Origin of the sequence: Nocardia sp. NPDC023852, assembly GCF_040639505.1 — a bacterium.
Lineage (GTDB): Bacteria > Actinomycetota > Actinomycetes > Mycobacteriales > Mycobacteriaceae > Nocardia.
This window is the reverse complement of record NZ_JBFAAB010000021.1, coordinates 56,838-100,683: the sequence shown is the minus strand read 5'-3', so window position 1 is coordinate 100,683 and position 43,846 is coordinate 56,838. Positions and strand designations below refer to the sequence as shown.

The window sequence follows — 43,846 nt, the reverse complement described above, 5'->3', positions numbered from 1 at the left end:
CGGATCTCGACGCGCTGACCGCCGCGATCCACAACCGGCACGGACACCTCGACGTGCTCTTCGCCAACGCCGGCATCGCCGCATTCCAACCAACCCTCGACATCACCGAAGCCGAATTCGACCATGTCGTCGACACCAACTTCAAAGGCGTCTTCTTCACCATCCAAAAAACCCTCCCCCTACTGACCGACCACGCCGCGATCGTCATCAACGCATCGTGGGCGCTGCACCGCGGCGTGCCCGGCGCCTCCCTCTACTCGGCCACCAAAGCAGCCGTGCACAACCTCGCGCAGACTCTCGCGGCCGAACTGGCGCCCAAGGGAATTCGAGTCAACTCCGTAAGTCCCGGCTACATCGAGACTCCGTCGTACCGCGACAACGTCTCTGCCGAAGCACAAGCCGCGGCCGTCGCCGCGGTGGCTGCCGGTCGCCTCGGCACCTCCGAGAACGTCGCCGACGCGGTCGCTTTTCTGGCTTCCGACGAAGCGTCCTACATCAACGGACAGGATCTCCTGGTCGATGGCGGCCTGATCGCCGCCATCCCCGAGCGGATGGTGTAGCTACTGCACTGGGTGGATGTGCACATGATCAGGAGCGCAGCCGGCACGACGGACACGCGGATCTGTTACGCGCGCGGATCGACGGCCTCACCGGCGCCCGACGATGAGGCCGGGTGCCTGCTCACGCGGCGCACCACCCGGGCCTCCCAGTGAAGCCTGGCACAGCAGATCACACGGCCGACCACTCGACGCCTGCGATCCGCCGGCCGGACGGCAGCGCGGCGCCACACAGCCCGACCAAACCATCACGTGATCAACATCCCGTCGAGTTGCCCGCCGCGCGCACCACCGCCGCCAACGACGCCGCAAGCACAGAATCGCTGCGCCCGCAGGCCCATCCGGTCCCATTGTCGCTGCGATACTCCACATACGTGAGGGCGACGCCGTCGTTGCCCGACCCGATCGACTGCTGGGTCAGGCCGAGCACTTCGATCGCATAGCCGGCTTCGGCCAGCGCCTCGGTGAGCGCTGCGACCGGGCCGACGCCGCGATGCTCGGTGCGGCGGGTGATTCCGTCGACGGTCAAAGTGATCTCGGTGGCCGCCGCGGGGCCGTCGCCGCTGGCGCGCCAGTCCTTCAGATCGATCCGGGGCGTGTCGTCGAAGTAGGTCGCCTCGAACAGATCATAAAGTTCGGCGGCGGTGATCTCCACACCTGTGTCGTCGGCGCGGGCCTGCACATGCTTGGCGAAATCGATCTGCAGGCGGCGCGGCAGGTCGATCCCGTACTCGGCCTGCAGCAGGTAGGCGATGCCGCCCTTACCGGACTGTGAATTGACCCGGATCACCGCGTCATAAGTGCGGCCGATGTCCGCCGGATCGATCGGCAGATACGGCACCCGCCACTCGAGCTCGCGCTCCGCGACGCCGTTCGCCGCGGCGCGGGCGCGATGCTCTGCCATGCCTTTCTTGATCGCGTCCTGATGCGTGCCGGAGAACGCGGTGTGCACCAGATCGCCTACATAGGGATGACGTTCGTGGATCGGCAGCCGCGTGCAGTACTCCACGGTGCGCCGGATCTCGTCGATATCGGAGAAGTCGATCATCGGATCCACGCCCTGCGCATGCAGATTCAGCGCCAGGGTGGCGATGTCGACGTTGCCGGTGCGTTCGCCGTTGCCGAAAACACAGCCCTCGACTCGCTGCGCGCCCGCGAGCACCGCCAACTCGGCACAGGCGATACCGGTGCCGCGGTCGTTGTGCGGGTGCACCGACAGAATGACGCTGTCGCGGCGGGCCAGATTGCGGTGCATGTACTCGATCTGGTCGGCGTACACGTTCGGGGTGGCGACCTCGACCGTTGCGGGCAGGTTGAGGATCACCGGCCGCTGCGCGGTGGCGTCCCACAGCGTGGTCATGCGGTCACACAGATCGAGAACGAAGTCGGGTTCGGTCAGGTTGAACACCTCGGGCGAGAACTCGAAGCGCACGTTCGGCAGGTCGTCCGTGCACGCCAGCACGTCGCGGCCGCCGGCGAGAATCAGCTCGCGCAGTGCGTCGCGTTCCTTGCCGAGCACAGTGTCGCGCCAGGTAGGGGCGGTGGCGGTGTACATATGGATCACCACGTCGTTGCGGATGCCGCGGACCGATTCGACGGTGCGCTCGATGAGGTCGCGCCGCGCAGGGGTGAAGACGACGATCGCGATGTCCTCGGGTGCGAGATCGGTGTCGGCGATGAGGCGCACGAAGTCGAAGTCGGTGTGCGACGCGGACGGGTATCCGACCTCGATCTCCTTGTAGCCCATAGCGATCATCAGTTCGAAGAAGCGCCGCTTGCGCGCCGGGTCCATCGGCTCGGCCAGCGCCTGGTTGCCGTCGCGCAGGTCGACCGGAACCCACAGTGGCGCTCGGGCGAGCCTAGCGTCCGGCCAATGCCGTTGGGTCAGTGGCAGTTCCACGCGGTCGTAGACGTCGCGGTAACGGCGCGACGGCATCTGCGAATGCCGCTGTCGGTTCCATGCCGGAGCCACGTCGGGAACGGCACCCGCGGGCGTATCGATGGTGGGGAAAACGGTGTAGGTCATGGGTCTGCTTTCTGGCCGTGCGACGAGATGTGACCGGCCAGGGCAGAGCCCCACGGCAAGGCGGCAGGTCGGTCAGGCCTCGCCGTGGCGGCTGAGCAGAAGTATGGCGCGCATGATGGTTAGACTATACCTAACTCCTCAGACAAGTAGAGAGGTCGTGATGATTTCGCAGGTACGGCGCCATCCACTGGCGACGCAGACGGCCGAGCTACTGCTGGCGCGCATACGGGCGGGCGAATGGCCGCTCGGTCACCGCCTGCCCGGCGAAACGACACTCGCCGCGCAGCTCGGCGTCGGGCGCTCCACGCTGCGCGAGGCGATCCGCGAACTCGCGGGTAAGGGTGTGCTCGACAGCCGTCAAGGCGCGGGCGTATTCGTCATGGCGCTCGATGCCACCGAGGATTGGGACGTGGTGCTGCGCCGCGCCACCATCGCCTCGGTGATCGAGGCGCGCATCGCCATCGAAGCCGAGGCCGCCGCTCTCGCCGCCCACCGTCGCACCCCGGCCGACCTGCGGGCGATCCGCCGTGCACTGGCCGCCCGCGAGGCGCACGGCGAGCCGGTTGCCGCGCACGTCGACGCGGACATGGCGTTCCACCGGGCGGTCATCATCGCCGCACACAACGACGTGCTGACCCAGTTGTTCGACAGCTTCCTGCCCCGGCTGCGCCTGGCGATGATCGACATGCTGAAGATCCGCCCAGCGCCGTCCGAACTTGCGGACCACGCCGCGCACGAACGACTCGCCGACGCGATCGCCGCCCGAAACCCCATCGCCGCAGCGGAATACAGCCGCTCGCACCTTACCTTCCTGAAGGAGGCATTCACGTGACCGATGTCCCGGTGCTCGAACTGATGGACGTGACGTTCCGCCGCGAAGGCAAGAAGATCATCAACGGCATCTCGCTCACCGTGCGCGCGGGCGAACACTGGGCGCTGCTCGGCCCCAACGGTGCGGGCAAGAGCACCCTGCTCGGCTTCTGCGGCGCGGTCACGTTCCCGAGTTCAGGCACCGTGCGCGTGCTCGGCGGACAGCTCGGCCACGTCGAACTGCAGCGCCTTCGCCGCAGCATCGGACATGTGAACCCGCGCCACCCGCTGCGTTCTCCGCTCACAATCCGGGAGGTCGTGCTGACCGGCATCACCGCGACAATCGACACCCCGATGCGCTGGACACCGACACTGGAAGAGTTCGCCCGCGCCGACGCCATCATCGATACCGTCGGCCTGACGGGCAAGGCGCACGAAATCTGGCCCACGCTGTCCCAGGGGGAGCGCGGGCGCACGCTGATCGCCCGTGCGCTGATCGCCGATCCCGAGCTGCTGCTGCTCGACGAGCCCTCCACCGGTCTGGATGTCGCCGCCCGGGAACAACTGCTGGAGACCATCGATTCGCTCGATCGGACCCACCCCGATGTCGCGTCCGTTCTGGTCACCCACCATCTGGAGGAACTGCCGAGCACAACCACCCACGCGCTGTTGATTGCCGATGGCAACACTGTCGCGACAGGTCCGGCACTGGAGACGGTCACCACCCAGAACGTCACCACCGCCTTCACACATCCGGTCGAGGTCCGCTACGACGACGGGCGCTGGACCGCTCGCGCCGCGCGCAAGCAGACCGCGTGGACATTCCGCAACAGGGACTGAGCCGAACTGGTGACCTGGCGTTTTCGGGAACTCGGCTGCGGCGGCACGAAATCTTCGGAAAACTTTCGTGCAGCATGTCGCTTCGGGCGGTGGTCGTTAGATGCAGTGGTGTGAGGGTCGGACGATCCTGACGACAACCAACCAAGGATGCCGAGATGCGATACATGATGCTCATTCACGTGGACCCGACCACCGCGCCGGAGCCGGACGACACACTGTTCGAACAGGTGGGCAAGGTGATCGAGGAGATGACCAAGGCGGGGGTGCCGCTGGACACCAACGGCCTACGCCCGATCACCGAAGCCACCAAGATCATCCAGTCCGGCGGCGCGCAGACCGTGCTGGACGGGCCGTTCACCGAGTCCAAAGAGGTTGTGGGCGGGTACTGCATCCTGCAGGCCAAGTCGAAGGAGGAAGCGGTGGAGTGGACCTCGATCGTGTCCCCGGCTATCAGCTCGCAGGACATCGGGCCTCAGGCAACCGGCGTGTGACGTGGCATTCAGTCCCTCGGCGGGCCGCTGCGATGCTCGGCCTCGGCGAGGTCCTTCAGCGTCCGCAGTTGCTTGCGCATCATGAGCACGTCGCCGAGGGCCAGCGCCACGGCGATCGGTTTCGGTGCGCCACAGCGCATGCGTACCACCAGCCTGGTCCCCTTCGCTTCGGGCCGCACCGCATAGGTGACGCAGATCTTGCCCGCGACCAGCGTGATGTGGCGGCCGAGGAGGAAGGAGACCAGCTGGAATTGGGACATGAACCGTTGTCCCGCTTCGAGTTCGGTGAGCATCGGGTCGCGCCGATGTGGGCTGCGGCGTCCGAAGTTGTCCAGCAGGTCGTAGCTGTAGGGAGCGACGCGCAATTGGCACAACCAGGCGTAGACGAGCGCGGGCGGGGCGTCGATGCTGATCGCCCGATCGGCCTGCAACCCACCGGGCCGCAGGCCGTCGCACGGCAGTGGCGCCTCACGCTCGGCCTCGGTGGCGCCCCACACGGTCCCGGGGATCATGCCGCGGCCGCGATCCGGTGCAGGAGTCGCCGCACCACTATTCGGTGGCCACCCGACCCGATGACCAGCGCCCGATAGATCCTGCCGTGCAGCCCGGGGAAGTCGGCGAAGGACCGCGCTCGGACGCGGGTCTGGCTCGGCCCCTCCTCGTCCAGCTCGAAGATCAGCGCGTACTTCGAAAACCAGTGACTGCCTCGCAACGCCAACCGGTGCGGCTCCTCAGCGGAATCCAGGGCAAACCCGCTCGGCGCCGACGAGGGATCAGCCGGGTCCTTGCAAACAACTTTCAGCAATGCCTTCCACGCCCGATCGCGGTTCGCGTCCACCGATCTGGCATGCTCGTCTATATAGGGTAAACGCTCCATATAGAAGGAACGTACTAGTCCATGGCACCACCCCGCAAGCACCACACCGATGTGATCCTCGACGCAGCACGCACTCTGGTACTCGCCGACGGCCCGCGCGCAGCCAGCGTCGCGGCCATCGCCGAAGCCAGCGGCGCACCGGTCGGCACCCTCTATCACCGCTTCGGCAATCGCGACGGCGTGCTGACCGCGGCCTGGCTGCGTGCGCTGCGGCGCTTCCAGGACCGCACCCTGGCGGCCGCCGAGGACCCGGATCCGGTCGAGGCCGGCGTCGCGATGACGCTCGCCGCCCTGCGGTTCGGACGCGAATTACCCGACGACGCAAAGCTTCTGCTCAACCTGCGTCCCGGTGACTTGGTCGACGCCGGCCCCGACGAGGAGTTTCGCGGCACTCTGGCGCGGATGAATGCACCACTGATCCATCAGCTGCGCCGCATCGCGGGCGCACTCTTCGGCCGCGACGGCGACCGCGAAATCGACGCGGTCAGCCGCGCCATCGTGGACCTTCCCTACGCCGCGCTGCGCCGCCACGCCCACGCCGAGTCCCTGCCCGACTGGCTCGACGACGACCTAGCCACCGCCGTCCGAACCCTCCTGACCTCTTACCGTCTCTGACGACCCAGCGGCGCCGGATCAACCACCGACCAGCGCGGGGGTCAATTCATCGAGGTCGGAGACCACGTGGGCGGCCAGGGCCAGCGCGTCCGGAGCGGGTGGATACTCCGGTCGGGGGGCAGCGATGACGCGCATGCCCGCGGCATGAGCCGAGCGCAGGCCGTTGCTCGAATCCTCCACGGCAGCGCAGTCGGTGGGCTGCCGGCGCAGGAAGGCCGCGACCGCCTGGTAGACATCGGGCGCGGGCTTGCCACGGTCGACCTCCTCGGTGGAGAAGGTGACGGTGAAGAACTCGATGAGACCCGTCTGCCCGAGCACGGCATCGATCAGGGCGCGCGGCGACGAGCTGGCCAAACCGAGCGGCCATCGTTCGCTGATCCGCTGCACCGCCTCGACCGCTCCGGGCAGCAGCGGAACGGCATTGTCGTAGTGCTCGGACATCCGAGCGACGACGTCACGCGCGACCGTCTCCGGCGGCTCGCGGACCCCGAGTGTGCCGCTGAGATACTCCGACCATTCCTGGGTGCTCATACCCATCAGGCGCTGCTGGGTATCGGGCAGCCAATGGCCGCCCTTCTCCACGACGTAGGCGCGGCGAATCTTCTCCCACACCGGCTCGGAGTCGATCAGTACACCGTCCATGTCGAAGACGACCGCCGTGATACTCATGCGCCCATAGCCTTTCGCCAGCCGATCCGGTCAGATGTCGGGGTGGGTCGACCTCCCACTCCGCCCACGGCCCTCCGGTGCCACACCCGGAAGGCGAGTTTGCCGATCGCGCCCCAGCCTAGGGGAAACAACTCGGATCGGCGTGACCCCAGCACCCGCCCGGCGAACATCCGGCGGACAACCTATAACGTGTTCTCATGAACGAACAGCAGGCCGGCTCGCTACCGAACGAGGAGCATCACGAGGGCGGGTTCCGGCCGATGACGGAGCTGATCGCCGCGCACGAGGCCGCCCAGGACATCACCCGCGGCGGCCCGCACTACGCTGAATTCATCGAGCAGATCCGCGGTCTGATGGACCGCGCCCGCCTGGCCTGTCCGTCCGACGAACTGGCGGTGGAGGCGATCGGCGTCCTGAAGGAGCTGAACGACAAGCTCGACGCCGCAGTGGTGGACGAGTGGTCGACCCCCACCTGGACCCGCTTCGACCTACCCGCACGCGGCAATATCACGCTGCCACCGTTCTTCATCGACCACGCCGACCACGATGGCGTCGACGCCCGCATCACCTTCCGCACCTTCCACCTCGGCGGCAACAACGCCGCTCACGGCGGTCACGTGGCGATCGGCTTCGACGACCTGCTCGGGATGACCGCCGCAGTGCACACGGGCGCGGTGACCAGAACCGCCTCGCTCACCGTCGACTACCGTGCGATCACCCCGTTGAACACCGAACTGAGGGTGCGCGCCTGGACCGAACGGCGAGAGGGTCGCAAAGTCTACGTCCGCGCCACTCTGCACGACGGCGAGCGCCTGTGCGCGGAAGCCCGCGGATTGTTCATCGTGCTCCAGCCCGGGCAGCCCTGACCTGTCGGAGCGTAGTCCGGCGCGGCGACAGTCGGCCCGCAAGGAGGTCGTGTTGCGCGGCAAGCAGTTCAGGAAGGCTCGAAGAAGTGCACGTCGAGAGTCGATGCCCGGACCTGCAACCCGAAACCTGCGCGCGACGCGGATATGCGCCAGACGCCATGACGGTCCACGTATTCAGACGTTAGCCGGTCGAGTCGCATGACCGGCTAGCACCGAGCCATCACCGCCCCGGGAAATGCGCCTCCCGATACGCGCTGAACCGGGCGTCTACTTGATCGGCGGTGAGCCCGAAATCAGCGAGGGTGTATCGATGCGCCGGACGCGCCGCGCCCGACGTACTCTCCGCGTGCAACGACGCCATCGCCGAGGTCGCCTCGTCGGTCAGCGGCAGCCCGAAGTGCCGGTAGATCGACTCGACCGTGCCGATCGGATCGGCGACGAAATCGTCGTAATCGACATCGCAGAACTGGGCCGCGTCGTGCCGCGTGCGGTCCGCGAGGAATCGTTCAGCGCCACGCCCCCACAGATCCAGCTGCGCCGCGCCGACCACCGGTCCGCGGAACTTCTCCGACCAGCCCGCCGACGCCTGTTCGTTCAGGCTGCACACCGAGGCGATGATGGTCCGCGGGTCACGGTGCATCTGGATGACCAGCGCGTCCGGATAGACCTCGAAGAGGGCGTCCAGCGCGAACAGATGGCTCGGATTCTTCAGCACCCACCGCTTCCCGGCGTCCGGCAGGCCGATCAACTGCAGGTTGCGCCGATGTCTGCGGTACGCGGGCGTCCAATTCCGCTCGCGCAGCCATTCGGAGTAGCCGGGTAGGTAGGACAGGCACTCGTAGGACACCGACATGGCCGACTGCCGCAGCAACTGCCAGCACTCCTCCACTTGATCGGCCGAGATGTGGTGGACTCCCATGAATTCCGGGTGCTCCACGTGGTGCTTCTCGTAGGCAGCCTCGAGGCGCTGATACATCGGGTTGCTCGCCCAGGTGTCGCGCGGCGGGCGCGGCTGCGGCATCTCGGTGAGCCACATCTCGAGCCCCTGGTGCGCCGGGTCGGCGTTCAGCAGCCGATGAACCGCCGTCGTGCCCGAGCGCGGCAGACCGGTCACGAAGATCGGCCGCTCGATCGCCACGTCGGCATGTTCCGGAAAGCGCTGCCAAGCCGCCTCGCTGAGCAGCCGAGCGATCAGCGCGCCGCGCAGGAAGGCGCGATTCACCTTGTTGCCGATCGGCGTGAGTTCCGCGTCTTCGGCATACGACTCGAGCAGAACCTCGAGTCCCTCGCGGTAGTCGTCGGTACCGAAATCGTCCAGTCCGACGACCTTGGTCGCCGAGGCGTGCAGATCGTCGATGGTCCCGACGTCGTCCCTGCCGATCACGTTCATCTCCTCAGTGTTCATGCGGGACACCCGCACCCGGTCAAGATCGCGAGCACTGCGCGTTGGCGGCTCACGATGCCCCTCCTCAGTGGTGGTATTCGCCGGCGTTGACATCCAGACACGCTCCAGTGATGGCGCGCGCCATGGCGGACGCGAAGAACACGACCGCGTCGGCGATCTCGTCGGGCTCGGGCAGCTTGCGCAGGTCGACGGTCTTCGCGGTCTCGGCGTAGACCTCTTCGGAGGTGATGCCGCGCTGCTCGGCCAGGTAGTTGAAGTACCACTTGAGGTTGTCGGCCCAAATGTATCCGGGCGCAACCGAATTGACCCGGATTCCCTTGGGGCCGAGCTCGGTGGCCAGGCTCTGCGCCAGCGCCAGAAGGCTCGCCTTGGCCATTTTGTAGGGGCCGAAGGTGCGCCGCGAGTGCCGCAGCACCGCCGAATTGATCATCACCACCGAGCCTTTGGTCTCGGTGAGCGCGGGCACGAACAGTCGGGTCAGCCGTAGCGCGGCCAGCACGTTGGTTTCGAACCCGGCGCGCACCTGAGCCAGGTCGACATCGGCGAGATCGACGATGGGCGGGATCGCGAATGCGTTGTTCACCAGCGTGTCGACCTTGCCGAACGCACTCAGTGCGACCTCGACCAGGTTCGCGGCCGCGGCCTCGTCGTTGATGTCGGTCGGCACGACCACAGCACGTCTGCCCAGTTCGGTGATCTCCTTGGCCACCTCGGTCAGCCGCGACTCCGTCCGCGAGGCGAGCACCACATCGGCGCCCGCCTTCGCACTCTGGACCGCTATGGCGCGGCCCAGACCGGGCCCGACACCGGAGACCACGACAATCTTGTCCTGCAACAACATCAGCCGAGCATCCTTTCCGCGACGGCCGCCTGCCGTGCCGCGATCCGTGCGCGCCATTCTTCAGGCGTGACGCGCGCCTGGTCGTAGAACGGCAATCTCTCCGGCAGACCGGCGACCGGTACCACCTCCACGGTCGGGCCGTCGTCGGGCTTCATGTCCCTGGACAACCGCTGCCAGCGGAACTGCAGGTACCCCCGCGCGTGCCCGGTGCGTTCGATCCAGTTGGCCAGACCTGGGTCATGCTCGGCGACCACGAGGCGGATCATCCCGTCCGGGTCCAGGTGTGCCTGGTCGGCGGTGAGGCTGGTCTGGTGGTTGATGTAGTCCAGCGACAGATACCACATGCTGCCGAGCTGGAAGCCTTGGTAGGGCGCGTCGGATTTCGGCACCGTGATGATCATCGCCTGGTCGTCGTCCAGCTCGTAGTGGCCCACCGAGGAGAACTGCGTGGTGAGCCCGCCCGGGGTGGACCTCGGCTCGGTCATCGTGTTCACCGGCAGGTTCAGATAGAACCATTCCGGGAAGGCCAGGAAGGTTTTCAGCCGCGACACCAGCATCTTGCCTGCGACGCCGTATCTCTTGGTGAGCACGTCCTTGGTGAGCGGCGGCGGAGCGGCGCCGATCCGGTCGACCCGCTGGACGCGCAAGGTGCCCGCTTTCTCGATGGCCCAGTCGCTGTGCACCTCACGCACGACCAGCATCTCCGAGTCGGGACTCAGATGCACGTACCCGGGGCGCGCCGCACCGGGACCGAAACGGATCTCGAAGCTCCCGTCCGGGCCGATTTCCAGCTCGCGGTCGTCGAAGGCGGTGAGGCTGTCGGGGACGTCCACCGGCGAGTAATTGCCGTTGAGCACCTGGAAGCTCAGGTCGCGCGTGGTCCCGCGCTTGCCGCTCACCACATATTCCGCGTCGGACCGCAGGTAGGAGTGGAAATAGAGGGTGTCGGGGTTGTCCAGGCCCATCTTCGTGTACGGCCCGGTGGACTGCACGAAGAACGGGAAGTCCCGCTCGTAGGCCCACGCCATCTGCAGCGAGGCTCGGATGCTGCCCGCCAGATAGTCGTACCCCTCGACGAGGTCCTGTTCGGTGCGGATGTGCGCGGCTGCGGTGATGATCTGCTCGGCTGCGGCGATGGCGTCCGCGAACGGCTGTGTCAGCAAAAGGCTCTCCGGTGTTCCAAATACGTATCACTCTGGTACATTTCGACAAGAGAAAGATTAGAACGCGTTCTAGGAGTGGTCAATGGTCGGCCGTCGGTCCGCACCCACCGTGCGGGTGGTTCAGGTACTGGATTTCTTCGTCGAGCAGCGCGGCAAACGCTTCGGGCTCTCCGAGATCGCCCGCGCACTCGACCTGGCCAAGCCGACCTGCCTCGGCATCTTGACCGAGCTCACCGCGGCTGGGTACCTGGTGCGCGATGCCGACTCGCTCACCTACGGCCTCGGGCCCGCGCTGATCGCGGCGGGGCGGGTGGCGCAGGACAGCTTCGCGATTTCGGCGCTCGCCCGCGTCGAGCTGGAGAAACTCACCGCGCGCTATCGCACGACCTGCACCGCGTCGGCCGTGGTCGGCGAGCAGATCATGGTGCTGGAAAGCACCGGCCCCGGCCTGGTCAAGGTCGGCGCTGCCTACCACTTCGCACCGCCGGTCGGCCTGATGTACGTACTCTGGGACACCGACGCCGCCTTCGACGCGTGGCTGGCCAAGCCGCCGGCGGTGCCATTGCGGCAGGACGAGGCCCGATTGCGCCAGGTCGTCGCCGAGTGCCGCGAACGCGGTTTCCTGGTGGAGAGTATGACCACCGCCGGTCGCAGGCTGTACTCGCTGCTGGCCGGCGTCGCCGACCGTGATCTACCCGACGGCCTGCGCGAACTGGTCGGCGAGCTGGTCACCAGTCTCGGCGAACGGGTCTACCTGGGATCGGATCTGCGTCCACGCAAGGAGCACGCGGTGAGCCTGCTCGCCGCGCCGACCTACAGCGGTGACGGCAGACAGAACATGGTGCTCACCATGTACGTCGGCGCGGCGATCACCGGCGCCGAGATCGCGAGACGGGGCGCGGCACTGGTGGCCGCCGCCGACGCCGTGACGGCGAGTTCGGGGGGATTTCGGGGGGATTTCGGGGGATACAAGCCATTGACCGATGACCGAAACGTGTTCTAGTTTTGCGGTGTGAGCCAGTACGCGAAGTCGACGGCGAGCACCTACGAGCTGCCCCATCTGGACGCGCTCGAGGCCGAGTCGGCGCATATATTCCGTGAAGTCGCAGCGACGTTCGAACGTCCGGTGTTGCTGTTCTCCGGCGGCAAGGATTCGGTGGTGATGCTGCATCTGGCGGCCAAAGCCTTCTGGCCTGCGCCGCTGCCGTTCCCGGTGCTGCATATCGACACCGGCCACAACTTCGACGAGGTGATCGCCTACCGCGACGAGACGGTGGCGCGGCTGGGACTGCGTCTGACGGTCGGGCGAGTGCAGGACGACATCGACGCAGGACGGGTGATCGAGGAGACCGGCCCGCGCACCTCCCGCAATCGGCTGCAGACCACGACACTGCTGCGTTCGATCCAGGAGGGATCGTTCGACGCGGTGTTCGGCGGTGCGCGCCGCGACGAGGAGAAGGCCCGCGCCAAGGAGCGGGTGTTCAGCTTCCGCGACGAATACGGCCAATGGGAACCACGCAGCCAGCGCCCCGAGCTGTGGAACCTGTACAACGGCAGGCACCGGACGGGCGAGCACATCCGGGTGTTTCCGCTGTCGAACTGGACCGAGCTGGACATCTGGAGCTACATCGCCGCCGAGGGTATCGAACTCCCTCCGCTCTACTACGCGCACCGCAGGACGGTGGTGCAACGCGACGGAATGCTGTTGGCGCACACCCGTTTTCTCGAACTCCTCGAAGGCGAGCAGCCCTACGACGCCACTGTTCGATTCCGCACCGTCGGCGACGCGACCTGCACCGGCTGCGTCGAATCCACCGCGGCGACCCCGGCGGAGGTGGTGACCGAGGTCGCCGCGGCACGCGTCACCGAACGCGGCGCCACCCGCGCCGACGACCGCATTTCCGAAGCAGGCATGGAAGACCGCAAGCGAGAAGGCTACTTCTGATGACGACCACACTATTGCGCCTGGCTACCGCGGGCAGCGTCGACGACGGCAAGTCGACCCTGATCGGTCGTCTACTCTTCGACTCCAAGACCATCTTCACCGACCAGCTCGCCGCGGTGGAACGCACCAGCCGCGACCGCGGCGACGACTACCCCGACCTTGCCCTGCTCACCGACGGCCTGCGCGCCGAACGCGAACAGGGCATCACCATCGATGTCGCGCATCGCTATTTCGCCACGCCGAGACGGAAATTCATCATTGCCGACACCCCGGGGCACATCCAGTACACCCGCAACATGGTGACCGGCGCGTCCACAGCGGATCTCGCGTTGATCCTGGTGGATGCCCGCAAGGGCGTGGTGGAACAGACCCGCCGCCACGCGTTTCTCGCAAGCCTGCTCGGGATCCCACACCTGGTGCTGTGCGTGAACAAGATGGACCTGGTCGGCTGGTCGCAAGAGCGGTACGAGGAGATCCGTGCGGAATTCGCGCGGTTCGCCTCCAAACTCGACGTTTCGGACCTGACTTTCGTCCCGGTGTCGGCGTTGCACGGCGACAACATCGTGCACCGCGGCGCGAGCATGCCGTGGTACGAGGGCACTCCCCTGCTGCACCATCTCGAAGAGGTGCACATCGCCTCGGACCGCAACCTCATCGACGCCCGATTCCCGGTGCAGTACGTGACGCGCAGGCACGCCCAGGATTTCCGCGGTTACGCCGGAACCGTGGCCGGCGGGGTATTCAAGCCGGGCGACGAAGTCGCTGTGCTACCTTCAGGATTCACCACCACCGTCGAGGCGATCTGGGGGCCGGGCGGCGTCCCGGTCACGGAAGCCTTTCCACCGCAGGCGGTCACCATCCAGCTCGCCGACGAGCTCGACATCTCCCGCGGTGACCTGATCTGCCGCCCGAACAACCGGCCGCACGCCGGCCGCGACCTCGACGCCATGGTGTGCTGGTTCGCCGATGACGCGCAGCTCACTCCCGGCGCGACCTACACGATCCGGCACACCACCCGCACGGCCACCGCCGAGATCCGTACCCTGGACTACCGACTCGATGTGAACACGCTGCATCGCGACGAGGACGCGGCGTCGTTGTCACTCAACGAGATCGGGCGTGTCCAGCTGCGGACGCGCCAAACGCTGCTGTTCGACCCGTATCGCCGCAACCGCGCCACCGGCAGCTTCATCCTGGTAGACGACGCCACCAACAACACCGTCGCAGCGGGCATGATCACCGGTCCGAGCCTGCCGTCCTCCCGGGTGGTCTGGCACTCCACGGCGGTCGAACGCGACGAGCGCGCCACGCGGGGCCTGACGGTCTGGCTGACGGGTCTGTCCGGCTCCGGAAAGTCCACGGTCGCAGTGGAGTTGGAGCGCAAATTGGTGGCGGCGGGCCGTCCGGCGTTCCTTCTCGACGGCGACAACCTGCGGCACGGACTCAACTCGGACCTCGGGTTCAGCGCGGCCGATCGGAGGGAAAACGTCCGGCGCGTCGGCGAAGTCGCCAGACTGTTCGCCGAAGCCGGTGTGGTGGCGGTCGTTTCTCTGATCAGCCCGTATCAGGTCGATCGCGACCGCGCCCGGGCGGCGCATCAGGCGGCAGGAATTCCGTTCATCGAGGTATTCGTCGACACCCCGCTCGAGGTATGCGAAGCCCGCGACCCCAAGGGCATGTACGCCAAGGCCCGTGCGGGCGAGATCCGTGGCTTCACCGGCATCGACGATCCCTATGAAGCGCCGACGGATGCCGAACTCGTCCTGCGGCCCGACCACGGCGATCCTGCGGCGATGGCCACGACGATCCTCGCAAGGCTGGCCCGGCTGGACTGAACCCACGCACGTCGAACGGGGCAGACGGTGTACCAGCCGTAGGTGTCGCCAGAACTGTTCGCGGTTTTGCAGTCCAGAGGGGACAACCGCTACCACCCGGTCGGGCGGTCGTCGACGACGCGTATCCCTACCCGGTGACCCGGCCGCGCCGTTACGGGTCGGACACCACGGGCATTCGGCGATAAGCGATGATGACACAGGAACTCCTGGCGCAGCCACGATTTCAGCAATCGCTGCGCTACGAGGAGTTCACTCGAATCTCGGAGTCCATGGCGACAGCCCGGGTTCTCAGAAGAGACTGGAAACGACCGGAACCCGGAGAAGGAGGGCCCGATGCTGACGTTGGCCGAAGAATTTCTGCTGCTCGCCCTGGATGACGACACCGGAAGAAAGTCGGTGGACAGCACCAGGATGGACGCCGCGGTAGCCGGCGCCGCCATTGTGGAGCTCACCCTCGAGGGCGCCCTTCGACTGACCGAACAGGGCGACCCCGATCACAAACCGGGCAGGCTGGTCGCCACCGACAGGCAGCCGCCCGACCAGCGGCTGGCGAAGCTCGTTGCCCTCGCAGACAGTCGCAAACCCAAGGACGCCATCGGCAAGGTTGCCGGATTCGGCGGTTGGCACAGTCGCGCAAGAAATCTCCAAGAAGCGCTGCTGAAAGATCTCGCCGCCGCCGGCTATCTCATCGAGGCCAAAAGCAAAGTACTGGGCGTCTTCCCGACCACTGTGTGGAGGCAAGCGACCCCAGCCTTCGAAGCCGAGATCCTCCAACGAGTCCGTGGCGCCATCGTCGACGACCGCGAGATCGACGACCGTACTGCGGCGCTGATCTCGATCCTGCACGCCATCGATCTATTGCCCAAGCTCCTCCCCGACATCGACAAGCGAACCGTCAAACGACGCGGCAAACAGATCAGCGACAGCGAATGGGGCGGACCGGCAGTACGCAAGGCCGTTCAGCAAGTCCAAGCCGTTACCATCGCCATCATCGTCAGCACAACCTCAGCCGTCACCAGCAACTGACCACTGCCGCGAGCCGAGACATCGTCGCAATCCGACACTGATCGCTCCGCGCACAGCACGTTTGGGCCGACATTGGGACGCGTCCAGATCGCGAGCTGCCCTGGCGCGATGGCTTTGGCGCGACTATCCGCGCGCGGTTCGGGCCTAGCATGTGCGGACCCTTCGTCGAGTGCCGACCACCTTCCGTTGACATACATTTGTCTTCAAACTATGTTTGCTTACAAATGCAATTGAGTGGTGGAGGTTATCGTTCTATGTCCGGTTGGAAAGCCCCGAGATCCCAGGCTGAGCGCGATCCGGCTTCTGTCGGCTACCAGCGCAACACCGAATGGGTCGGCCCGCGCATCACCCTGCTGCCCGGCGACGTTCGCGTGGACCTGCGATGAGAGAAAAAGAGATCGCACTGGTCACGGGCGCCAACAAGGGGTTGGGACGGGAGATCGCGCGCAGGCTGGCCGCGATGGGGATGACGGTGCTGGCGACGGCACGCGACGAACCGCGCGGCAGAACGGCTGTCGCCGAACTGGCAGCTGGTGGAGCCGAGGTGCGGTTCGCCGCGCTGGACGTCACCGATACGGCCTCCGCCGCCGCTGTGGCGCGCCGAATCAGCGCGGAGTACGGCCGACTCGATGTGCTGGTCAACAACGCCGGTGTCGCTGCGGGAGCCGGGCACACAGCCGAGGAAATGCGCCGCCTCTACGAGACCAACGTCTTCGGGGTGGTCACGGTGACCAACGCGCTGCTGCCGTTGCTGCGGCGCGCACCGACTGCTCGGATCGTCAATATGTCCAGCACCATGGGCTCCCTGGCGTTGCACGCCGGCCCGAACAGCCCCGGGCTGGACCTGTCGCACCTGGCCTATTCCTCGTCCAAGACCGCGCTGAACGCGGTCACGCTCCTGTACGCCAATCACCTGCGCGCGGACAGGATCAAAGTCAACGCTGTCTGTCCCGGCTACGTCGCGACCGACCTCAACCAGCACAGCGGCGTCCGCACCGTCGAGCAAGGCGCCGAGATCGCCGTGCGTTTGGCGACCCTCGACACCGACGGTCCTACAGGCACTTTCGTAGACGACAACGGCGCCGTCGCGTGGTAACGATCGATGTGGGGAGAGCAGAGATGGCCAACTCGGCGACAACGAAAAATCGCATCCTCATGATCGGGCTGCACCCGGCCACCGTGGACTACAGCCGCTTCCCGGGTCTCGACGAAGCGACCTTCACACAACGGATCGAAGCCGGAAACCGGGCCATCGACGAAGCGGGATTCGACGCGGTGTCTTGTCTGATCGGCACGTCGCCGGACGAGGCCGAATCGACAATCCGCGGCCAGCTGGCGGCCGACTCGTTCGCGCTGGCCATGGTCGGCGCGGGCATACGCACTCTGCCGGAATACACCCTGCTGTTCGAACGAATCATCAACGTACTCGGCGCTGCCGCACCCGGTATCCAACTCTGCTTCAACACCTCGCCCGAAACAACCATCGACGCACTGCGCCGATGGGTCCGACCATTGGGCGACACACCGCAGCGGTGATCGCGACCGTCATCGCGCCGCTGACCAGATCGGATCGAGCTCGCACACGGCGAAAGGCAGGCGGCGACAACTGCCTTTCGGTTCCGAGGCGCTCGCCGCGGTCGGCGTCGTGCGAGAGCCGCCGCCAGCCGCGCGGCTGCACCACCCGGGCCGAACTGCGCAGCCAGACCAATAGCCGCGGCGAGCACGATCCGCTCGCGGCGCCGGCGCCGGTGTCCACGGACCGGGTGACCGTGCTGCGCGGTGAGGTGCTCGCCGACATCGCCCACCGGGCGGTGTCCGGGGCGCCCGCAGGGGTCGCCCTGCCGACTGGACGGTGGTCGGTGTCTCCTGGCGAAACCTCCGGCATCTCGCGCATCCTCCGCCGAGCCGAGCGCGGCCACCCGCACCGAAGCCGCCGCGACCGCACGGACCCACGGCCTGCCGGCTCGAACGGGGTGATGCCATGGCCGGCGCTCCGGTCGCGCCACCCTAAGATACAGTGAGTAGAAGATGTCTCGAAAGGACGGGCTGATGCGGTCGACCTTGCTGTCCCGGCGTGATCTCGATTTCCTGCTCTACGAGTGGCTGGACGTCGAGGAGCTCACCAAACGCGAGCGGTACACCGAGCACTCGCGGGAGACCTTCGACGCCGTGCTCGACCTCAGCGAACAGCTGGCCACCAAGTACTTCGCGCCGCACAACAAACTCAACGACGCCAACGAGCCGACCTTCGACGGCGAACGCGTCACCATCATCCCCGAGGTGGGCCAGGCGCTCGCCGCGTTCGCCAAATCTGGAATGCTTTCGGCCACAATGGATTGCGATCTCGGCGGCGCGCAACTGCCGGCGACCGTCGCACAGGCGGGCTACGCCTGGTTCCAGGCGGCCAACCCGGGCACCGCAGGCTACCCGTTCCTTACCGCAGCCAACGCGAATCTGCTTGTCGCCCATGGCGGTCCGGAGTATATCGAGAAGTTCGTCCGGCCCATGTTGGCCGGACGGTTCTTCGGCACGATGTGCCTGTCGGAGCCGCAGGCGGGTTCGTCGCTCGCCGACATCGTCACCCGTGCCGAGCCGCAGGACGATGGCACCTATCGGCTGTTCGGCACCAAGATGTGGATCTCCGGCGGTGATCACGAACTCGGCGAGAACATCGTGCACCTGGTACTCGCGAAGATCCCCGGCGGGCCCGCGGGCACCAAGGGCATCTCGCTGTTCGTGGTACCCAGATTCCTGGTCGGCGACGATGGCGCGATCGGCGAGCGCAACGACGTCGCCCTGGCCGGGATCAACCACAAGATGGGCTTCCGCGGCACGGTGAACACCGTGCTGAACTTCGGCGAGGGCCGCTGGACACCCGGCGACGCGCCAGGCGCGATCGGTTACCTGATCGGCGAGCCGCATCGCGGACTGAGCTACATGTTCCACATGATGAACGAGGCGCGGATCGGCGTCGGATTGGTCGCCACCGCGCTCGGCTACACCGGCTACCTCGAGTCGCTCGACTACGCGCGAACCCGCACGCAGGGACGGGCCAAACTGCCCGCCGATCCCGCCGCGCCGCAGCGGCCGATCATCGAGCACACCGATGTGAAGCGAATGCTCTTGGCACAGAAGGCGTACACGGAAGGCGCCCTGGCGCTGGTGCTCTACTGTGCGCGACTGGTCGACGAACAGCACACCGCGCACACCGAGGAGGACCGCCGCGCGGTTACCCTCCTGCTGGACATCCTCACGCCGATCGCCAAGAGCTGGCCCTCGCAGTGGTGCCTGGAGGCAAACAACCTCGCCATCCAGGTGCTCGGCGGCTACGGCTACACCCGCGAGTACAACGTCGAGCAGCACTACCGGGACAACCGGCTCAACCCGATCCATGAGGGCACACACGGTATCCAGGGCCTGGATCTACTGGGGCGCAAGGTAACCCAGCAAGGCGGCGCCAGCTTGCTCGCACTCGGCGGGCGAGTCGGCGCCACTATCGAAGCCGCCGGCGCCGCGGGCGGCGAGGCGGCCGAGCTTGCCGCCCAGCTGGATTCGACGTGGCAGCGGCTGGTCGAGGTGACCACGAGACTGTTCGCCTCCGGTGACATCGAGGCCGCACTGGCCAACAGTTCGGTGTACCTGGAGGCGTTCGGACACATTGCGCTGGCCTGGATCTGGCTCGAGCAGTTCCTCGCCGCCGCCGACCGTTCCGGCGATTTCTACGAGGGGAAGCGACACGCGGCGCGTTTCTTCTACGGCTTCGAATTGCCCAAGACCGCACCGGCACTGGACCTGCTCGCCCGCCTGGACACGACTACCCTGCGGATGCGGGATGAATGGTTCTGAGCACCAGTTCGATACAGAATTCGTAAGATGTACCATTCCCCGGTGACCGATTCCAGCCAGCCGACCACCCGTCCTCCCGGCCGACCGGCCTCGGCGACCAGGGAACAGGTCATCGAGCTCGCCCGGCAGGCATTCCTGTCCGGCGAACGCGTGGATATCCAGGCGATCGCAGGGCAACTCGGGCTCAGCCGCGCCTCGATCTACCGTTGGTTCGGCTCCCGCGACGGCGTGCTCGGAACGGTCCTCGCCGGTGAATTCGAGGCGCTGCTCACCCGCGCGGACGCGCGCCGCCGCTCCACCGGCGCCCGGCGCATCCTGGACGTGCTATACCGGGTCAACCGCTGGATGGCCGACAACGAACCATTTCGCCGCTACTTCGAAAACGAGCCGCTGTCGGGTTTGCGCATCCTGACCGCTAGCGACGGACCGGTGCAGCCGCTGGTCGTCACCACCGTCCGGGCGCTGATCGCCCGCGCCGAGCGAGAGGACGGCTACCGTCCGCCCATAGAACCGGCACTGTTGGCCTATGCGCTGGTCCGGCTCGGCGAGGCGTTCCTCTACAACGACAACGTCGCCGGCATTCGCGGCGACATCGACCGACTGCACGAAGTGCAGGCGGCACTGCTCGGCATCCCCGAGGCCATCGCCCCGCGACCCGGCCGCTAGAGCCGGTACCAGTTCATACCACCTACGAATTCCCCTAGTAGATCAGCCCGCCGCAGTCACCGGAGGTCCACATTCGAACGGCGTGATCGAAATCCCTCCATCCGCGCACAGGGTGGCGTATTGCCATGTCCGCAGCGCAAACCACCAGGTGGAGCCGAGGATCGCCGGCGCAATAACATCCGCTGACTTTTCGGCCGCTCGGCGCCGAGACGAGTACCGTCCCTGCCGCACTATCGTCGATATCCGTGCAGGTCAGCGATAGAAAGGTAGGATGCGGTGGCGGCGGAACCCAGGTCCGGGTGGGTGCGGCGCGGGGGTTGGCGGTACGGACCCGGAGCTCGCGGTGCCGATCCTGGTCGAGGCCCTGGGCGACCCGCATCTCGACGTGCGCAAAGCGGTGGTGCTGTCGCTGGCGGCCCGTCCGGACCCCGCCGCGCAGGAGGCGCTGCGCGGCGCGATCGAGGACTCCGATGCCGACGTTCGCGCGTATGCCCGGCGGGCGCTGGCTAAGGTCACCGCCTAGCGCTGCCTGGTTGCCGACGCCCGAATCCCTGGTTAGATTGACGGATTAACCGTCGCTGCACGCTAGCTGGACCATAGCCCACCGGTGCCGCGGGCGACGGAGATCACCGACGACGACTGTCGGTGTCTCGATGATCAGCGACGGGAGTGTGGCGTTGACCTTGCCGAACTGGCTGGATCTCGCCGTGTTTGTCGCTATGGTGGCCGCCGCGTCGTTCGGGTGGCGCCGCGGCGCGATCGTGGGGCTGCTCGGTTTCGCGGGTGTCATGGCGGGCGCTGGCCTCGGTGCGACAATCGGGGGAACGGCGCTCACACACCTCGCCCCCGGCTCCGTACGGCTGCTGTTCGTGCTGGTTGTGCTCATCGGGTTGGTCGCGGTCGGCGCGACCGCCGGACACCGGGTCGGACGCGCCGCCCGGACGGCCGTTTCCGGCTCCGCTGCCCGGCGCGCCGACGCCGTCGGTGGGATCGTCGCCCATGTGGTCGCGGTGCCGCTGGTGGTGTGGCTGTTCGCCGCACCATTGGGTTCAGTGGCGGCCGTGCGTGACTCGACGATCGTGCGGGCAGTGGACGACGTCGCGCCGTTCTGGCTGACCGGCCTGTCCACCGCGCTCACCACGCCCATCGTCGACGCGGGCCTCACCCGGCCGCTCCCGCCGCCCGATCCGAACATTCTCGACGGACCGGCTCCGGCCGAGCTGCGCCGGAGCGTATTTCGCATCAGCGATCTCGCGCCCACCTGCGGGCTGCGCCAATCCGGTTCCGGATTCGTGATAGCGCCGGAACGGGTCCTGACCAACGCCCACGTCGTGGCGGGCTCCACCAAGGTCTCCATCGACACCACGGCGGGGCCGCTCACGGCGACCGTCGTGCAGTTCGATCCGACGATGGACATCGCCGTGCTGGCCGTCCCCGGTCTCACCGCGCCCACCGTCACCGTCGCGCCCGAACCCGCCGAACCCGGTGCCGACGCGATCGCCCTCGGCTACCCGAAAGGCGGGCCATACACCGCGGCCGCGACCCGGGTGCACAGCACAGCCATACGCCGAGTTCGCGACATCTACCGCACCGGGCTCGGTGAGCGCCGGATCTACACCGTGAACGGCTCGATCCAGCACGGCAACTCCGGCGGTCCGCTCATCGATACCCGCGGCCGAGTGCTCGGGATCATCTTCGGCGTCGACGAAAACGACGACAACGTCGGATTCGCCACCAATCTGCCGGAGGTGCTCGATCGCTTGAGCGACGGCCTGCGCTCCGATCGACCCGTCGACACCGGTCCTTGCGCCGCGTAGTCGGCGCGCGTCGGTGTTTTCAGGACGCGTCGGCGATGATCACGACGCCACTGGACGCGTCGAGCACAGGGATCGTCCGCTCGGCGGCGGTGTCGACGTGCACACGTGGGTGAACGGGCGGCTCTGTCTCGTAATAGGTTCCCGGACCGTAGAATTGGCCATACTTCACCACCACGCCGTCGATATCGAGCACGGCTGCTTCGTGCGCCTGGATCACCTCACTCCGCCCCGCGGGCGGCTCCCAGGCAATGCTCTGGGCGAGAAATTGTTTCGCTCCGGCGGCCCGCGCCGCGGCGATCAGGTTGTGGGTGCCTTCGGTGCGGATCCGCGCGTTCGCACCTGCTCGTGCCGGCAGCAAGGCGGCGTCGTCGGGCAGATCGGTGAGCTGATGCATCACCATCTCGGGCCGGAACGCGACAACGGCCGCGGTCAGTGCGTCCGCGTCGTACACATCGCAGACGACCGGCACGCCCCCGACTGCACGCACCTGATCCGCCTTCGCGGCCGACCGGGTCATGCCCGCGACCTCGTGCCCCGCCTCGATCAGCAGCGGGAGCAGGCGGACTCCGATAACGCCGGTCGCACCGGCCAGGAAGATGCGCACCGATCCACCGTAATGGGCGTCTTCCTGCGGCGGACGACAACGATGAAGTTGCTGCTCTCGCTGAAGCGGAGGCGACCAGCGCGAAGCTATTCCGGGCCGGGCGCGCCGACTGCCATGCCCAACCATCACATCCCTTCGCGAGCACCGCGACGATGACGATTACGCCTCGGAGTGGGCGGCGATCACCACAATCGCGGCCGGATGGGGACGACCGGCGAGACGTTGCGGCAGGGGTTCGACCGCCCCGGTGAACCGCATCGACGGCCGCCGCCCTCGGTCCAAAGCTCGCTTTTGCGGCACACCCATCGCAACTCCGCACTACTGAGAGGTTGCGACAACCGATTGCGTCCGGCCATCGGTGGTATGCATGAGTCATGCATGATCCGCGAACCGGTAATCTGCTCGGCGCGGCCGCGCTGGCGGTTACCGATCTGATGCTCGAAGGCGTAACCGAGTTGTCTGGGGTCGGTCCGAGTGCTGCTTCGGCACTCGTAGTATTGACCGTGTCTCCGGGACTCAACGGTACCGAACTCGGTAGACGTGTGGGGTTGAGCCAGCCCGCGTCGGCCCGCATGGTAGATGCCCTCGTAAGTCGGCAGCTCGCCGAACGACGTCCCGGTCAGGGCCGCGAGATCGCTATCCGGCTCACCCGGCGCGGCCGCCGTACTGCAGCGGACATCCTCGCTGCGCGCAGTGGCCGGTTGGCGCAAGCCTTGGCCGTGCTCGACCCAGCGGAACGCGCCATCCTGTCCGGGCTACTGGATAAGGTGCTGACCGGGCTGTACGCCGAAATCGGCAACGCCGATCTACTGTGCCGCCTGTGCGATCGCGCCTCTTGTACCACGGATGCCATCTGCCCGGTCGGGCAGGCCGAGCGGGAGCGGAACGGATGACGGGCGCAGCGCTGGCGCTCGCGTCCGCTGCGGCCTATGGTGTCTCCGACTTCGCCGGTGGGCTGCTTGCACGGCGTATCCATTTCCGCACCGTCGCCTTGTTCGGGCAAATAGGCGGACTGGTAGCCGCACTGGCCACCGCGCCCCTGTTTCCCGCCGCACTCGACACGGAAAGCCTTGTGTGGGGCGCTGTTTCAGGCGTCGGCACCGCCTTCGGCATGCTGTTCCTCTTCCGCGGACTCAGCACGGGTGCAATGAGTGTGGTCGTCCCGGTCAGCGCTGTCGGCGGCGTCGCGCTGCCCGTGCTGGTCGGCGTGCTCTGGCTCGCCGAACGACCCTCGCCGCTGGCCTGGGTCGGGATCGTCGCGGCAGTTCCCGCGCTCTGGCTGGTCTCGCACGACCGCGACGCCGTTAGCAGATCAACCTCCGGAACGGTCGACGCGCTGATCGCCGGCACCGGCATCGCAGTCCAATACCTCGCACTCGCCCAGGCTGATGCAGCGGCCGGTACCTGGCCTGTCGTCAGCGGACGCCTAGCCGCGATTGTGACCCTTGTACCGCTCCTGCACGCCGCAACCCCAACCGGCCGTCCGAGCCCACTCACCATCGCCTTGTCACTCATGACTGGTGTCCTCGCCCTGATCAGCTACCTGCTCGCCATCCGGGAGCAGTTGGTCGTGATCGCCGTCGTGCTGTCCTCCCTGTACCCTGCGATCCCCGTACTGCTGGGCATAACCGTGCTCGGAGAACGCCTGGTCTGGCAACAGACCCTCGGCCTGGCCGGCGCGACAACCGCCATCGCCCTGCTGGCTCTCGGCTGACGGGCCGACGGATGGTCGGCCGGACGTCGTCGCACCGGCCACATGTTCGCTCGTTGCAGAACCCACCTCCCCGGCGCTGCGACCCTTCGTGTCAGGGCCACCGGCTGCGGCACACGATCCTTACTTTTGGCCGAAGCCTGCTCGACATCGCGGCCGCGCGCGTTCGGGACATCGCGATACGGTCCGGCTGAGGCGTCCCCTGGTTCACGACAGCACGCCTGTCAACCATGGCGGACATCGCGCGGGCTGGCGCCGAACCGGCGACGGAAAGCCGTGCTGAAGGCGCTGGCCGAGCTGAAGCCGAGTCCCATGGCAAGGTCTGTGATGCTCCCGTCACGGTAGACGGGACTGCGCAGGCGCGAATAGGCAAGTTGCAGACGTTCTTCCTTGATCAGTTCGCTGGGTGTGGTGCCGGCATGCTGCAACGCGAGCTGGATTTGTCGCAGCGACCAACCGAGAGCGCGCGCGATCGTCGCGCCTGTGAGGTCGTGGTCTGCGGCGTGGGTGCGGACGTAGTGTCGAACAGCGGCTTCCACGTCGGCGAGATGGCCGGGGCTGGTGGGCTGGTCGCCGATCATGTGCATGCACAGCAGTTCCACCAGGTGGGAAGAGATGGTGTCGAATTGATGTCGAGTCAGGTCGCCGCCTTCGGCGAACAGCCCGGCGGCGAGGTCGGCGACTACCCTACCGAGTCCCGACGTGAGGTCGGCGGGAGTAGCGGGTAGCTCCGGCGTGCGGCCCAGGCGATGGTCGACCTCGCGTCGGGGAATGGTCATCAGCAGTCCCCTGCTGCCATCACCCAGCGAGAATGCGAACGGTCGGTCGATAGTCACCAGGCAACCGACACCCGATGGCAGGCGCGCGTGCTGGCCGGCCTGCCAGAGGTCCACCTGCCCGGCGGTGGGTAGCAGCAGTCGAAAATCGTCGTCGGAGTCGCCGCGCACATGTCCGGCGCTACGGTAGTAGGTCACCGCGTCGGATTCCCAGCCGATGAGCTGGTAGTCGCGGGTGCGTCGCAAGGTCGTACGACCCTCGAAGCCACTTCCTCCATGTGGGAAGGCATAGCCCAGACGCCGGTGATACGAGTTGATCAGCTCGGACCAGTAGTCTGCGCGCTCATGCGGGGCGACGACGCGTGTCGTGGCGTTTTGGACAAAGACGGCTTTCTCGTTCACCGTCACCACTTCCCTACTCCGTGATCGGTTCACACACCGGAGCACGCCAGGCATCCGACGAGTCGGTGTAGGCCAGAGTAGTCCGTCGCCGGGGTCACTGCCTCTCAGATCGTTGCTGGTCGCGAGTTCGCCCGGCGAACTCGGGTGCCATCGGCCAATGCCCAACCACCTGCTGCACAGCTTGATGCGAAAAGGTGAACGCACCTCACCGGAACCGTCTCCAGGTCCACACCATTGTGAACCGCCGCCAACGCCGTTGTAGGGGTAGCGAGGGTGTCGCACACCCTCACCTGGAGACGAATCCATCCGGGCTCCGGTGACAACGCTGTCACCCGATCTACGGTCAGGTAGTCCGACGACTTGCCGCGGAAGCTGCGATCCCAAGGCATGGAGCGCGAGCCGCGACGATCAGGTCGGTTCGAGTTATTGGGCTCATTGACGGTTCAGGGCTCCAGATACAGGCGTTCGTTGGGTAGGCGTGGGTATCCATGGGCGTCACCAGGGATCACCGCGACATGCTTCGGATAGCGGCGGGCGCGGCAATCTTGTATGAACAACAATGCCGCGGTAGCGCAAGCCGTGAAATCGAAGCGCACACTACCGAGTTGCACTGCAAGGTGCACATCCGATTCCTCGGGATACGGAGATATCTGGCTGTCCGCATCCCGCTCGCGCCTCGTCGAGCACCGGACAGAACTCCTCGTGGCCATCAATCGCGAAGACACCGATCGAGCTCCAATTCATCAGTCTTTCCTTGAAATGTGCCGATTACGCCCGGACGCGACGGACGCCGCCGCACAGCCTCCGGTGACGTTTCGGTGAGTGCGCCGACGAGGATCGAGGTCGAACGCGTATTTCGCGGCGTCGGACACTCCACGACTCCTCCTTGGGCACTCGCTATAACTGCGCATATGAATCAGGCTATGAACCGAGCCGTGGGCGGACTACGCTCTCCGCGAATGAAAGTTTGCGCGGAGCGCACATGCAGCACCGCCCGAACGAATCGGATACGCCCAGACGTCAGACCGGGCACCGCCGCTGCGGCAAGCAGCAAGTCACAGCCCATACATTTCGTCGGCGGCGTCACAGTGGATACCTCACGACCTACCGCCGCGCGGGGGTGAGCCGACTATCCGGTGTGCCGCGATGATTGTCATCGGCACGTTCCTGCTCGTCGAGCAGGTGCTCGGCCGACGCGTCCCACCGGTCCGGCGCAGTGGACACTGATCATCGTAGATATGGTGCGAAATTCCTTCGGTAGCAATAGAAATGCTCAACCGAGCATTTCACCCATGATCAACACGGGCACCTCGGACGTTGAAAGTCGAGCTAGCGGCAGCGGGCGGCAGGTGTTGCGGACCAAGGATGACCCACCGACCCGCCGCCGTGCATGCCGAATTCCGGGCGCTGATGGCCCGCTGTGTCTCGAGCGGCGGAGTAATGCAACGACAGCGCGATCATCTCGTCGTCGCCAGTTCGTCCGACCGCTTGTGCGGGAAGTGTGATCCGGCCTCTCATCGGCAGCAGGTGAGCCAGGTCGACGTTCTTGATCAGTGCATCGGCTACGTAGCTCGGCAGGATTATCGCGACCACAGCAAGCAGGGCGGCGATCGCGAGTGCGATGTATCCGAGGGCGCGGCGGCAGTATGTGTCGAGGGACGAGCTGGGCTATGCGAGTGGACTCGGGTGGGCAGCCCTCGGATGTGCCCGCCAGTTCCACGTGGGCCCGCTATCGACGCTCGTGAGTTCAACTCGCCAGCAATGGATCCGGGGCCGCCCACACCGCGGCGAGCGCGCTGACCCCGCCATGTCGATATTTGTCGCTGCGCTCGTCCGCGTAGCCGCCGCCCTGCGGATCGATGTCGACGCAAGAGTCTTTCAGTACGGAGGAATCGAGACATGTTGCAGCGTAATAGATTCGCACAAACTGCACTGTCTGCCGACCGACCGAATCTCGATGGGCCGTTGGGATCGGTGCCGCACCAGCGGAGACGGGGAATCAGGGTTGACTACGCTGCTTAGCGTGTCCGAACCTGTGCCACTGACGAGGCTGCTCGATGACGCGGGGTTGCTGTCGCTCGAGCACCGACTCCACCTCGAAGAAGTGCTGGGCGCACATGTGTGGCAAGCCGATCTGGATGGACGCCGACTCGAATTCGTCGGTGCAGAGCGCTCATTCGTGTGCACCAACGTCCACCTGCTCGGCACGGCCGACGCCGAGTCGTGGTTGTGGGGGTGGGCAAATCCCTGGGGCTACCCGCCTGCGCTGATCAAGGCGTCGCAGACGGTGCGCGAATTCGGCTTTCGGTACGGCGTAGCCGAACTATGCGCAGCAGAACTGCCCGTCACCCTCGCGGGTGCGGCACCCGAGCCGCACCAAGTGGCCGGGCTGCTGGCCGACGCCGCGAAGGTCGTCTGTGGGCGCTGGAGTTCCTACTGCGGTGTCACCGACGGCACGTGCGTGGCGTTTCTCGTCGAACATCCGGCGTTCGTGCTGCCGCCACCCACCGCGTCCGGCCTTGCGCGCGTGCTGGCCTACGGCGTCGGTGCGCTGCCGCTGACGGATCATCGACGCGCCCTCCACAGCTACCTGACCAGGCGGGGCCTGCTCACCGAATTTCTCGATGACTACCGGTGGCTCGAGTTCAGCGGCCACGGCGTCGCGGGCAACATCGAATTCGATGCTTCCGGACATGTCGCCCACTTCGATATCCACGTGGTCATGGATCGGATCGAACTGCCGGCTGGGCCGATAACGCAGTCGGCCCATGCACACCGAGCGCCGGTCACCTGACTGCCATCCCTCCATCGACGGCGCAGCAGTTCATCGAGACGGCCGCAACCCGAGCGAGACGCGGTGACCAGGGCAGCGGGCTCGCCCAGACGGTGGTCAGCCCTGGCGCTGCCTCGACAGCGCGACATCGACGACAAGACCCTTGCTTCGCGCCGACGATCCCGTGCTCCGGACTCGCCAAAACTTTTGCGCAGGAACGGAATAGGCGTGGCGGTCGAACGAGCAGTTACTCGCCACCGACATTGTCGCGGCGAGTACGCGGACGCCACCGGCGGGCGGTGTGGGATTACTGTCGGAGCATGCCCAGCGAGCAGGCGACACCCCGCCCTTCACTGTCCTTCCATTTGGACGCGATTCCCTCCGATCGCACCGACAGCGTGCGAGACGACGCGGCTACCGACGACCCGATGACCGCACTGATCGGCATCCTCGATCTTCAGGCAGCAATACCGGGTATTCAACGGATGCGCCGCTGGGGACACGACGCCTTGGCCGTCGGGCCGGGAGAATGCGCGCTCGACATAGGCGCCGGAACAGGAACCGAGGTGCTGGAATTCGCGCACCGCGTCGGCCGCGACGGCGACGCGGTCGGCGTCGATCCGAATCCCGCGATGCTCGCCACTGCCCGGGCGCGAGCCGAGGCCGCGGGTTCGCGGGCTCGATTCGTCGAGGGCACCGCCTACCACTTGCCCTTCCCGGACGATTCCTTCGACGCGGTGCGTTGCGAGCGCGTCTACCAGCATCTCGATGACCCGGCCGCTGCCACCGCCGAGATCGCGCGGGTACTGCGGCCCGGCGGGCGGGTGCTGCTCGTCGACAGCGACTGGCACACCGCGATCGCCCATCCTGGCGACGCCGACGTGATCACCCGGCTGACGACGACGATGCTCGCGGCTACCCCGAACCCCACATCGGGCCGCCGCCTGCGCGGTCTGCTCACGGCCGCCGGGTTCTCGATCGACGACATCGGATCCGAGGCGGTGATTTGGGATCCGGACACCGTACATTCCCTGTTTGCGCGGATGACCGAACGCGCCCTCGCCGACGATGTGATCACCGAGCAGCAGCGCCTCGCCCTGGTCTCCGGAATGGAGGCCGGCATCGCCACAGGCGACTACCACCTCTCGGTGACGATGTTCGCGGTGCTCGGCCACCTACCACCACTCGGTGGAGCGGCCGCCGGGATCGGCACCGCAATCCTCGTCACCTAGGAGCGGCCCGGCAGAGATAACTCCGCCGAGCCGGTCGCCACGAGTCTCCGCCGCGCGTCAGCCCAGGACGGCGTTCATGATCGTGCCCGCGCTGGTCGCCACCACGCCGCCGGTCATGGCGCTGGCGACCATCTTGGGCGATTGCAGGGTGCCGCCATTCCACTTCTCCCACGCGAACCTGCCACCGCCGTAGGTGATCGCGGTGACGCCGGAGAGCTGGACCAGCCAGGTGAAGTACTGGCCCATCTGCATCAATTTGTCCGCCAGCGGCGGCGCTTCCGGGGTCGGATTGTCAATCTCCGCAAGAACGGTGTCGTATAGCGCGGCGAGAATCATGCTCACGTTCGTGCTCCTTTTTCGCATGCCGAGGTGATGCCGGAGGTAGATTCGAGAGAAGATCTGCGCTCCCGTGGAATTCGGCGCGCCACGGGCACTGCGACAGCTACGTACAGCCGCCGAGTCGGGCGTCCCGTGTCATGGCTGTCTCCTGTTTTCCACGTGGTTGCTGGGAAGACTCGCGACAAGATCGATTGAACCCGATCGAGATGGGGTGATCCGGCCGACACACCGGTCGACGCATGACTCGACTCACAGCCGCGGGCCGTGCCTACCGCGGGCTGTTGCCTTGAGGATTTGACCCGTGCGGGGGGTGAGATCATTCGGTGCAGTGCCGCGCCGAACCTTCCGCTGACATCACTGTGACCGCGGGGAGGGCACAATGAACACCGCTTTTCTGATTCCACTGCTGATCGCATTGCCGGTCGTCACGGCGGGGGCCGTCGTGGCAGGCTACGCCACCGTTATCGCGGCATATTGGTTCGAGTTGCGCTCCACCGAACGACACGGCGGCCGCCCGAATCCTTCGCTGCGCTGAGGGGGCGATTGCGCGGCCCGTGAGCGGTACCGCGCCGGAAATTCCGGACAGAATCGGCACGTCCGAACAGTGTTCGGACTCCAGTTGGTATCCAGCGATCCGCGCCGTGCCAGGCGTTCGCTGGCCTATCATTAACAAGGAAATTCATAGCACAAAGTCGTCGCTCGAAGGACGGCTTCGGTGCCGCGCAGGCGCCCGACACGCGGCACCACCTCAGGAGGGAACCGCCATGCCCCACAGCGATGCGCAGGTGACTACCCGGTTGCCGGCCAAATTCGATACGAGCGTCCCGCACGATGCGCGCGTCTACGATTACTGGCTCGGCGGAAAGGACAACTACCCGTCTGATCGCGCGCTCGGCGACACGATCGCCACGCACGTTCCCGCCATTCGCAGCATGGCGCGCGCCAATCGCGCGTTTCTCGGCCGCGCGGTGCGCCATCTGGTGGGTGCGGAGGGTATCGATCAGTTCCTCGACATCGGAACCGGCATGCCGAGCGCGGGCAACACCCACGAGGTGGCCCAGCAGCTCGATCCGGCGGCCCGCGTCGTCTACGTCGACAACGACCCCGTCGTGCTCGCGCACGCGCGCGCGCTGATGGCGAGCACACCGCAGGGCCGGACCGCGTTCGCCCATGCCGACCTGCACGATCCGCACTCCATCCTGGACGACCCCGCCCTGAGCGCGCTCGATCTCGACCGGCCGATCGCAATCATGCTGGTGGCGATCCTGATGTACTTCCGGGACCGCGACGATCCGCACGGCATCATCGGTCGGCTCTTGGACGCGGTGCCCTCGGGTAGCTATCTGGTGATCACCCATCCCACCGCCGACTTCGACGAGCGCGCAGTCGCGCGGGTGGCGTCGGCCGCCGAGCACGCGGGCCTCATCTTCCATCCGCGCAGCCGCGTCGAGACCGAATCTCTTTTCACCGGAACGGAAATCATCGATCCTGGTGTCGTGCCGGTGGCCGGGTGGCGACCGGACCCCGGCGTCGCCGTCGATCCGGAGTCCGCCTGGTATTGGGCGGGCATCGGCCGCAAACCCTGATCCCGGTGTCGACCAGGTGACGTTTGAGCCCCGTTCGTTCGGCAATCACCTCGAATGGACCCGAACGCTGGGTGCGACGAGGTGGTGAAATGGTCAACGACGTCGAGAAACGCTGGCGCGACCCGCGCACATTCCGCCGCGCCGCGACCTATGTCTGCTCTGTCCTCGCCACGGCCGCGCTGGTCTTCGTGCTGGCCCTGCTCTGGACCGCGGAACGGCAGAACTGTTCGGAAGCCGACACGCTGTTATGCGATACGCCGGCCCAGGCCGCCATGCTGATCGGACCGTCGTCCGTCCTACTGATCGGCGGCATCGGCGCCTTCGTCGAAACCTATGTGCAGTGGCGCCGCGGCCAGACCTGGCCGATCTGGCAGGGCGCGGGCTGGTTTCTGTTCACCCTGATGGTTGTCTATCTCGGGATCGGCGGCGGTTCGCTCACCGCCTGAACCCGGGCCGCGAACGACGCGGTCACTCGGCGACTTTCACAACGAGCTTGCCGAAATTGCGACCCGTGAGCATGCCGATGAACGCATCGGGGGCGGCGGCCAAGCCGTCCACGACGTCCTCCAGATAGCGGACGCGGCCGTCGGAGACCCATTCGCCCATCTCGCGCAGGAAGTCCGAATAGAGTTCGCGGACGAACTCGGTCTGGATGAACCCGCGAACGGTGAGGCTTTTGGACAGAATCCGGCCATAGAAGGCGGGCAGCCGGTCCAACCCGGCCGGTGCCTCGGTCGCGTTGTAGTGAGCGATCAGGCCACAGACCGGTACGCGCGCATACGTATTCAGCAGCGGATAGACCGCGTCGGCCACCGCGCCACCGACATTCTCGAAGTAGATGTCGATGCCGTCGGGTACGGCCGCCTTCAACTGTTCCGCGAAGTCGGGGGCGCGATGATCGAGTGCGGCGTCGAAGCCGAGCTCGTTCAGGTAGGCGACCTTGCGTGGGCCGCCCGCGATGCCGACGGCGCGTGCGCCCTTGATCTTGGCGATCTGCCCGACGGCCGAGCCCACCGGGCCGGTAGCGGCGGCGACCACGAGCGTCTCACCCGGCTGCGGTTTGCCGATCTTGCGAAGACCCGCGTACGCGGTGAATCCCGGCATGCCGAGCACACCCAGCGCCGTCGAGACCGGAGCCTTCGCGGGTTCGAGTTTGCGGACATCGCGGGCGCGCGCGATGTCATGCGTCTGCCACCCCGAATAAGCCAGCACCACTTCGCCTTTCGCAACCGAAGGGTCGCGGGACTCGAGCACTTCGGCCACCGTAGCGCCAACCATCACCTGGCCGACTTCGACCGGTTCGGCGTAGGACTTTGCGGAATTCATCCGGCCGCGCATGTACGGATCGAGGGACAGGTACCGTGTGCGCAACAGCACCTCCCCCTCGGCAGGCGCCGGGAGTTCAGCGGTCTCGATACGGAAGTTCTCCGGGGTAGGTGTGTCCACCGGCCGGGAAGCAAGCACGATTCTCGTCGACTCGACCATGCCGCTCATCCTAGTCGGATGGCGCGGGCGCTTCCCGCGCCCGCACCCGCACCCGCTCGGGCGTAGGGCGTTCACCAGGACGGTGTCTTGGGCCCCAAGAACAAGCCGCCGTTGACCTCCAGCGTCTGACCGGTGACCCAGCGGCCGTCACCGGAGGCGAAGAAGGCCACGGCGTCGGCGATGTCCGCACCCCGTCCGACCCGCTCCAGCGCGGTCATGCTCGCTACGCCGGAAATCGCGCCGTCGTTGGTGTGCAGCCAGGAATTCATCTCGGTATCGGTGATGCCGGGCGAGACCGTGTTCACCGTAATCCCCTGCGGGCCAAGGGTATTTGCGAGCGAGCGGCCGAGGACGTTCAGCGCACCCTTGGTCATCCCGTAGACAACTTCCGGCGTGGCGAACCAGGTGACGCCGGAGGAGATGTTGATGATGCGCCCGCCGTCGCGCAGTATCGGCAACGCCCGCTGGATGATGAAGAACGGCGCGCGCACGTTGATCGCGACCAGACGGTCGAACTGCTCTGGTGTGGCCTGCTCGATAGTGGCCTCGTAGGTGATGACCGCTGCGTTGTTCACCAAGATGTCCAATGGCCTGCCGTCCAGCCCGGCCATGAGCTCGCCGAACAGCCGGTCGATATCGCCCTCCACGCCCAGTTCCGCGCATACCGGGAACGCCCGCCCGCCTACCCGCCGAATCGCGGACACCGTCTCGTCGGCCGCCTCCTTATTGGTCCCGTAGTGCACAGCCACCTCGGCGCCGTCGGCAGCCAGCCGCTCGGCGATGGCGCGCCCTATCCCGCGTGAGGCACCGGTGACCAGGGCGGTCTTTCCAGTCGGATGGGACATATTTCGCTCCTGCGCGATAATAGGGAACGTTCCCTAACATTGCTGACACGAGCTACTCTAGACCTGTGGAGCCGAAACGTCGAGCTGCCGCGGAGACCAGGGAACACATCCTGCTCGTCGCGCGGGAGCTGTTCTATCAGCAGGGGATTCGCGCGACCGGCGTGGACCGCGTCGCCGCCGCGGCAGGCGTGGCTCCGCCAACCTTGTATCGACTGTTCGCCTCCAAGGACGACCTCGTCGCCGCCTACCTCGAACGCGAGGACCGCCATTACCGGGACTGGTTCAGCGCCGCCACCGAGGGCGACGACCCGCGCGAGCGCATCCTTGCCCTGTTCGACGCGCTGGCCGACCAGGTCGGTCCCGAATCATGTCGTGGCTGCCCGTTCCTCATCGCCCTCGGCGAGTTCCCGGACCGCGACCTGTCGAGCCACCAGCACGCCGTCGGGATGAAGAGCTGGGTGCGTGAACAGTTCAGCACACTGGTCGATGAACTTGCGGCAACCACGACGATCCACGACCCGTCGGCGCTGGCCGATCAGCTGATGCTCGTGATGGAGGGCGTCTACGCGACGACCCAGGCGTTCGGAGCGACGGGGCCCGCTGCCGCGTCCAAATCTCTGGTCGAGGCGCTCCTCCCCCGTCCGTCCGCTCCCTGTGAGCCTTTGGGACGCAACGCGTCATTCACCCAGGACCCGGTCGACGCCAGCCACACTCCGGTGCGGATCGACCCGAGCGCAGCCCGACACCGCATCGCCTCGGACACCAGCGGGTCGGCGTGAGCGTTCAAGACATCGAGATGAGTCGCCGAGGCATTGGCATGGCCGCCAGAGGTTCGTAGCGTCGAGAATATGACCTTGGAAATCGGCACCATCCTGCCCACCTCGACGCCCGATCCCGCGAATCCCATCCTCGGGGACGTACGGGCAAGCGCCCGATTCGCCGAGCAGATCGGGCTCGACTCGGTCTGGGCCACCGATCATCTGGTGGCCAGCGCACCGATACTGGACAGCACCGTCGTACTGGCCACCGCCGCCGCGGCAACCGAGCGCATCCGCGTCGGCTACGGCGTGATGCTGCTGGCGTTGCGACCAGTGGCCTGGGCGGCCAAGCAGATCGCCACACTGCAGCACGTCTCCGGTAATCGCCTGGTCCTCGGCGTCGGCACCGGCAACCCGGTGCACGGCGATGTCGCATGGCGCGCCGCCGGGGCAACGTTCGCCGACCGCGGACGGCGCACCGACGAGGCGCTGCGAGTGCTGCCCGACCTGGTCGCCGGGCGGCCGACGACGCTACCCGACGGCACCGAGGTCACGCTGTCGCCGGGCGCACTCATGCCGCCGGTCCTCGTGGCAGGCGACGCGCCGCGGGCACGCCGCCGCGCCGCCGCCTACGGTGACGGCTGGGTCGCCATCGGACTCGAGCCACGCCAGGTGAGCGCGAGCGTGAACGAATTGGGTGCGCTTGCCGACGAATACGGCCGACGGCCTCCAGCCGTCACCGTCGTCGCACCCCACCTGTCCACCGATCCCGGCCGAGCGGCCGAACAATTGACCGCCTACGCCGATGCGGGCACCGAACGGGTCGTCCTCGCCCTCTCCGGTCCGGAGTGGCGTGACGACTACGAGTTCGTGGCAAAGATCAAGGCGCAGTTGTGAATTTGCTGTTCACCCGCTGCACAGTAGCCCCAGTCCGAGTACGAGCAGCACCACCGCGATCACCGAATCCAGCACCCGCCAGGCCAGCGGGCGGGCAAACAGCGGTCCGAGCAGTCGCGCGCCGAATCCCAGTGCGGTGAACCAGAGCAGGCTGGCCAGCATCGCGCCCGCGCCGAGGAACCAGCGGTCCGGGCTCGCGTAGGTGCTCGCGAAGGAGCCGAGCAGCAGCACGGTGTCCAGGTAGACGTGCGGGTTGAGCCAGGTCAGAGCCAGGCAGGTTGCTACCGTGGCGCCGAAGGCGGCAGTTGTCCTGGCAGCTTCGGCCCTCAGCGCGTCCGGCGACAGCGCCCGCCGGGCGGTCGGCACGGCATACCCGATCAGGAACACCGCGCCCGCGTAGCGCGCCACCACCAGCGCCCCCGGTGCAGATTCGACGATCACGCCGAACCCGCCCACACCGGCCGCGATCAGCACGATGTCCGACACCGTGCACACGGTGACCACAGCCGCCACATGTCTGCCGCTGATCCCCTGACGCAGCACGAAGGCATTCTGCGCGCCGATCGCCACGATCAAGGAGAGGCCGAAGCCCAAACCGGATACGGCCGCCACCGCCGCGGAAGAAACGCTCACGTCTGTCGACGCTAAACCCGGCACCATAGCGCGACAAGCTAAAGATTCTTACCTATCATTAAGATCTCTTAATATGGATCTCCAGCTCGACCAGCTTCGCGCACTAGACGCCGCAATCACCGAGGGGACGTTCGACGCGGCGGCGCGCAGACTGAGCGTGACGCCGTCGGCGATCAGTCAGCGGATCAAGACGCTGGAGGACGCGGCGGGGCGCATTCTCGTGCGGCGAACGAAACCGGTGCGGGCCACCGAGTCCGGGCTCGCGGTGCTCCGGCTGGCCAGGCAGATCGAGTTGCTCGCCGGGGACACCGCGCGCGAACTCGGAGACGAGCTGTCCAAGGGTCCGACCCGGGTACCGATCGCGGTGAACGCCGATTCGCTGGAGACCTGGGTGATGTCCGCGCTGGGGCGTGGGCCTTCCGGGGTGTGCTTCGAGATCCATCGCGAGGACGAGGAGCACACCACAGGGCTGCTCCGCGACGGTACCGTGATGGCCGCGATCACGGCCACCGCACGACCGGTGCAGGGGTGCAAGGTCGAGCGACTCGGTGCGATGCGCTACCGACCGGTGGCCAGTCCAGAGTTCGCCAGGACCTGGTTCGGTGACGGCGCCACCACCGCGGGAGCCTATGCGGCGGCCCCGGTGGTGCTCTTCGACCGCAAAGACGACCTGCAGGATCGGCTCCTCCGTCGCCGCAGCCGCAAGCCACTCGATCCGCCGCGCCACTACGTCCCGTCGTCCACGGGATTCGCGGCGGCCGTCCGCCTCGGGCTCGGTTGGGGCATGCTGCCCGACCTGCAAACCGAGGATGATCTTGCTGCCGGTCGGTTGGTACCGATCGACCCCGGCGTCGTCATCGATGTCCCCTTGTACTGGCAGCAGTGGCGCGTACACTCCCCCGCCCTCAGCGCTGTCGCCGCCACCATCGCCGACGCGGCGGCCGACGCGTTACGCTGACCCCTGCCCGACCACGCACGCGCGGACGCCACCGGACCAGAAGGGCGGACACCCAGGCCCGGCGACGCCGTATCCGAGAAGGCGCGACCGTGGGCACGGCAGCACCGCAAGGTGATTCGGAATCACAGACTGGTCGGACGGGAACTATTTTCCGCACCGCGGAAACAAGGAAGGCAACCCGATCCGGATCGTCCTCATACCGCAGGATTCGCTGGTCGCACCCTTCGGTCCCGCCGGTGGCCCCAATTCGTATCGGGGCCGCCGTGGGCGAACCAGCCAGTGCCCGAGTCTATCCTCAGACCCCGACCTCGAAAGAAATACTGCCACATCGATCCCACCGCGTCGCGTCGGCGAACTCTCCTCCATGAGGACGTGTCTCATCCGTGGAGCCGCTACCACCGAATCGAGGTTGTTCGGCATCGCGCCGAGAAGGGCACCAGTCAGTGCCACGCGGCAGACCACACCTCAGGCAATACCCTCGCCCGAGCGCATCTCCGAAAGCAGGTCTTTGAGGAATTGCAGGCTGTCCGGTGGCGACAACGCTTCCACGCTGAGCCGGTTCATGACCGACATGTACAGTTCGACGTCGCGCCGTTTGTCCAGGTAGAGCGAACTGGTGAGTTGCTCGGTGTAGACGATGTCGAGTAGTTCGGCCTCGGGAAAGCGCAGGATACTGAACGGTCCACCCGCGGCAGAATGCCCTCCGGCCGAATACGGCAGCACCTGAATCCTGATGTTGGGGCGCTCGGCCATCTCGACCAGGTGCTCGATCTGCTCCAGGAGCACCTGCATCCCGCCTACCGGTCTGCGTAGCGCGTTCTCATCGATGACCGCCCACAGGGTCGGGGCGACGACCCGAAAGAGAATGTGCTGGCGACGCACTCGGATGGCAACCCGCCGCTCGGTTTCGTCCGTGTTGCCGAGCTGGATCACCGCACGGGCATAGTCGGCGGTCTGCAGCAGACCAGGTACGAATTGCGCCTCGTAGGTGCGGATCGTGGTCGCGGCTTGTTCGAGGCCGATGTAGGTCTCGAACCAGGCAGGGAGCAGGTCGCTGTAGTGCTGCCACCAGCCCGGGTCATTGGCCCGGCGAGCCAATTCCAGGTATGTCTCGCGTTCAGCGGGGTCGACAACACCGTACAGGGTCAGCAAATCCCTGAGGTCGCGCTCCTTGAACCCGGTCCGCCCCAACTCCAGACGACTGATCTTGGCGTGCGATCCGCGGATGGAATCGCCCGCGGCCTCCCTGCTGATCCCGCAGCCTTCGCGCAGCTGACGCAGCCGACTGCCGAGCGCGATCCGCAGTACCGTCGGACCACGTTCTGCCGCGAGAGATTCCGCGTCTGCACTGTTGTCTTCGTCATTCGTCATAGATGCCTCCGGCCGATAGGGGGTAGACCGCGGGGCGCACTGCCTCCACCATTACAGATCATCTGATGTCGGCTGCCGATCCTACTCGGCGCGCACGAAGCCGAACAACGACGCGAGCACAGGTTGAATCCGCAGTGTGGAGGCATGGATCCACAAGAGCGACAAGGCAATAAGTTGAAGGCAATCCCTGGCAGCCGAGCCGCCCCAGTACGTAGAGTTGCCTACGGCGGTGGCTGACCTGTTCCACGACCACCGAGCCCGGCCTGACATCGAACGTTCCGCGGATCACCGACCGGGACGTCCGGGCGAAGCCGGCCGATGTCCTCAGCTTCACCAGCATCGACCTTGCGACTTCCAGGACGGTGTCAACTGGTGCTCGGACTGGGTCGCGAGCTTCCACCGCAGTTCTACCCGGCGGTACCGTACAGTATCCACCGCTCGGTCGTGGTCGAAACGATCGCCCTTCGGCGAGATGAAATCATCACTGCCCGAACGTATCCGATGTTATTGCCGTGATAATCGGTGGACTCTAGGCTGGCGAGCCAGGCTGCGGCAATGCATAGAGAGGTCTTCATGTCCGATCCCACTCCCCAGACCGGTGTCCGTGCGCCGGTCGGCGTGGACACGACGCGGGCGAGCATCGCCCGCGTCTACGACGCCACACTCGGTGGCAAAGACAATTACGAGGTCGACCGCTACGTCCGCGACAAGGTTGCCGAGGTCGCGCCACACCAGGGCGACGTGGCCCGGATGAACCGCCGCTGGCTGCACCGCGTGGTCAGGTATCTGTCCGGGACCGTGGGCATCGACCAATTCCTCGACATCGGGGCGGGTCTGCCCACTGTGGGCAACACACATGAGATCGCCCAGCAGCAGAACCCCGAAGCGCGCGTCGTGTACGTCGACAACGATCCGGTCTGCAATATCCACGGCCGAGTATTGCTGGAACGCAACGAATTCACCCACTTCGTGCCTGCCGATCTGACCGAGCCGAAAACCCTGCTTACGCACTCGGAGGTCACCCCGCATCTCGACCTCACCCGCCCGTTGGCGCTGATCCTGTGCGGAATCCTGCACCACGTCGACGATGCGCTGGATCCTGCCGGAATCATGCGCGAGTACATCGACGCTCTCCCCGCCGGTTCGTACGTCGGGATTACGCATTTCTACGACCCCGCCGACGGCTCCGAGGCCCACGACATGGCCATCGAGCTGCAACGGCGTTTCACCGAAATGGGTTTGGGCTCCGGCTGGTACCGGACTCACGAGGAAATCGCCTCGTACTTCGGTGATCTGGAGTTGATCGAGCCCGGCCTGGTCGAACTCGACGACTGGTGGCCGATGGGCCCACCGGTGCGCCCGCGGCTGACCGAGGAGCGGCTGCTGCTGGGCGGACTGGGCTACAAATCCGGATCACTGGACACCGTCGTGACCTCCCTGCATCGCAGGGCGGCAAGCAAAAACTATCGACCTGGTTCCGCCAGCGGCGGCTCGGCGGAAAGGTAATGCGACAATGACCTATGACGAACTGAACGGACCAGAACTCCGGAACGACCGGTGGCGTTTTCTGGAGGTTCCACTAGGGGAAGGCCAAGCCTGGAGCTACGCCGACCCCTCGGCCCGGACCGACATCGACGATGGCACCGTGTCGGTCCGTATCGACGCCTTCACCCGGTCGCACTCGGACGTCCAGATCCTCGACAACCCGAAGCATCTGCTGGTGTCGGTACAGGAGTTCGACCTCAACGGCGGACCTCGGACCTTCGCGGTGGAGATGGCAGCCGAGAACATCGGCTCCACCGGCGAGGACTACCGGGATGGGTTCGCCGCCTTCAATGTCCTCGACATGGGCAGCGCCCAAGTGTTCGACCTGATCGCGACCAGCAAGCACGCCTACGCGATTCACGAACGGTTGCTCGTGCCTGGCGTCGTACCCAAGGAACAAGCGTTCACGCATATCGTGCACGCTCCGCTGGCGGGCATCGACATCAAACCCGCCGAATTCCACCATTACGCGGTCACCATCGACCGCGATGCCGGCACCGTCGGCTGGTCGGTCGATGCCACCCCCGTCTACACCGCTCACGTGCTGAACCTGCCGGAGAAGGTTCAGATCGGATTCGGCATCATCACCCTGCACCCGATCCGTGACGGGCAAAGCACCTCGCTGCGCGGACAGGGTCTGCATGGTCTCTGGCGAAAATTCACCGTGGACTGAGCACACCCCGCTGACCGGGGGCCTGCGCTTGCCTTGGGCGCCCAGACCTGTGGTGGCTTTGGTCGACGACCACGATGGCCTCGGCGGAGTTGGCGCCCAGCCGAGTACGACTGGGCGCCGGCGCCATGCTCTCCGGGCGGGCGGATGTCCACCACGGGATCACGTCGTGCGATCTCACCGCCGTCGAGCGATACCAACCCCGGTCGTCCGACCAGGAGTAGGTGTTCGACGTCACCGGGCATCACGATCCGTGACGCCGAACTACCTGTCGCCGTGGGACGGTGCCGACACCGCCATCATTCAGATCATTTCCTTACGTGGCCACTCACGGCGAGCTCGGGCGTAATCCTGTGCCATAGCTTCACTCTCGATCAGATCTCGCTCGAACTCGTCTAAACTGTCGTCCCGGCGGCGCGGATCCCACACCATGGCCGCGGCCGAACCGACCAACAACGTAACGACAATGGCCGCTACGATTGCGTACAGCACGTCTTCCACCCTCCTGAGATTCCGAATCGATGGCGCGGGCTATTGCGAATACTCAACGCGCACAGCCTTTTTCATGCCGCACGCATAGTAGACCGCGATCCTCCGCATGGCATGCGCAGGACCCATCACGCCCGGGCGTCGGGAGAGATTCGCATCGAAGGCGCATGCGCACCGATTCGCGGAAACGCCACCGCGAACCCTTAGCGTCGCCTACGCTCATCCCTGTCCCGGTGGCCCCGGGACATGCAGCGCGGGACCGGTACGCCCAAGCCGACCGCGATCGCTGGTGGTAGCGGTGAGGTTCGACGGTTCGATGAACCTCACCGTCACGCCTATCCTGCAGCAAATCCTGCGGACATTCGCTCGGAATAACGTGCATCCGGCATCCTCCGGGCTACCGTCTTCGGTCATGGACGACATCGAACTGCAGCCTCCGACCGTCGCCTCCGCGAAGCAGACCGGACTGGTCCTGGACATCGCCGACCTCGACATCCACAACCCCCTCGCCGTGCCCGGCGAAACGACCTACCCGTACATCCGCTGCACCGACCACCGAGTTCTGCGTCTACCCCGGCCACTGCACCGCTGGGCGACCGACATCATCGCGCTCAATTACGCCCAGCACGCCAGTGGCGCGGTGCCACTGTTCCCCGGACAGGTCGAATTCGGCATCCTCGACGGCACCATGTACGCCGAACTCCTCTGACCAGCACCCGCCACGGCGAGGGCCCGACCGATACGGCCGGACCCTCGCCGCCGACCTTTGCGGACCGGGCCCCGCCCTGCAGGGGCGCGCAGGCAATTCACCTTCCCGACATCGGGCACGCTCGCCCGCGGTGTCCCTGGCGACGTCGGCCCTGGACACCTGTTCGGGCGATGGCACGCGGGTCCTACGGCCCGAGCCGCGGTCGAGCATGAGCGGCTCAGACCCGGCTCGGTAGCGAACACTCCGGAGGCACGACACACTGGAGGCCGTGAATCGCATGTCATTCGGACGGCGCGCCTGCGCACTGGAGGGCCCGCCGTGACCGATCTCGCCCGCGGTGAGAACCGCCCCGCTCCCGGCGATCGGCTGACGGTCACCGTTACGTGTTCAGCCCCCGTGGATGTTTCGGCGTTACTGCTGAACCCCGAAGGGCGAGTACGGTCCGACGCCGACTTCGTGTTCTTCAACCAGCCGGTGGCCCCCGGCGTCACCTACCGGCACGGCCGCGGTTCCGGTGACGTGGTGGAGATACAGACCTCCGCCTTACCCGCCGACGTCGACCGCGTAGTCGTCACCGCCAGCCTGGACGGCAGCGGGCCCGCCACCTTCGCGAGCGTCGGCTCGCTGCGCGCCACCATCGCGGCCGATGCAGGCGGGCTGGCCTTCCCGATGAGCGGACTCAGCACCGAGACCGCCGTGGTGTGCGTGGAGATCTACCGCCGCGGCGGCAGCTGGAAGGTCCGCGCGGTCGGCCAAGGCTACGACAACGGCCTGGCCGGGATCGCGACCGCGTTCGGCGTGAACATCGACGACGAGCCCGCACCTCCGACTCCGCCACCCGCCGCGCCTCCCCCACCCATGTACCCACCGACCAATCCGGTGGCACAGCCGTATCACCCCGCGTCACCGACCTTTTCACCGCCACCGGCCTATCCCTCGTCGCCCGCCCCGGTGCCGCCACCACCGATGCCCTCACCCCAGCAAGGAGCGCTGCCGATGCAGAGCGAACTGTTCGCCCCGAGCCATGCCGAAGTCACCGGCGCCGGCATCCAGAAGCAGGGCGGCAAGATGATCAAGGTCGCCGTCAACGGCGAGGTCATGGCGCGCGCCGGGTCGATGGTCGCCTACCAGGGCGACCTGCAGTTCCAGGCGCTCGGCTCGGGCGGCATCGGACGAGCGATCCAGCAGCGGCTCACCGGAGAGGGTGTTCCGCTGATGAAGGTGTCCGGCCGCGGCGACCTGTTCGTCGCCAACGGCGCCGCCGATGTGCACACCATCGATCTCGACGGCACCGACGGCCTCACCATCAACGGCGCCAACGTGCTCGCGTTCGATTCCACGCTGACATACAACGTCCGCATGGTGCAGGGCGCCGCTGGGTTCGCCAGCAACGCGGGGTTGTTCAACTGTGTCTTCACCGGCCGGGGCCGCATCGCGATCACCACACACGGCACGCCGGTCGTGCTCAACGTCGACCAGCCGACCTATGCCGACCCGCAGGCGGCAGTGGCTTGGTCGTCGAGCCTGCAGACCGGGATCAAACGAAACGATTCCTTCGGCCTCGGCCGGCTCATGGGTCGCAGCACCGGCGAGGGCATGACGCTCTCGTTCTCCGGCCGCGGTTTCGTCATCGTGCAGCCCTCGGAGCTGCCACCCGGCGGCTTCATCGGCGGCACCGGCGGCGGCCAGGAGGCGGGCCAGAGCGGCGGCGTCCTCGGCGGACTGTTCGGATAGCGCGAGCGTTCGCGGTCACGCCTGCGGTGACACG

General features: G+C 66.5%; 49 protein-coding genes and 1 pseudogene (1 of these 50 running past the window's edge). 31 read left to right on the top strand and 19 right to left on the bottom strand.

What is annotated here, in order from left to right; genetic code table 11:
* Nucleotides 1-560: SDR family oxidoreductase (locus tag AB0H00_RS24495; RefSeq protein ID WP_357270331.1), on the top strand; the 560-nt coding region annotated here is incomplete at its 5' end.
* A 253-nt stretch (nucleotides 561-813) separates the two neighbouring features.
* Here the strand turns inward: AB0H00_RS24495 and AB0H00_RS24490 are convergent.
* Complete coding sequence (locus tag AB0H00_RS24490; RefSeq protein WP_357270328.1) at nucleotides 814-2,583, bottom strand: 2-isopropylmalate synthase; 1,770 nt, start codon at nucleotides 2,581-2,583, stop codon at nucleotides 814-816.
* Between the two features lie 160 nt (nucleotides 2,584-2,743).
* On the opposite strand from AB0H00_RS24490, the gene AB0H00_RS24485 reads away from it, so the two are divergent.
* The 3 genes from AB0H00_RS24485 to AB0H00_RS24475 all read left to right on the top strand — a co-directional run bounded on the left by AB0H00_RS24485 (nucleotide 2,744) and on the right by AB0H00_RS24475 (nucleotide 4,724).
* Nucleotides 2,744-3,415 (top strand): FCD domain-containing protein, encoded by a 672-nt coding sequence (locus AB0H00_RS24485; RefSeq protein ID WP_357270325.1) that lies wholly within the window; start codon nucleotides 2,744-2,746, stop codon nucleotides 3,413-3,415.
* 23 nt (nucleotides 3,416-3,438) lie between these two features.
* The gene (locus AB0H00_RS24480; protein WP_357270346.1) at nucleotides 3,439-4,233 is read left to right on the top strand and encodes an ATP-binding cassette domain-containing protein; all 795 of its coding nucleotides are present in this window, start codon (nucleotides 3,439-3,441) and stop codon (nucleotides 4,231-4,233) included.
* Nucleotides 4,234-4,388: 155 nt separating this feature from the next.
* Nucleotides 4,389-4,724, top strand: coding sequence for a YciI family protein (locus AB0H00_RS24475; protein WP_357270322.1), 336 nt, complete (start codon nucleotides 4,389-4,391; stop codon nucleotides 4,722-4,724).
* Between the two features lie 8 nt (nucleotides 4,725-4,732).
* Here the strand turns inward: AB0H00_RS24475 and AB0H00_RS24470 are convergent, their stop codons facing one another.
* Together AB0H00_RS24470 and AB0H00_RS24465 are read right to left on the bottom strand one after the other, a co-directional pair.
* Nucleotides 4,733-5,236 (bottom strand): hypothetical protein, encoded by a 504-nt coding sequence (locus AB0H00_RS24470; RefSeq protein ID WP_357270319.1) that lies wholly within the window; start codon nucleotides 5,234-5,236, stop codon nucleotides 4,733-4,735.
* Nucleotides 5,233-5,601, bottom strand: coding sequence for a hypothetical protein (locus tag AB0H00_RS24465; RefSeq protein WP_357270316.1), 369 nt, complete (start codon nucleotides 5,599-5,601; stop codon nucleotides 5,233-5,235). The genes AB0H00_RS24470 and AB0H00_RS24465 overlap by 4 nt, the downstream gene beginning before the upstream one ends.
* A gap of 21 nt (nucleotides 5,602-5,622) precedes the next feature.
* Between AB0H00_RS24465 and AB0H00_RS24460 the strand changes: the two genes are divergently transcribed.
* Nucleotides 5,623-6,216: a TetR/AcrR family transcriptional regulator gene (locus AB0H00_RS24460; protein WP_357270313.1), complete on the top strand. Its 594-nt coding sequence runs from the start codon at nucleotides 5,623-5,625 to the stop codon at nucleotides 6,214-6,216.
* Nucleotides 6,217-6,234: 18 nt separating this feature from the next.
* Here the strand turns inward: AB0H00_RS24460 and AB0H00_RS24455 are convergent, their stop codons facing one another.
* Nucleotides 6,235-6,885 carry an HAD family phosphatase gene (locus tag AB0H00_RS24455; RefSeq protein WP_357270310.1) on the bottom strand — a complete coding sequence of 217 codons (651 nt, stop codon included), beginning with the start codon at nucleotides 6,883-6,885 and terminating at the stop codon, nucleotides 6,235-6,237.
* 197 nt (nucleotides 6,886-7,082) lie between these two features.
* On the opposite strand from AB0H00_RS24455, the gene AB0H00_RS24450 reads away from it, so the two are divergent.
* Complete coding sequence (locus tag AB0H00_RS24450; protein ID WP_357270307.1) at nucleotides 7,083-7,751, top strand: PaaI family thioesterase; 669 nt, start codon at nucleotides 7,083-7,085, stop codon at nucleotides 7,749-7,751.
* 220 nt (nucleotides 7,752-7,971) lie between these two features.
* Here the strand turns inward: AB0H00_RS24450 and AB0H00_RS24445 are convergent, their stop codons facing one another.
* The 3 genes from AB0H00_RS24445 to AB0H00_RS24435 all read right to left on the bottom strand — a co-directional run bounded on the left by AB0H00_RS24445 (nucleotide 7,972) and on the right by AB0H00_RS24435 (nucleotide 11,160).
* Nucleotides 7,972-9,156, bottom strand: a complete 1,185-nt coding sequence (locus AB0H00_RS24445; RefSeq protein ID WP_357270304.1) for a sulfotransferase — start codon at nucleotides 9,154-9,156, stop codon at nucleotides 7,972-7,974.
* Between the two features lie 64 nt (nucleotides 9,157-9,220).
* Entirely contained in the window at nucleotides 9,221-9,997 is a 777-nt protein-coding gene (locus tag AB0H00_RS24440; protein ID WP_357270301.1) for an SDR family oxidoreductase, read from the bottom strand.
* Nucleotides 9,997-11,160 carry a hypothetical protein gene (locus AB0H00_RS24435; protein ID WP_357270298.1) on the bottom strand — a complete coding sequence of 388 codons (1,164 nt, stop codon included), beginning with the start codon at nucleotides 11,158-11,160 and terminating at the stop codon, nucleotides 9,997-9,999. Before AB0H00_RS24435 ends, AB0H00_RS24440 begins: the two co-directional genes overlap by 1 nt.
* 82 nt (nucleotides 11,161-11,242) lie before the next feature.
* Here AB0H00_RS24435 and AB0H00_RS24430 point away from each other — a divergent pair, with 82 nt between their 5' ends.
* The 11 genes and pseudogenes from AB0H00_RS24430 (at nucleotide 11,243) to AB0H00_RS24380 (ending at nucleotide 22,295) form a co-directional block, all read left to right on the top strand.
* A complete protein-coding gene (locus AB0H00_RS24430) occupies nucleotides 11,243-12,163 on the top strand; it encodes a helix-turn-helix domain-containing protein (protein WP_357270294.1) in 921 nt (306 codons plus the stop codon).
* 9 nt (nucleotides 12,164-12,172) lie between these two features.
* Nucleotides 12,173-13,105 (top strand): sulfate adenylyltransferase subunit CysD, encoded by a 933-nt coding sequence (gene cysD / locus AB0H00_RS24425; RefSeq protein ID WP_357270291.1) that lies wholly within the window; start codon nucleotides 12,173-12,175, stop codon nucleotides 13,103-13,105.
* Nucleotides 13,105-14,940: an adenylyl-sulfate kinase gene (cysC, locus tag AB0H00_RS24420; protein WP_357270288.1), complete on the top strand. Its 1,836-nt coding sequence runs from the start codon at nucleotides 13,105-13,107 to the stop codon at nucleotides 14,938-14,940. Before cysD ends, cysC begins: the two co-directional genes overlap by 1 nt.
* A gap of 333 nt (nucleotides 14,941-15,273) precedes the next feature.
* Nucleotides 15,274-15,966: a GPP34 family phosphoprotein gene (locus tag AB0H00_RS24415; RefSeq protein ID WP_357270286.1), complete on the top strand. Its 693-nt coding sequence runs from the start codon at nucleotides 15,274-15,276 to the stop codon at nucleotides 15,964-15,966.
* 254 nt (nucleotides 15,967-16,220) lie between these two features.
* Nucleotides 16,221-16,352 carry a hypothetical protein gene (locus AB0H00_RS24410; protein ID WP_357270283.1) on the top strand — a complete coding sequence of 44 codons (132 nt, stop codon included), beginning with the start codon at nucleotides 16,221-16,223 and terminating at the stop codon, nucleotides 16,350-16,352.
* Nucleotides 16,349-17,062, top strand: coding sequence for an SDR family oxidoreductase (locus AB0H00_RS24405; protein WP_357270280.1), 714 nt, complete (start codon nucleotides 16,349-16,351; stop codon nucleotides 17,060-17,062). Before AB0H00_RS24410 ends, AB0H00_RS24405 begins: the two co-directional genes overlap by 4 nt.
* Nucleotides 17,063-17,085: 23 nt before the next feature.
* Entirely contained in the window at nucleotides 17,086-17,502 is a 417-nt protein-coding gene (locus AB0H00_RS24400; protein ID WP_357270277.1) for a hypothetical protein, read from the top strand.
* A gap of 513 nt (nucleotides 17,503-18,015) precedes the next feature.
* Nucleotides 18,016-19,812, top strand: coding sequence for an acyl-CoA dehydrogenase (locus AB0H00_RS24395; protein ID WP_357270274.1), 1,797 nt, complete (start codon nucleotides 18,016-18,018; stop codon nucleotides 19,810-19,812).
* Nucleotides 19,813-19,854: 42 nt separating this feature from the next.
* Nucleotides 19,855-20,478 carry a QsdR family transcriptional regulator gene (locus tag AB0H00_RS24390; RefSeq protein ID WP_357270271.1) on the top strand — a complete coding sequence of 208 codons (624 nt, stop codon included), beginning with the start codon at nucleotides 19,855-19,857 and terminating at the stop codon, nucleotides 20,476-20,478.
* A 290-nt stretch (nucleotides 20,479-20,768) separates the two neighbouring features.
* Nucleotides 20,769-21,001: pseudogene (locus AB0H00_RS24385) on the top strand (HEAT repeat domain-containing protein); the annotation flags it as partial.
* A gap of 130 nt (nucleotides 21,002-21,131) precedes the next feature.
* Nucleotides 21,132-22,295 (top strand): MarP family serine protease, encoded by a 1,164-nt coding sequence (locus AB0H00_RS24380; protein WP_357270268.1) that lies wholly within the window; start codon nucleotides 21,132-21,134, stop codon nucleotides 22,293-22,295.
* A gap of 19 nt (nucleotides 22,296-22,314) precedes the next feature.
* Here the strand turns inward: AB0H00_RS24380 and AB0H00_RS24375 are convergent, their stop codons facing one another.
* Entirely contained in the window at nucleotides 22,315-22,899 is a 585-nt protein-coding gene (locus AB0H00_RS24375; protein ID WP_357270265.1) for an NAD-dependent epimerase/dehydratase family protein, read from the bottom strand.
* A 159-nt stretch (nucleotides 22,900-23,058) separates the two neighbouring features.
* Nucleotides 23,059-23,205, bottom strand: coding sequence for a hypothetical protein (locus tag AB0H00_RS24370; RefSeq protein WP_357270262.1), 147 nt, complete (start codon nucleotides 23,203-23,205; stop codon nucleotides 23,059-23,061).
* A 68-nt stretch (nucleotides 23,206-23,273) separates the two neighbouring features.
* On the opposite strand from AB0H00_RS24370, the gene AB0H00_RS24365 reads away from it, so the two are divergent.
* Together AB0H00_RS24365 and AB0H00_RS24360 are read left to right on the top strand one after the other, a co-directional pair.
* A complete protein-coding gene (locus AB0H00_RS24365; RefSeq protein WP_357270259.1) occupies nucleotides 23,274-23,792 on the top strand; it encodes a MarR family transcriptional regulator in 519 nt (172 codons plus the stop codon).
* A complete protein-coding gene (locus AB0H00_RS24360) occupies nucleotides 23,789-24,613 on the top strand; it encodes an EamA family transporter (RefSeq protein WP_357270256.1) in 825 nt (274 codons plus the stop codon). Before AB0H00_RS24365 ends, AB0H00_RS24360 begins: the two co-directional genes overlap by 4 nt.
* A 221-nt stretch (nucleotides 24,614-24,834) precedes the next feature.
* On the opposite strand, the gene AB0H00_RS24355 is transcribed toward AB0H00_RS24360, so the two are convergent.
* From AB0H00_RS24355 to AB0H00_RS24345, 3 genes are all read right to left on the bottom strand, one after another.
* A complete protein-coding gene (locus AB0H00_RS24355; RefSeq protein ID WP_357270253.1) occupies nucleotides 24,835-25,788 on the bottom strand; it encodes an AraC family transcriptional regulator in 954 nt (317 codons plus the stop codon).
* 1,329 nt (nucleotides 25,789-27,117) lie between these two features.
* Nucleotides 27,118-27,381, bottom strand: a complete 264-nt coding sequence (locus AB0H00_RS24350) for a hypothetical protein (protein ID WP_357270250.1) — start codon at nucleotides 27,379-27,381, stop codon at nucleotides 27,118-27,120.
* A 154-nt stretch (nucleotides 27,382-27,535) separates the two neighbouring features.
* Entirely contained in the window at nucleotides 27,536-27,712 is a 177-nt protein-coding gene (locus AB0H00_RS24345; RefSeq protein ID WP_357270247.1) for a hypothetical protein, read from the bottom strand.
* 99 nt (nucleotides 27,713-27,811) lie between these two features.
* On the opposite strand from AB0H00_RS24345, the gene AB0H00_RS24340 reads away from it, so the two are divergent.
* Both AB0H00_RS24340 and AB0H00_RS24335 read left to right on the top strand, forming a co-directional pair.
* Complete coding sequence (locus AB0H00_RS24340) at nucleotides 27,812-28,582, top strand: DUF6882 domain-containing protein (RefSeq protein ID WP_357270244.1); 771 nt, start codon at nucleotides 27,812-27,814, stop codon at nucleotides 28,580-28,582.
* A 299-nt stretch (nucleotides 28,583-28,881) separates the two neighbouring features.
* Entirely contained in the window at nucleotides 28,882-29,793 is a 912-nt protein-coding gene (locus tag AB0H00_RS24335) for a methyltransferase domain-containing protein (protein ID WP_357270241.1), read from the top strand.
* 57 nt (nucleotides 29,794-29,850) lie between these two features.
* Here the strand turns inward: AB0H00_RS24335 and AB0H00_RS24330 are convergent, their stop codons facing one another.
* On the bottom strand, nucleotides 29,851-30,129 hold the full coding sequence (locus tag AB0H00_RS24330) for a hypothetical protein (protein ID WP_357270343.1): 279 nt from the start codon (nucleotides 30,127-30,129) through the stop codon (nucleotides 29,851-29,853).
* Between the two features lie 382 nt (nucleotides 30,130-30,511).
* On the opposite strand from AB0H00_RS24330, the gene AB0H00_RS24325 reads away from it, so the two are divergent.
* The 3 genes from AB0H00_RS24325 (at nucleotide 30,512) to AB0H00_RS24315 (ending at nucleotide 32,164) form a co-directional block, all read left to right on the top strand.
* On the top strand, nucleotides 30,512-30,667 hold the full coding sequence (locus AB0H00_RS24325) for a hypothetical protein (protein WP_357270238.1): 156 nt from the start codon (nucleotides 30,512-30,514) through the stop codon (nucleotides 30,665-30,667).
* 229 nt (nucleotides 30,668-30,896) lie between these two features.
* Complete coding sequence (locus AB0H00_RS24320; protein WP_357270235.1) at nucleotides 30,897-31,718, top strand: SAM-dependent methyltransferase; 822 nt, start codon at nucleotides 30,897-30,899, stop codon at nucleotides 31,716-31,718.
* An 89-nt stretch (nucleotides 31,719-31,807) separates the two neighbouring features.
* Nucleotides 31,808-32,164, top strand: a complete 357-nt coding sequence (locus AB0H00_RS24315; protein ID WP_357270232.1) for a hypothetical protein — start codon at nucleotides 31,808-31,810, stop codon at nucleotides 32,162-32,164.
* 22 nt (nucleotides 32,165-32,186) lie between these two features.
* On the opposite strand, the gene AB0H00_RS24310 is transcribed toward AB0H00_RS24315, so the two are convergent.
* Together AB0H00_RS24310 and AB0H00_RS24305 are read right to left on the bottom strand one after the other, a co-directional pair.
* The gene (locus tag AB0H00_RS24310; protein ID WP_357270230.1) at nucleotides 32,187-33,212 is read right to left on the bottom strand and encodes an NADP-dependent oxidoreductase; all 1,026 of its coding nucleotides are present in this window, start codon (nucleotides 33,210-33,212) and stop codon (nucleotides 32,187-32,189) included.
* Between the two features lie 62 nt (nucleotides 33,213-33,274).
* Nucleotides 33,275-34,048: an SDR family oxidoreductase gene (locus AB0H00_RS24305; protein WP_357270227.1), complete on the bottom strand. Its 774-nt coding sequence runs from the start codon at nucleotides 34,046-34,048 to the stop codon at nucleotides 33,275-33,277.
* Between the two features lie 65 nt (nucleotides 34,049-34,113).
* Here AB0H00_RS24305 and AB0H00_RS24300 point away from each other — a divergent pair, with 65 nt between their 5' ends.
* Both AB0H00_RS24300 and AB0H00_RS24295 read left to right on the top strand, forming a co-directional pair.
* On the top strand, nucleotides 34,114-34,827 hold the full coding sequence (locus tag AB0H00_RS24300; protein WP_357270224.1) for a TetR/AcrR family transcriptional regulator: 714 nt from the start codon (nucleotides 34,114-34,116) through the stop codon (nucleotides 34,825-34,827).
* Between the two features lie 69 nt (nucleotides 34,828-34,896).
* Entirely contained in the window at nucleotides 34,897-35,703 is an 807-nt protein-coding gene (locus AB0H00_RS24295; RefSeq protein WP_357270221.1) for an LLM class flavin-dependent oxidoreductase, read from the top strand.
* A gap of 9 nt (nucleotides 35,704-35,712) precedes the next feature.
* On the opposite strand, the gene AB0H00_RS24290 is transcribed toward AB0H00_RS24295, so the two are convergent.
* Entirely contained in the window at nucleotides 35,713-36,336 is a 624-nt protein-coding gene (locus AB0H00_RS24290) for a LysE/ArgO family amino acid transporter (protein ID WP_357270218.1), read from the bottom strand.
* 73 nt (nucleotides 36,337-36,409) lie between these two features.
* Between AB0H00_RS24290 and AB0H00_RS24285 the strand changes: the two genes are divergently transcribed.
* A complete protein-coding gene (locus AB0H00_RS24285) occupies nucleotides 36,410-37,294 on the top strand; it encodes a LysR family transcriptional regulator ArgP (protein WP_357270216.1) in 885 nt (294 codons plus the stop codon).
* 465 nt (nucleotides 37,295-37,759) lie between these two features.
* Here the strand turns inward: AB0H00_RS24285 and AB0H00_RS24280 are convergent, their stop codons facing one another.
* Complete coding sequence (locus AB0H00_RS24280; protein ID WP_357270213.1) at nucleotides 37,760-38,665, bottom strand: helix-turn-helix transcriptional regulator; 906 nt, start codon at nucleotides 38,663-38,665, stop codon at nucleotides 37,760-37,762.
* A 573-nt stretch (nucleotides 38,666-39,238) separates the two neighbouring features.
* Here AB0H00_RS24280 and AB0H00_RS24275 point away from each other — a divergent pair.
* Entirely contained in the window at nucleotides 39,239-40,171 is a 933-nt protein-coding gene (locus AB0H00_RS24275; RefSeq protein ID WP_357270210.1) for an SAM-dependent methyltransferase, read from the top strand.
* A gap of 7 nt (nucleotides 40,172-40,178) precedes the next feature.
* Nucleotides 40,179-40,883 (top strand): DUF6081 family protein, encoded by a 705-nt coding sequence (locus tag AB0H00_RS24270; RefSeq protein ID WP_357270208.1) that lies wholly within the window; start codon nucleotides 40,179-40,181, stop codon nucleotides 40,881-40,883.
* A 300-nt stretch (nucleotides 40,884-41,183) separates the two neighbouring features.
* On the opposite strand, the gene AB0H00_RS24265 is transcribed toward AB0H00_RS24270, so the two are convergent.
* Complete coding sequence (locus AB0H00_RS24265; protein WP_357270205.1) at nucleotides 41,184-41,372, bottom strand: hypothetical protein; 189 nt, start codon at nucleotides 41,370-41,372, stop codon at nucleotides 41,184-41,186.
* 409 nt (nucleotides 41,373-41,781) lie between these two features.
* Here AB0H00_RS24265 and AB0H00_RS24260 point away from each other — a divergent pair, with 409 nt between their 5' ends.
* The gene (locus tag AB0H00_RS24260; protein WP_357270202.1) at nucleotides 41,782-42,078 is read left to right on the top strand and encodes a hypothetical protein; all 297 of its coding nucleotides are present in this window, start codon (nucleotides 41,782-41,784) and stop codon (nucleotides 42,076-42,078) included.
* A gap of 318 nt (nucleotides 42,079-42,396) precedes the next feature.
* Nucleotides 42,397-43,812 carry an AIM24 family protein gene (locus tag AB0H00_RS24255; RefSeq protein WP_357270200.1) on the top strand — a complete coding sequence of 472 codons (1,416 nt, stop codon included), beginning with the start codon at nucleotides 42,397-42,399 and terminating at the stop codon, nucleotides 43,810-43,812.
* 15 nt (nucleotides 43,813-43,827) lie between these two features.
* Here AB0H00_RS24255 and AB0H00_RS24250 read toward each other — a convergent pair whose 3' ends face one another.
* Nucleotides 43,828-43,846: the final stretch of a metallophosphoesterase gene (locus AB0H00_RS24250; RefSeq protein ID WP_357270197.1), read on the bottom strand. It continues 1,253 nt past the right edge of the window; 19 of the gene's 1,272 nt are visible here — the last part of the coding sequence; its start codon lies beyond the right edge, outside the window; it ends in the stop codon at nucleotides 43,828-43,830.

Bases quoted from the DNA above. Each gene is read 5' to 3' on its own strand.
- AB0H00_RS24455 (WP_357270310.1), bottom strand. From the start codon at position 6,885: ATGAGTATCACGGCGGTCGTCTTCGACATGGACGGTGTACTGATCGAC.
- AB0H00_RS24275 (WP_357270210.1), top strand. From the start codon at position 39,239: ATGTCCGATCCCACTCCCCAGACCGGTGTCCGTGCGCCGGTCGGCGTG.
- AB0H00_RS24410 (WP_357270283.1), top strand. From the start codon at position 16,221: ATGTCCGGTTGGAAAGCCCCGAGATCCCAGGCTGAGCGCGATCCGGCT.
- AB0H00_RS24480 (WP_357270346.1), top strand. From the start codon at position 3,439: ATGGACGTGACGTTCCGCCGCGAAGGCAAGAAGATCATCAACGGCATC.
- AB0H00_RS24440 (WP_357270301.1), bottom strand. From the start codon at position 9,997: ATGTTGTTGCAGGACAAGATTGTCGTGGTCTCCGGTGTCGGGCCCGGT.
- AB0H00_RS24260 (WP_357270202.1), top strand. From the start codon at position 41,782: ATGGACGACATCGAACTGCAGCCTCCGACCGTCGCCTCCGCGAAGCAG.
- AB0H00_RS24280 (WP_357270213.1), bottom strand. From the start codon at position 38,665: ATGACGAATGACGAAGACAACAGTGCAGACGCGGAATCTCTCGCGGCA.
- AB0H00_RS24270 (WP_357270208.1), top strand. From the start codon at position 40,179: ATGACCTATGACGAACTGAACGGACCAGAACTCCGGAACGACCGGTGG.
- AB0H00_RS24490 (WP_357270328.1), bottom strand. From the start codon at position 2,583: ATGACCTACACCGTTTTCCCCACCATCGATACGCCCGCGGGTGCCGTT.
- AB0H00_RS24295 (WP_357270221.1), top strand. From the start codon at position 34,897: ATGACCTTGGAAATCGGCACCATCCTGCCCACCTCGACGCCCGATCCC.
- AB0H00_RS24395 (WP_357270274.1), top strand. From the start codon at position 18,016: ATGCGGTCGACCTTGCTGTCCCGGCGTGATCTCGATTTCCTGCTCTAC.
- AB0H00_RS24445 (WP_357270304.1), bottom strand. From the start codon at position 9,156: ATGAACACTGAGGAGATGAACGTGATCGGCAGGGACGACGTCGGGACC.
- AB0H00_RS24450 (WP_357270307.1), top strand. From the start codon at position 7,083: ATGAACGAACAGCAGGCCGGCTCGCTACCGAACGAGGAGCATCACGAG.
- AB0H00_RS24470 (WP_357270319.1), bottom strand. From the start codon at position 5,236: ATGATCCCCGGGACCGTGTGGGGCGCCACCGAGGCCGAGCGTGAGGCG.
- AB0H00_RS24315 (WP_357270232.1), top strand. From the start codon at position 31,808: ATGGTCAACGACGTCGAGAAACGCTGGCGCGACCCGCGCACATTCCGC.
- AB0H00_RS24365 (WP_357270259.1), top strand. From the start codon at position 23,274: ATGCATGATCCGCGAACCGGTAATCTGCTCGGCGCGGCCGCGCTGGCG.
- AB0H00_RS24320 (WP_357270235.1), top strand. From the start codon at position 30,897: ATGCCCCACAGCGATGCGCAGGTGACTACCCGGTTGCCGGCCAAATTC.
- AB0H00_RS24400 (WP_357270277.1), top strand. From the start codon at position 17,086: ATGGCCAACTCGGCGACAACGAAAAATCGCATCCTCATGATCGGGCTG.
- AB0H00_RS24475 (WP_357270322.1), top strand. From the start codon at position 4,389: ATGCGATACATGATGCTCATTCACGTGGACCCGACCACCGCGCCGGAG.
- AB0H00_RS24415 (WP_357270286.1), top strand. From the start codon at position 15,274: ATGCTGACGTTGGCCGAAGAATTTCTGCTGCTCGCCCTGGATGACGAC.
- AB0H00_RS24430 (WP_357270294.1), top strand. From the start codon at position 11,243: ATGGTCGGCCGTCGGTCCGCACCCACCGTGCGGGTGGTTCAGGTACTG.
- AB0H00_RS24460 (WP_357270313.1), top strand. From the start codon at position 5,623: ATGGCACCACCCCGCAAGCACCACACCGATGTGATCCTCGACGCAGCA.
- AB0H00_RS24485 (WP_357270325.1), top strand. From the start codon at position 2,744: ATGATTTCGCAGGTACGGCGCCATCCACTGGCGACGCAGACGGCCGAG.
- AB0H00_RS24380 (WP_357270268.1), top strand. From the start codon at position 21,132: ATGATCAGCGACGGGAGTGTGGCGTTGACCTTGCCGAACTGGCTGGAT.
- cysC (WP_357270288.1), top strand. From the start codon at position 13,105: ATGACGACCACACTATTGCGCCTGGCTACCGCGGGCAGCGTCGACGAC.
- AB0H00_RS24360 (WP_357270256.1), top strand. From the start codon at position 23,789: ATGACGGGCGCAGCGCTGGCGCTCGCGTCCGCTGCGGCCTATGGTGTC.
- AB0H00_RS24330 (WP_357270343.1), bottom strand. From the start codon at position 30,129: ATGATTCTCGCCGCGCTATACGACACCGTTCTTGCGGAGATTGACAAT.
- AB0H00_RS24305 (WP_357270227.1), bottom strand. From the start codon at position 34,048: ATGTCCCATCCGACTGGAAAGACCGCCCTGGTCACCGGTGCCTCACGC.
- AB0H00_RS24465 (WP_357270316.1), bottom strand. From the start codon at position 5,601: ATGGAGCGTTTACCCTATATAGACGAGCATGCCAGATCGGTGGACGCG.
- AB0H00_RS24405 (WP_357270280.1), top strand. From the start codon at position 16,349: ATGAGAGAAAAAGAGATCGCACTGGTCACGGGCGCCAACAAGGGGTTG.
- AB0H00_RS24325 (WP_357270238.1), top strand. From the start codon at position 30,512: ATGAACACCGCTTTTCTGATTCCACTGCTGATCGCATTGCCGGTCGTC.
- AB0H00_RS24370 (WP_357270262.1), bottom strand. From the start codon at position 23,205: ATGGGTGTGCCGCAAAAGCGAGCTTTGGACCGAGGGCGGCGGCCGTCG.
- AB0H00_RS24335 (WP_357270241.1), top strand. From the start codon at position 28,882: ATGCCCAGCGAGCAGGCGACACCCCGCCCTTCACTGTCCTTCCATTTG.
- AB0H00_RS24310 (WP_357270230.1), bottom strand. From the start codon at position 33,212: ATGAGCGGCATGGTCGAGTCGACGAGAATCGTGCTTGCTTCCCGGCCG.
- AB0H00_RS24285 (WP_357270216.1), top strand. From the start codon at position 36,410: ATGGATCTCCAGCTCGACCAGCTTCGCGCACTAGACGCCGCAATCACC.